We start from the raw sequence: 48,620 nt of genomic DNA, 5'->3' as shown, positions 1-48,620 counted from the left end.
CAATATTTCTCTGTCCTTGGCAGCGGGAACTCTGGGCTTAGGGCGGCAAGGTACCAGTCTGGTAGTTGATATCAACAAAGACGGGATAGCTAAGGCTGCGGATGACTTGGTGATTTTAGACTTTTTCGGTGCATCCCCAACCCTCGCGGGTGCGGGTTTGATCGAAACCATCAACAACCTCTCTGGTAGCGACATTCTGGCTGCTAATTTACCAGACTCACCCACAGCGCCAACACCCACAGCGCCAACACCCACGACGCCAACACCCACAGCACCAACACCCACGGCGCCCACACCCACGGCGCCCACACCCACGGCGCCGACACCCACAGCGCCCACACCGGTTGCACTCCCACCGCTGCCACCCACGGCGCCCACACCGGTTACAACGCCCACACCGGCTACAACACCTACACCCGTTTTCACTCCGGCACCGACTCAGACGATCGCACTTCCGATCGCACTCACACTCACAAACGCACCCGCACCGACAGGTTCAGCGTCAGGGAATATCGGCAGTAACAGCAATGACGTGATCGTTGCGATCGACGCTAACAGTCCCGTCTACGGCAACAAAGGCAACGACAGCTTAATCGGCAATAGCGAAAACAACACATTCTTCGGAGGCAAAGGTGACGATGCCTTATTTGGCGACGACGGCAACGATCTCCTCTTTGGCAACGACGGCAATGACACCGTGATTGGAGGCGAGGGTAACGATATCGAGTTAGGAGGAAAAGGTGAGGACGTTTTGTATGGCGGCGGCGGTAACGATGCCATCAGCGGCGATCTAGGCAACAATACTTTAGCCGGCGACGCTGGAAACGACTCCCTGTACGGCGGTAAAGATAATGATGCTTTGCTGGGCGGTACTGGCAACGATTTCCTCTACGGCAAAGAAGGCAACGACATTCTCAGCGGCGTTGACGGCACTGCTGCTAATCCAGGGCGCGGCGAAATCGATACCCTGATTGGCGCTGAAGGCAATGATACTTTCTTGCTGGGAGATGCCACCAAGTTCTATTACAACGATGGCAACGATACCGGCACTGGCGCAGGCGACTACGCTTTGATTGTCGGTTTCAACCCGACTGAAGATATCCTCCAACTTCAAGGTGCTCCTAGCACTTACCTGTTAGGTGCTTCACCCGAAGGATTGCCTGCTGGAACCGCTATCTTTAAGAAGACTTCGGGCTCGGATGAATTGATTGCGATCGTCCAATCAGTTTCTTTCCTGGCTATTGACAGCAACTCTTTGCGCTTCGTCTAACGGCAAAGTTCGATCGCCCTCGATCGATCGGCGGTTGAAACCGCTTCTTGTCAAACGAAGTCCCTCTCGCTTGAGACTAAGAAATTTAAGTTAGATTAAGTCCTGCCTTTGGTGCAGGACTTTTTTTGTGCGGTGGAGGGGCGAGGGGCGATCGCAAAATGGACACAGGACTTACGCATGGGGCTCAGAAACCGGGTTTTTTACGAAAATACTTTGTTGAAACCGCTAGATTCGGTAAAAAACCCGGTTTCTTTGGTCGGAGTGCCTAAGTCCTGTTACACTCAAAATCGCCTGATCCAAATCAGAAAATAGGTGTATAATGTTTTATAGTCGTTTTTGAGCGTAATTGCTACAAAGTGAAAACAGCTAAAAAACACTAAGCGCGGGCGTAATTCAGCGGTAGAATGTCAGCTTCCCATGCTGAACGTCGTGGGTTCGAGTCCCACCGTCCGCTTGCGCGAACAGTATTTAAAACCCTTGATAAATCAAGGGTTTTGGCGTTTCTAGGGCTTGTTTTCCGTGATTGCAAAGGATGTTTTGGAGATAAATACAGAGTTTTTGGAGACAAATACAGGGTTGTTGATGGCTGCTTGGAGACAATTTGGAGACAAAATTGGAGACAATCAAGTGCCTAGACTTGCCAATACGTCCAACACAGTTTCCATATCCGCCAAATCAGCCCTCGACTTTTTGGGTGGTACTTTTAACCCCCATTCCGCACCTCTACTAGACGTAGGGGTCATGGTAAAATTTCAAAATCGACAGGACAACGTTAGCCCTTTGGAGACAATTTGGAGACCACACGGGATACAAAAATCAGCTCGGAGGATGTAACCCTTTGCCAGTATCGGGTTCCATGAGTGATGCTTACCTCTTCCGCTGAACCTCGTGGGTTCGAGTCCCACCGCCCGCTTTGACTGAATTTTCATATAATTTAATTATGAAATTTAATTACTCTTATCCATTCGATATATGGCTTATTTCTTAACCGCTGCTTTATATAAGTTCGTTGAACTACCTGATTTTGCTGACCTGAAAGCACCGCTACTCGATTGTTGCAACAACAACAACGTCAAAGGCACTATCTTGCTGGCCCAAGAAGGCATTAATGGCACTATTGCCGGCTCGTCTGAGGGCGTACACGCAGTGCTGGCATTCTTGCGTAGTGACCCGCGTTTTGCGGATCTGGTACACAAGGAATCTTTCTCGGAAAAAGCACCTTTTTACCGTCTGAAAATACGCTTGAAGCGCGAAATAGTCACGATGGGAATACCGGACATTAATCCCCGCCTCATGGCTGGCAAATATGTTAAGCCTGATGAGTGGAATAAGCTGCTTGACGATCCCGATGTTGTCGTGGTTGATGTGCGTAACGACTTCGAGGTATCTATGGGTACTTTTGAAGGCGCTATTAATCCCAAAACAAAAAGCTTTTCTGAGTTACCTGAATGGGTGCGGCGGGAAACTGCTTTACGCAATAAACCCAAGGTGGCAATGTTTTGCACGGGTGGTATTCGCTGCGAGAAATCTACTGCTTTTTTGCGTAGTCAAGGTTTTGAGGAAGTCTATCATCTCGAAGGCGGAATTTTAAAATATTTGGAAACGGTGCCGGAAGCCGAAAGTCGTTGGGAAGGTGAATGTTTTGTGTTTGATGAACGGGTTTCTGTTGGTCAGGACTTAAAGCCGGGTAACTATGAACTTTGTCGCGGTTGTCGTCACCCGATTAGTCAGGAAGATAAGGCTTCTGAATTATTTGTGCTTGGTGTGAGTTGTCCTCATTGTCATGACTCCAAAACTGAAACCAAAAAACAAGCTTTATCTGAACGTCAACGTCAGATTGAGCTTGCTAAGCGTCGCAACCAAGTACATATAGGCGCGCGCTACGATGCGAAGGAAAAAGTAGATGGTGCGATCGACTAATAGTATTATTCACTAAGCTCAAAGAAACCCGGTTTCTCGGAAAAATCTTGTTTGACGACGAGAAATATCGAAAGAAACCGGGTTTTTGACCCGAAAAACCCGATCGCGCGATCGACTAATTATATTGTTTCCGGTTGCATCACAATAATAAAATCGAGTCAACAGTTAACACTCAACTATTCAGTTTTTCGACCCGCCCGTCAACAGTCAACAGTCAACAGTCAACAATAATTCCGGTGCAACCGGAATTGATATAATATGTCAGCAAAATACCCGATTTTGTATTCCTTCCGCCGCTGTCCCTATGCTATGCGCGCGCGCTTGGCCTTGATGGTTAGCAATCGGGTGTGTGAGTTACGGGAAGTTGTTTTGCGAGACAAACCACCAGAGATGTTGGAAGTATCTCCCAAAGGTACAGTACCAATATTAATTGATGTTGACGGGCGGGTACTCGATCAAAGTATCGATATCATGTTGTGGGCATTGAGACAACATGATCCTGAAAAATGGTTGATGCCACAGCAAGGTTCGGTTACAGAAATGCTGGAACTAATCGCTCTATTTGATGATAGATTTAAATATCATCTTGACCGTTATAAGTACCCCGATCGTTATCCCGGTGTTGATGCCCAAGTACATCGTTATGAAGGTTCTTTATTCCTGGAAAAACTTAACTTACAGTTAAGCGCGACTAAATATTTATTTGGTAACAATGTAGCATTGGCTGATATGGCGATCGCACCTTTTGTTCGTCAATTCGCTCATACAGATCAAACTTGGTTCAACGAACAGCCTTGGCCGCCGCTACAAGCTTGGTTAGCAGGGTTCACAGACTCGGAAATTTATAGCAGTGTGATGCAGAAATATCCGAAATGGGAATCTGGTAATCTAGGCGTTATTTTTCCTTCCTCGTAATTAGTTATTCAGGACTTACGCATTCAAGGGCGTTGAATCAAGGGTTTGAGATTGTTTCACTACGTTTTCTTGGGACAGAAAATGGTAGCCTTTTAGGAACAGGCTTTTCGGCCTGTTCCACAAGAAAATTTATCTTTTGTGGAACGGGCCGAAGAGCCCGTTCTTGAGAATGGTGCAAAATGTGAGTTTTAATTCATAGGTTGCACCATTCTCAAGTAGCCTTTTAGGAACAGGCATCTTGCCTGTTCCACAAGAAAATTTATCTTTTGTGGAACGGGCAAGATGCCCGTTCTTGAGAATGGTGCAAAATGTGAGTTACCATGCTAAACTTATTTTTCTCAGAATACAAGATTTGCTGTCATTTGACTAGAAAAGTGACGGCGGCAAAAATCGCATTTTGCTAAAATTTTTAACGTGAAAGGCGTTAGTGTATTCTAGTAAGTATTGTCAGGCTGAAACTATGATTGATGTTGGTTCGTTAGTGCGATCGCCCAGAAACGATTTGGGAGTCGGAAAAGTTGTCGAGGTATCGCGTACCGAGGCGGTAGTTGAATATTTTTGCTCAGTTAAAAACCGCATCCGCAAAACTGTGCCCTTAACTCTACTGCAAGAAGCCATACTTCAGCGCCAAACCCGCTGCTACCTCTGGAGTACCACTCAGGAAAGGTGGATTATCGGTCGAGTTTATGACTGGGATGAAGATAAATTAGAGTACGAAATTGACCTCCCCGACAGCCAAAGTTTGCAAGCTGTTGAAAGCGAACTTTACGTTCGCTGCAATATCCCGATCGCCGATCCGATCGACATTTTAGCAGTCAAAGGCCAAGAAACGCCGTATTTTCACGATCGCCGATTGGCATTCGTTCAATCTGCGATCGAACAGCGGGCCGTCAGCCGCGGCATGACGGGTTTAATTTCTGCTAACATAGACCTCTATCCGCACCAAGTTGAAGTCGTCCGGCGCGTCCTAGAAGACCCAATCGTGCGCTATTTATTAGCCGACGAACCAGGACTAGGAAAAACAGTAGAAGCCGGGACAATTCTCCGCCAATTTCTGCTAGATGAACCCAACGGACGCGCTGTGGTGCTGGTTCCGAAATACCTGCTCGAACAGTGGCGGCAGGAGTTAGAAAATAAATTCTATTTGTCTCATTTTGCTGACCGAGTGCAGCTTGCTGCTGTTAGCGACATCAATCAAATTAGTCGCAACGCTAACCTAGATTTTCTGATTGTGGATGAAGCGCATGATGTGGCGGCAATGGCACATTCGAGCGATCGTACTCAGCAGCAGTCGTTTGAACTTTGTGAGAAACTAGCTCAGAAAAGCAAAAATGTATTGTTATTATCTGCAACGCCAGTTCTCGGCCATGAGCAAGATTTTCTAACGATGCTGCACTTGTTAGATCCCACAACTTACCGTCTTGATGACCTGGAGAATTTCAAAGAACAGGTACAAAACCGTCAAGAAATCGGTCGCGCTTTGCTAGATTTTCGAGAAAATGCCAAGCCTGCTGTTTTGCAAACAAAACTCGCTCAACTCCGTACTATTTTTGCCAAAGATGATTATTTAATCGGATTAGCAACAGAGTTAGAAAGTTGTTTGAAAACGAAAGAAACCGCAGAACAGGCTCGGCTTGTCCGAACTATTCGCACTCATGTTAGCGATACCTACCGCCTCCATCGTCGCATCCTTCGCAACCGCCGGGATGCGGTTGAAGATGTGATTTTCGAGCGAGAGGCTGTCCCCAAAACCGAGTACGATCTGAATGATGAACAGTGGTCGGAAATTCAAACCGTACTCGATAAATGGCGGACAGTCGCTCCCAAGTCGAGCGAATATCAGAGAATTTTTCTGCTATTTTTCCGCGCTTCTGGTACTTGGCTGAATGTTTTAGAACGGGTTGTTAAAGCTCGCTTGCAGAAAAAATCGACTCCAGAACTCGATCGCGAATTTGGACAAAACGACACGGCAATTTTGACCAAAACGGAGCTGTTTCCCGAAGAAAGGGAAATGCTGGAAACCTTGCTCAACACCCTGGAAAAGCCCCAGGAAGGGCTCGATCGACTGAGTTTGTTACGAATCGCGGTTCTCCGATTTCTCGCAGTTGCTTTGAAGGTTCCGCGCGAGTATCACAGCAAGCCTCGCGATTTGCTGTCGAGAATTCAACAGCAAATTAAACGACCGATTCCGGGCGAGCGTTTCCCGAAAATTGTGATTTTTACCAGTTTTACTGCAACTTGTAAAGAGATTGCGGAAAATTTAGCTAAAATCTTTGGTAAAAATGCGATCGCCAGCCATGACATGACCAAATCGGCTGATGATGTTGAGGCTAGTCTCAAGCGGTTTAAGACTGAACCCCATTGTTTTATCTTAGTGTGCGATCGATCGGCAGAAGCAGGGGTAAATCTGCAATTGACAGATTGGTTAGTTCACTTCGATTTGCCGTGGTTTCCCCATCAGTTAGAACAAAGACTCGGCAGAGTCGATCGCATTGGCAGCAAAATGGGAGTGCAATTTTGTTTGTTTGCAGGCCCGGATTTGCCGGAGAGTCCCCACGAAGCTTGGTTTCAAGTTTTAAAAGATGGGTTTGATATCTTCAACAAATCTATTGCCAGCCTTCAGTTTTATGCTGAGAAAAAACTTCTCAAACTTGAAGAAAAGTTGTTTGCTGAGGGAGGCAAGGGCTTATCCAGCGAAATTGAAGCGATTAAAACTGAAATCGAACAAGAGAAAATCAAAATTGACGAACAGTACGTTCTCGATGAAATTGATACTCTTGATGACAGTGCATCTCAGTATTTTGAATCTCTCGATAACTGCGATGCTAAGCATAAAGAAATGCAGCGGGCTACTGAAGGTTGGTTGTGTCAAGCTCTTCACTTCAAACAAATCGAACATCCGAGTGTATCGGGGTTGATGCGCTATAAACCTACTCAAAAAACGTTAATTCCCTCGAAGGATTTGATGACCAGATTGGTTCCTTATTGCCAGCAATATGGTAGTTACAATCGCCGTATTGCTCATCAGAATGCGGATGTCGCTCTTTACCGCATTGGTGAGGGATTGATCGATGCAATTAGCTCTTATATTCGCTGGGACGATCGCGGTCAAGCTTTTGCCATGTGGCGGCATGATGAAAGTTGGGATGCGGAGCCTGGGAAGGAGTGGTTTGGCTTTCAGTTTAATTATTCAATCCAGACTGATGTGCAGCCTGCTCAGCAAATTTTGCAAGCACAAAACATCGAAAATTACAACTTGAAAGCTTTGCAGCGCCGCGCTGATGCTCTGTTTCTCCCAATTTTTGAAACTGTGTTTGTAGATGCTCGCAGCGAGCCAATGTCTCTGGTGGAAGATGCGGAACTTCTGGCGATTTTGCAGCGGGATTATAAGGGGAAAGGCGGGCCGAATCGGGATTATAATTTGTCGAAAAATCGCACGTCGCTGATTGACAGTTTTGTCGATCCGCTAGAATGGGATGATTTTTGTCAAAAGGGACGGGTGGTATCTGAGGAGTTGCTGCGCGGGCGATCGCCTTTTGTGGAAATGTGCAATAGTTTCGCTGTCACTGCTGCTATCCAACTCGAAAACCGGGTGAATCAATTGCAGTTGCGATTGAATCGACTGTCTAAATCCGAACAACTTTTAGAATCGGTTTTAGCTGATGAAATCAATACCGAAAGTTTGTTGAGTCAAGCGGTTTTAGCTGGGATTCGCCGCCCGCACATGACTCTTGAGTCTGTGGGATTCATTGTGATTTCTGGGCGTCCTCCTGCTGCTGTAAAGTCGGAGGATGAAGGATAATTTGTTTGGGAGGGCGATCGCTCTTTTTGGGGGTGATCGCTTTTTAGCAACCGCAGATGCAGGCGGATAAACGCGGATGGACGCAGATGAAGGAAAGGGCGATCGGTTTTATCTAATACCAATTTTGTATGAGGCTGCACATATCTCGATCCCCCCTTTGTAGGGGCGGTGCGACCCCTACTCCCCGTGTCCGCCCCTACAAAGGGGGAGTAGGGGGTGGACAAGATTCTTCTCAAAGTCAACCCCTACTCCCCAACAATCAGGGGGATTTAGGGGGATCGAGATATGTGCAACTTCACATTAAATTGGTATAAACTGCGGAAGTGACAGCAATTTTTAGGTGATGGGACTGCAAAAATGGTAAGATAAAAGGAGTAGTAATAAGTAGCAGTTATTTAGTGAAAAGCCACGCTTCGGCCTGACATTAAAGCGCGTCGATCACATGGAAATTGCACCGCACAGCCAAAATGAAGAAGTCTCCGATCAAAATTCTGCTAGTAGAGGACGATGGAGGGCTGAGTGCAACACTGGTAAAGGTGTTGGAAGCAAATCATTACGGGTTTGATCTGGCAAATGAGGGACAAGTGGGCCTAGACTTGGCAGCAGCAATTGAGTATGACCTGATTTTGTTAGACGTGCAGGTTCCCAAACTAGATGGAATTAGTCTATGTCGGCAATTGCGATCGCAAGGCTACTGCAAACCGATCCTGTTAATCACGGCTAAGGATTTAGATGCGGAGGTGGTGGCTCTTCTCGATGCGGGAGCCGATGATTACATCAGCAAGCCTTTTGCTACGGAAGTATTACTGGCCAGGATACGAACTTTATTGCGACGCAGTAAAGCACTTTCCCCAGGAGGTTCTACTCAGAATTCAGCGGCTAATACATTGACTTGGGGAGAGCTTTGTTTAGATTTAGAGTCTGGTAGAGTGACATTTTGCGAACAAATAATTTCACTGACACCGACCGAATATAATCTGCTGGAATTATTACTGCGAAATCCCGATCGCATTTTTAGCCGCAGTGCCATTTTGGATCGGCTGTGGGGATTTGATGACGCACCAACCGATCGCGCCATTATCACTCATATTAAGGATGTCAGAAAGAAATTGAAGGCCGGCGGCTTAACTGAAGAAATTATTGAAACAGTTTATGGCATGGGCTATCGACTTAAACCGTACCCCCAATCTGCGCCCTTTAACTTAAAAAAGTTAGCCACAAAGAGTATCCAAAAACATCAATCTCGCGGGGTAGATAAGTCTGAGAGCGACAAAGTGTTAGAGCGGTTTCGGGGAGGCTTTAACCAACAAATTGCTCTATTGGAACAGGCAAAAACTGCTCTATTAGCAGGAAATTTAGCAACAGAATTACAGCAAGCGGCAAAAGAAGAAGCTCATAAATTGGCTGGCTCTCTGGGATCTTTTGGTTATCCAGAAGGCTCTAAATTGGCACATTCGGCAGAGAATTTGCTAATAAAATATCGCTCTTTGACTGCTGAGGAAATTACCCGCTTCTCGGAATTGGTGACAGGATTACAGCAGGAATTAGCCAAAACACCTATTAGATCAACGGCTGCACCAGTTTCTACTATTTCAATTTTCAACTATCGGGTTTTGGTAGTTGATGATGATGCTGCATTAACGGAGCGATTGAAAGTAGAATCCGCAGCTTGGGGATTGCGGATGAAAATTGCGCCGAATATTACTGCTGCCCGATCGCATCTTGCCTTGTCAATGCCCGATGTGATGTTACTAGATTTAAGTTTTGCAGAGACAGAGGAAGATGGATTGACGCTACTGCGAGAACTGACCGAGCGATCACCTACTCTTCCTATAATTGTCTTTACCGGACGAGATAGTCTTGCCGATCGCTTGGCAGTATCGCGCTTAGGTGCTAAGCAATTTCTCCACAAACCTGCAACCACCGAGCAAATTTTTCGAGCCATCGCTCGTGTTCTACCGAGTCCCAAAACTTCAGAAGCCAAAGTCTTAATCGTAGATGATGACCCTGTGATGCTGGTTATATTATCAGCGTTACTGACTCCTTGGGGAATTGAGGTGACAACTCTCAAAGAACCACAGCAATTTTGGGAGGTGTTAATTAGCACTAAGCCCGATTTAGTAGTGCTGGATCTAGAAATGCCGATCGTCAGTGGCTTAGAATTGTGTCAGGTCGTCCGACAGGATATCCAATGGGAAAATTTACCGATTTTGGTGGTGACAGCCCATACCGATCCAGAATCTCTCCAACAAGCCTTTGCAGCGGGAGCCGATGATTTTATTACCAAGCCGGTACTAGGGCCTGAATTAGTCACGCGGGTACTCAGCCGAATCAAGCGCACTCGTCCTGTACTTCAGGGTGGGAATACTTAAATAAAACTTATACCAATTTTTTATGAGGCCCCGTAGAATCCGATCACCCTGGCGCCCCCCGCGGGAGGGGAGTAGGGGGTGGGACAAGATTCCGATCAAAGTCAACCCCTACTCCCCAACAATCAGGGGTATGCGAGGGGGATCGAGATATGTGCAACTTCACATTAAATTGGTATTACGCACAAGGGCTAAAAACCCGGTTTTTGCCTCAATGTAAAAAATGTAATTAATTAAGTAGATTCATGATAGAACATACTGATGAAGATTATGGGAAATGGCAACAACAGCCACAGCCAATCCTGGCTAAAACAGCACTTTCTCTCTCCGCATCCCTTAAACTAGAAGATATTCTCAACACTACGGTAACTGACCTCAGAAACATTCTGCAATGCGATCGGGTAATTATCTTCCAATTTGCTCCAGACTGGAGCGGAAAGGTGGTCGTAGAGTCAGTTGGTTCAGAATGGACAGCAATCTTATCCACTCAGATACACGATCCTTGCGTGGGTGAAAGCTATATCGAACCCTTCAAACAAGGCTTATTCACCTCTAAATCAGATATTTATACTGCCGGAATTGATACTTGTCACCGGGAATTCCTGGCAAATTTTCAAGTGAGAGCTAACCTGGTTATTCCTATCCTTGAGGGAGAAGAACTTTGGGGATTATTGATTGCCCATCAGTGTGCCAAACCTCGCGAATGGCAACCATCAGAAATTGAACTCATGCGACAGCTAGCAACTCAAGCGGGAATTGCTATTCAGCAAGCTGATTTATTTGAGCGAGTACAAACGGAACTGAGGGAGCGCCAACAAGCAGAAATTGCCCTACAACAACTCAATGCTGAACTCGAACAACGAGTCGTAGAACGGACAGCAGAACTCAGTGAAGTCAACCATAGCTTGCAAAAATATATCAATCAAGTTGAAGACCTCTATAATAATGCTCCCTGTGGCTATCATTCCCTAGATGCAGCAGGAACAATAATTATGATTAATGATACGGAACTGAAGTGGTTAGGCTATACCCGCGATGAAATTTTGCATAAGAAAAATTATAGGGATTTAATGACATTGGAAAGTAAAAAAAATTTTGATATAAACTTTCCCTTATTTAAGAAACAAGGATGGCTAGAAAATTTAGATTTTCAGATTTTGAATAAAAACGGCAAACTTATTTGGATCAACTTAAGTGCTACAGCAATTTATGATGAAGCAGGTAACTTCATGATGAGTCGTTCTAGCGTATTTGATATCACCGAGCGCAAACTTACTGAAGAAGCCTTTCGCCAATATGAACGAATCCTATTTCATACAACAGATATGATTGTACTGATGGATAGCAACTATATTTATCAAATAGTTAATCAAGCTTATTTGACTTGGTGCAACAAATCTGAAAGCGAAGTTATAGGAAATTCTGTTAGAAATATCCTGGATGCAGACGTATTCGATAACTTGATTAAACCTAGGTTAGACAGATGTTTGGCGGGCGAAACAATTCAGTCTGAAAACTGGTTTGACTCTCCCAATTTAGTCAGCCAATTTTTGAGCGTTACCTATACGCCTTTACGTGATATAGGCGAAAAGATTGTAGGGGTAATCGTCAGTCTGCGCGATCTGACTAAACTGAAACAAGCCGAACAAATGCTGGAGCTTCAGGCTGTCATTACCCGCAATATGGCGGAAGGCATTTGTTTAGTAAGAGCAGATAATGCAGCCATTGTCTATGCCAATCCTAAATTTGAGCGGATGTTTGGCTATGACTTTGGTGAACTTAACGGTCAACACGTTGCGATTCTCAACTATGGCAGCGAATCGGTAAGTCCTGAAGAGGTAAATCAAGCTATTCGGTCTGCCGTTTTCCAAAACAGTGAATTCAGCTATGAAGTTCAGAATGTCAAGAAAGATGGGACTCCATTTTGGTGTAGTGCCACTTGCTCTGTATTCAATCATTCCGAGTATGGCGACGTTCTGGTGGCCGTTCATCAAGATATCACAGTAGCGAAGCACCTCGAAGAACTTCGACAAGAGGCGGCAGTAGCCTTACTACAGAAATCCCGAAAGGAAAATTTGCTCTGGAGGATTACTCAAGGGATTCGCCAATCTTTGGATCTGAATGCCGTTCTAAATACTGCTGTTACTGAAATCAGGCAGACATTACAAGCCGATCGCACTGCCATTTACCGCTTTAATCCTGATTGGACTGGTGATTTTGTCGTGGAGTCAGTTGGTGAGGGTTGGAGAAAACTGATAGGAAGCGATCTTCAAAAAAATTGTGTAGATACCTATCTGCAAGAAACTCACGGCGGTCGATTCCGCAATCAGGAAATTCTTGTTATTAATAATATTTATAGCGCTGAAATTCAACCCTGTCATATCGAGCTACTGGAAAAATTGCAAGCAAAAAGTTATGCAGTTTTCCCGATATTTTTGAGGGAAAATCTCTGGGGTTTGTTAGCTATCTACCAAAATACTGCACCTCGTCAATGGAAATCCTGGGAAATAGAATTACTTGAACAGATTGCCAGCCAATTGTCGATCGCCATTCAGCAATCCAAACTCTACCGACAACTTCAGGTCGAACTGCAAGAACGTAAGCAAGCCGAAGCCACGATCCGAGAAGCCGAACGACGCTGGCGATCGCTCTTGGATAACGTGCAGTTGATTGTTGTCGGACTCGATCAATGGGGAAATGTTAATTATGTTAATCCTTTTTTCTTAAAACTCACAGGATATACTCACCCAGAAGTTATCGGGAAAAATTGGTTTGAAAACTTCTTACCCCGTTCTAATCAAGAATCGATTCAAGTTGTTTTTTCGGAAGTTTTAGCCCAGAAATATCATCCCTATTATCAAAATCCCATCTTGACCCAATCGGGTGAGGAACGATTTATTGCCTGGAACAATACCATGCTGCAAGATTCAGAGGGAAACATCATTGGAACTATCAGCATTGGGGAAGATATTACCGAACGACAAAAGCTCGAACACATTAAAAATGAGTTCATTGGCATTGTCAGCCATGAACTTCGCACTCCTTTGACAGGAATTCAAATGTCATTGGGACTAATAAAAAGCGGGGTTTATGATAAAAAGCCCGAAAAATCTAGACGTATGATTGAAATTGCCCTCCTGGATACCAATCGATTAGTGAACCTGGTTAATGATATTTTAGATTTGGAGCGCCTAGACTCCGGGCGGGCAATTGTCGAGAAAACCGTTTGCAAAGCTGCCGATTTGATGCAGCAAGCAGTAGATAGCATTCAGGCGATCGCAACTCAACAGCAGATCTCATTAATCGTTACCCCCACGGATGCAGAAGTCTGGGCAACAGGAGATGCGATCGTCCAAACTTTAACAAATTTGCTCAGTAATGCGATTAAATTCTCACCTGCCGATTCTACAATTCATCTGAGTGCCGAAAACCAGACAGACTTTGTGCTGTTCCAAGTTAGCGATCGCGGACGAGGCATTCCAGCAGATAAACTAGAACTGATTTTTGGGCGATTTCAGCAAGTTGATGCCTCCGACTCCCGCGAAAAAGGAGGCACCGGTTTAGGTTTAGCAATCTGTCGCAGTATAGTTGAGCGACATGGTGGCAAAATCTGGGCCGAAAGTATCTTAGGTGAAGGCAGCACATTTTGCTTCACCCTACCCTTACCCACCATTGAATAACCCTTAGATTCATCTGTAGCATCAATCCGAAATCCAAAATCTAAAATCCAAAATCCGATGACACACAGACACATTCTAGTTGTTGACGATGAAGAACACCTTCGGGAACTTGTGCAAGCCTGCTTAGAAGATTTAGGCGGATGGGAAACAGTGGGGGCAGCATCGGGAGAGGAATGTTTACAAATAGTGCAAATAGAACAACCCAACGCTATTTTGCTGGATATATCAATGCCAGGAATGGATGGGTTTGCTGTGTACGAGAGCCTCCAGTCCGATCCGATTACCCGATCGATTCCAGTGATTCTGCTGACAGCGAAAGTCTTGCCAAGCGATCGGGCTAAATTTGCCGAAATGGCGGTAGCTGGGGTAATTGCCAAACCGATCGAACCCATCACCCTGACGGAAGAAGTAGCAGAGATTTTGGGATGGGTTGAATAACTTTCACCCTTTTTGTGAATTTTTGTAACAATAACGGAATCTTTACCAATTCCTTACCGTTGCTATTTAGTCTTCTGTTATGCAGCTAACAGTTCTTTGCATTAGCAGGAGACTCAATGAATGCTTTTCAGGCTTTGAATGATATAAATCAGGATCTCGCAGGTTCATTTGGCTCTCCTGATGTTGAGGTGATAAGTCAGCATTATGAATCCTTAAACCATTGCCCGATAAGGCTTTCAAGTCAATGTTTTGACGAAGCTATCGCTCTGCCCCCACTTTTTCACCAAAAGTCCAGGAGAGCCGTTCATTTTCCGGTTTGCCCACTGGTTGTCAGCAATCCACACTTTGGATGGCTCATACAGAGGAAACACCGATCGCAGGTATTAAAATTCAAGAAAAGAAGCTGACACTGATCCTTAAAGTTCACATTCCTGACATTCATCTTGTCAAATTGAATCTCCAAATCACTCCAGAAACTGTTTTAATCCAAGGTCAACATACCGAAGCTGTGGGAGTAGAAGGTTATTTACTTCCTAGTAGATTTCAAAGTCTCCTCCCGTTGCCCCACCGCGTACATCCTGAAATCTATGGGACTGAAATACACTCTGATGGTTTAACCATTCAGCTTGCTAAAGAGTTGAGCATTCCGCCATCCAAAGTTCGGATTCAACTCTCAGATACACATCTTTGAGCGATTGCTTAAAGATCTGTATTTGAGACCCAATTGGCAACCGAAAAATTGATTTCTAATCAACAAAAAAATGAACACTTTGCAACTACCTAATTATGATCGCAGTCTCCTGCCCGAAAACAAGATGATAGGGAAGCAAATTCTCATCGTTGATGACCAAGAACACCTCCGCGAACTGGTACAGTTGTGCCTGGAAGACCTCGCGGGATGGAATACCCTGGTGGCGGCATCAGGACAAGAATGTTTACAAATCCTACAAACAGAACGACCTAATGCTATTTTGCTGGATGTATCAATGCCGGGAATGGATGGGTTTGCTGTGTACGATCGTCTCCAATCCGATCCCATAACTCGATCGATTCCAGTGATTCTGCTGACAGCAAGAGTTCTGCCGAGCGATCGGGCTAAATTTGCCGAAATGGGTATTGCTGGGCTAATCCCCAAACCATTTGAAGCCACTACCCTGCCGGGAAAAGTGGCAGAGATGTTGGGATGGGATGATTGACAATCAAGCATCCAGGATACCCGCCACGTGATTCATTCCAACGCGCAAACTCAGGACCGGTGAAATAAAAAACCTGTATCCGATGAAACTTGCCGAACGTATTTATCCCTAGGGTCAATGCTTCAATTCTTTAATCTAAAATCTAAAATCTAAAATCGATTGACACTCCCCGGTATGGCAGACCCAGGATTCTTAAGAATTTACAATCTTAATATTCCTCTTGGTAGGCTTCCCAAACTCACCCTGGGGGCGTGACAACCCCGCCAAACACCCAGACAGGGCTACTATTTTACAGGCTTTTGTTCAAAAAATAAATGAAGCGTTTGTAAGTTATTGGTATGACTACAAAAAGACTTTTATTAATTCACAAAAATCCGACTATAGGGGAGGTAATCCAGGCTTGCTTGACTGATTTGGTAGGTTGGAAAGTCGAAGTTGCTGGTTCGACTTTAGAAGGCTTGCGAGAAGCAAGTTCCTATCAGCCAGATGCGATTATTTTGGAGGTTTCTATCGGCGAAATAGATGGAGTGCGATTTCTCAAAGAACTAAAAACCCAACCAGAAACCCAAGGGATTCCGGTTCTGGTGCTAACTCTCAAAGCCAAATGGTCAGATTTACAACAGAGTTGGTTCCACAAATCTCAACTTGCAGCAATGATCGTCAATCCTCTCGAGCCAACTATGCTTGCCGTTGAGATTGCGAAGGTGTTAAGTTGGGATTTAGACTGACTATCCTCTCTGGGAACCTGGGAATTGTTGGATACAATTTCTCTCAGTTATTGCTATTTTTACGAAATATTTCGATTTGCATCAATTCCTTAACAACCTTGTATTCTTTACCAAATCTTTACTTCTTACCTCTAAATTCATAGAGTTGCTGCTTCAACCCAGCTTACAGCACTTGGCAACAAGAGACAAATACACTTTCGATAAAAAAGAGGTTTTTATGACAAGCTGTCCTTGCTGCACTAATCAAATGCTGCGTCACCTTCGCCACAGTCAAGTATACTGGTTTTGCCGTCAGTGTTGGCAAGAAATGCCTGTTTCCCCTCTTAACAGCTACGGTTCATCGCTCTCTATAAATGTAGTTAGAGAGTTAAGGATGAAGAAGCAAATTTTTTCATAGGCGATAGTTTAAAGGTGAAATTCCATCGCACAGGCGAGACGCCCGTGCCACGATGGATGCAGATGGAGGAAAGGGATTCCCACTTACCGACTAAACCTCTTCAAAAATCGCGCCCCGCTGCTGTAGATTCACCTGCATCTCCTCATCGATTCCTGAATTGTTCCCAAACCTTGCTGACTCGACATTCGCACCACTGAAATTAGTATTTGTTAAGTTCACTTCCAGCAGATTAGCACCGCTCAAATTGGCACCGCTGAGGTTAGCTAAAGCTAGACTTGCTTTGTGCAAATCTGCGCCGCTTAAATCAGCATTTCCTAAGAAAGCCCCACTCAAATCTGCACCGCCGAATTTGGCATTTTGCAGGTTGGCGTCGCTGAAATCGGCATCGTTTAAGGTTGCACCCCGGAAATTTGCCCGATCGAGAGTTGCGCTGCTAAAATCCACTGCACTTAAAGTCGTTCCGCGCAAGCTGCTACCCGCGAAATCTAGTGCGGGATTGAGATTGGCGATTTTTGCCAACTCTGCAAAGTTGTCGGTTTCAGCGGAAATAATGCGATCGACCATTTCCTGCAATTGGGATTCAGCTTCCGGGACAATTTCCTCTTCGCGCGGTTCAACCGGAGGCAAATTGTAGGATAATAGCGCCCAACTGAGAGCAGGTTTGAGTTTATTTGCTTGCAGGTATGCAGTCAGAATTCTTTCTAAAACCGAATGTTGATTGGGCGTGATTTCGTGCGGCCACAAACCCTCAGCATCTGTGAGATAAATATCTTCTTTAGCCACTTCAAAAGCCGCCGCCAGCCGAAATTCTTTGGCAGTAATTTCTCCCAGCTTAGCACTTTTTAGCAAACCTTTTAATACTGATTTGCCTTGTTCTACTGCAAAAATCCAAGCTGGCGTTGTATCATCGCTGATTGTGGAAACGTGACAAAATATGCTCTCTGTTTCCTGAGTTTTTTCCGCCGTCTCCCCGCCCTGAACTCCCCGCTGACTTTCGGTTACTAAATTTTCTGCACTGCTTTGAATGGGCAGGGTTTCTCCTATGGGCAAAAGCTTGAAAGAACCGACTAACTGACGTGATGCTACGGGTATTTCGCAGTTTTCTAGATATAGTTTGAGCGTCCCGCCTTGCAGACCAAATTTGACGCGACCACCTAGCAGGGGTTCCCAATGCTCGTTAAAATTCAGGCTCAAGTGAATGTCGAGCTGCTGGGTTTGGGGTGCAACCGATGGAACGGGAATTGCTTCTAATTGCATCCACAAGCAATCTGGGTATTTGTTGTGAGACTCTAGCGATCGCATATCGGGTAGAATTGCTGGCACTACCAGCCTGTAATTGATATTTAAATTAGTTTATCATCTCTATTTTATCACAACACAGCTTTTTATCGTGGGTATAATTGTAAATTTTGTTTAATTTGATCACAAATCATTGGTTTTGCTGAATTTGGCTTTTTACCCAATTCCGAAATGCTTTCACTAATTCCAAATAGTCCATTGTTTCTGCTTGTTCCAAAAATCTGACAATCTCTAATATGGGTAAGCAGGGAAATGCTAAACTGATCTCGCCCTCAAGGTATTCTCCATTTTCTAATCTGTTGATTCTGAGTCGCGATCCATTATAAATCCAAACTTCCGGCACTCCCAGATCCGCATAAACCTGCAAGGTATTTTCCGAACGGCTGGTAATATCAATTTCCACCACTAAATCCGGCGGCGGATCTTGAGTCAGGTCAATTCTTTTTTTGCCTTTAACTGCACTCAGATTCTGAATGTAAAAACATTTATCTGGTTCTTTACCGCTAAGTTCAGGACGTTTAAATGTGGTAGAACCAAGAGGTTCAATTTTCACATCTAATTCTTCAGCTAAGGTTTCCACAAATCGACCCAATACTTCTTTGAAGCGTTCGTGTTCTGGAGAAGGTACCATAATTTCAAGATTGCCGCGATTATATGTCAGTCGAATTTGCCGATCGCCGATTTCGGCAAGCAAAGTTTCGTAGGTTTGCCAACTGATACCCGATAGCTGGACGATTTGTTCCGGGGGGGCGAGAGTTTGAGCAGTCATCTGATTTTAGATTTTAGATTTTAGATTTTAGATTTTTCCCGCGAATAAATCCGGGGTCAGAAACCAAATTGTTTTGGATGATAGTGCTAGTTTTATGCTTCATCTCATGTCCGATCGAGCGATTAAAAGGGCGGGTTTTTGAGATTGTCAATTATTGGCAGATATTTTTCGTGAACCCGCCCCTACCGTATTAGGGGTAATCGACCGGACATAATATCATTTCTTTGGACTTTTACATTATATCATCGAAAAAAGCTCGATCGCTCTTTAATTATTGAGTTAAAATATGTGCTATCGAGCCAGAATGTTTAGTCACCCCTCTGCGCCGGAAATACCGAAGACAAATCCAGAGAAAAATCGGGAAAACCCGGAATTACCACCGTCTGATTTGGCAAAACCACTCGTTGAAATTGATAACTATAACTCCCGTTTTGTTTCTGATAAGGTTCGCTGTGCATTTCCAGTTGAATATCTACCAAATTAAATATCCAATAATTAGAAATCCCCGTCTCAGCATAAAGAGACAACTTGGTTGTGCGATCGTACTTCAACGTAGAATCCGAAACCTCAATTACCAACAAAATCTCAGCAGGCTGCGGGTGAGAAGAGAAATAACGATCAGCTCGATTGCGGGCAATCACAACATCAGGCTCTGGTTCGCTATCATCAGACAAAATAATTGGCTCTTGTGCGCGCACAAGAGCGCGTCTTGCCAGTAAAATGATTAACTCCTGAACTAAAAGACTGTTACAAAAAGAGTGCAGCCTACCTTTAGCAGCCATGATAATAATTTCTCCGCGAATCAATTCAACTCGGTCATCGGGGGCGAAAAATCCCAGTTCTCCCAAACGGTGATATTCGGCGATCGAGAATCGTTTTACAGTTACGGCAGTCATAGCTTTTCTTACCCTCTACAATTACCAACATTTCCCATTCTACTCAAAAATTCCGCCCCGTGCCCTCAATTCAACCTTCAGGGCTTCCGAAATTCCCACACAACCAAAAAACTTCGCATTTTCCACCACCGTATTTTTCAAATCAGCGCGGCTCAAATCAGCACCGTTTAAATTCGCACCACTCAAATTAACACCGCTTAAATCAGCATTCTTGAAATCAGTATTTGTCAAATTTGCATTTACTAAAATCGCATTCGGTAAATAAGCACTGCTCAAATTAGCGCCGGTTAAATTTGCACCGCTCAAATTCGCCCTGGGCAGCTTTGTCCGCAAATCAGCACCGCTCAAATTGGCGCTGCTGAGTTCAGCATCCCGCAAATTAGCATTGCACAAATTAGCATCAATTAAAATAGCAGCGCTCAGCAAAGCACCGCTGAGATCGGCCAAAGTCAAATCTGCTCCCCGGAGGTTGGTTTCGCGCAAATCTGCACCGTTAAAGTCAGCGTAGTGCAAGTCAAAACCGCTTAAATTAGCCCCAGCAAAATCCTCAATCGGATTCAAACCCACTGTTTCTGCAAGTTGTACAAAACTCTTATTTTTATCCATTAAAAACAGTTCGCGGACGATCGCCAATTGCTCCTGTCGGTACTCGTCGGCCTTCTCATAATCTGCTAAATACTTGTAACCGAGCTTCAAATTCTTGAGAGCATTGCGCTCAATGCGATCGTCCTTGCTGGCGCGCGCGATCGACAACTGCTGGTGATAACATTCGATCGCACCAGGCAAATCTCCATTAGCATCGTAAGCTAGCGCCAAATTGCCCAAAGTTTCCAACTCAGAGCGCCCGTCGCCAGTGTCCCGCGCGATCGCCAAACGCTGCTGCTGGTAATCAATAGCACCAGAAAAATCCTCAAGAGCACAGCAAGCATTGCCCAGATTTCCCAAAGCATTTGCCTCGCCCCGGCGATCCCCAATTTCCCGCGCTAACACCAAATGCTGCTGGTAGCACTCGATCGCCTGAGCATAATTTCCCAGCGCTTCGTAAGCTACGCCCATATTACCCAGCGCCGCACCCGATCGGCGCTGATCGTCCATTGAGCGATACAGCGCCAGCGCTTCCTGCCAAGAACCCAGCGCCGCCTCAAATTGGCGTGCCTGATATTGCGAAATCCCCTGCTTGATTAGCTCGCTAGCTTGTTCGCTCATAATGTCAAAATTAGTTAATAACTAAAGTTGATATTAATCGACTCAAAGCGGTAATTGCTAATCGGTAATCAGTAATCGGGAATCGGTATGGTCAACCCCCCTCTCCCCATCCGTATTTTCACGTCCGTGGAAAAAAAAAGACAAAAAAAGAGAGAGCTACCTAAGTAACTCTCTCTGCCATCAGGGTGCATCTACATAACACAATATAACACGGTCAGGATGAGGGGTGTCACCCCCAAACGTGAAGATGTTGTAAAGAAATGTATATTAATTATAAAGTTACCATCCAGGGATCGCGGCGAGATCGGGAAAAAACGATCGCCCGCCGCTGTATTCGCTACACGACCCCCTTAACGCAGGGCTGTTTCCTTCGACCTAGGGGCCGTGCCAAGAGTGCCGGCCCTCTTGGTCTGATCTGCCGATCGAATCCTCTAGGTCGGGGGTAGGCACTCTTGGCACTACAAGAGTCAAAATTCATGTTTTTGGTGAGAATTAAACAGCCCTGCCCCTTAAGGACTTGCTTAACCTGGGGCGTTAAGCTTCGCCACCAGCAGCTCATTGGTCAGTTTGGGATCGGCCCGGCCGCCGGTTTCCTTCATCACCTTGCCGACAAAAAAGCCCAGCAGCTTAGTTTTACCGGCTCGGTACTGTTCGAGCTCCTTGGGATTGGCGGCTAACACCGCATCGATCGCTCGATCGATCGCCCCAGTATCCGAAATTTGAATCAAACCCTTGCTCTCAACGAACTTCTGAGGCGAACCACCATTTGCCAGCAACTCCGGCAAAATATCCTTAGCGATTTTGCCACTGATCGTACCGGCCTCAATTAGCGCCAGCAGTTCGGCTAAATCCTGCGGTTGGAAAGGAATTTCTGCGATCGCCAGCTTTTCATTTTTCAGATAAGCAGTAATATCGCCCATCACCCAATTCGCCGCTTGTTTAGCCACAGCACCGGCGGCGATCGACTTTTCAAAATACTCCGCCACCGCTTTGTCGTCAGTCAGCACCCGCGCGTCGTAGGGAGAAAGACCGAGCTCAGTTTCGTAGCGATGGCGCTTCATTGCCGGCAATTCCGGCAGTTGAGCTTGCCAATCCTGCAATTGCTCAGTCGAAACTTTGATCGGAGGCAAATCCGGTTCCGGGAAATACCGATAATCGCTTGCACCTTCCTTAATCCGCATACTGAAAGTACACTGCTTGTTTTCATCCCAAAGCCGGGTTTCTTGGACGATGGTTTCGCCATTTTCCACAGCTTGAATTTGCCGCTCGATCTCATAATCGATCGCCCGTTCGATCGCATTAAAAGAGTTCATATTTTTAATTTCCACCTTCGTGCCGAACTCTTTTCTGCCCACGGGGCGCACCGAAATATTCACGTCGCACCGAAGCGAACCTTCCTGCATATTCCCGTCGCCAACACCGATGTAGCGCACGATCCGGCGCAATTCTTGACCGTATTCGGCAGCTTCCGCGCCCGATCGCAAATCCGGTTCAGAAACAATTTCGATTAGAGGCACACCGGCACGGTTGTAATCCACCATTGAATAAGTTGAACCGCTGAGCCGATCGCTGCCGCCGTGAACCAATTTTCCGGCATCTTCCTCCATGTGCAAGCGAGTGATACCGATTTTTTTTCGAGTAGAATTTCCCGTCTCATCCACGAGTTCAATTTCTAGCCAACCGTTAGTAGCGATCGGCAAATCGAACTGAGAAATTTGATAATTTTTCGGTAAATCGGGATAGAAATATTGCTTGCGATCAAACTTACTGTAAGGTGCGATTTCGCAGTTGAGAGCCAGCCCTGCTTTCACCGCATACTCCAGAACTTTTTGATTTAATACTGGCAATACTCCCGGCATTCCCATACAAATTGGGTCAATGTTAGTATTTGGAGCATTGCCAAATTCTGTAGAAGAACTGGAGAAAATTTTAGTATTCGTACTCAATTGACAATGAGTTTCGAGACCGATAATGGCTTCGTACTGAGTTTGGTTTTTTATCGAAGAGGGTGCAGCAGCAGTCATAAGCGATTTAAAAGACTGAATAACTTTAGATTTTATTTTAGCTTTTTATTGACCAAAGTGATTGGAGATTATTTGTAGGTAGCGGCGGTTTCATTGGTGTCAACAAGCCCCTCAAACCCGCATTCGGGCTGGTTTAAACCCCTGCCGGAATCGGGAAAAGCGCCTTTCGTTTAGTAGAGACAGCGTTCGGCACACACAATGCCCTGCTACAGAGTTGCGATGCGATCGACGCCCCGATCCACGCCGATCTCCTTTGGATCGCCCCCAAACAACAACCCTGTGCAAAAATATATTTAGCGCCTGCTCCTGCCCGCACCCTTCCCTTACCCAGGAGAGTTTTAGATCGATCCACCACAATTGCCGATCAATCTGCACCCCAAATCCTTTGACTGGCAGTATTTAATAACGCCCGCCGCCTCCAACGATCGGCTCCGCGCACCAACTAAAAATTAAAAATGTATAATTTAACAGGAAATTCTATATTTTTAATTTTTAAGCTTTTATTTTGAATTCTAAAAGTAACACTTGCCTAAGTGTCAAAACTATGCCTGAAATTCCAGTTGAAAGTGCCACACTGTTTCACAACAGCATCACTGAGCTAGAGCAGGCGGAATCAGCCCTCGAACTCGCTTGGAACGAACTCGAAAAACAAACAGCAGAAACCATTGCTCACATTGCCAAAGCCGGCTCAGCAAACACACAGGAACTCAGCGACCGCTTGGCCGAGGCGAAGCAACTCCGGCAGCAACTTCAAACTCAAATAAAAAAAGCCAACTCGCGGCGGGAATTTCATCTAGAAAACTCACCAATGGCAGTGGTAGAGTGGGACAGCGAATTTCGGGTAGTGCGGTGGTCGCCAATGGCAGAACAAATATTTGGCTGGAGTGCAGCAGAAGTAATGGGCAAATACTGGCACGAATGGTCAATAGTTTATCAAGAAGACTTCGAGCAAGTGTGCGCCGTCACAAATCAACTGTTACACAGCAGAGAACCCCGCAATGTTTGCCACAACCGCAACTATACCAAAGATGGCTCGGTAATTTACTGCGAATGGTACAATTCTGCACTAATCGATGAATCGGGAAGATTAGTTTCAATTCTATCTTTTGCCAGAGACATAACCAATTTCCACCGCACTCAAGAAGAACTGCATCGGCGCGAACAAGCTTTCAGCACCCTAGCGGAAAATGCGACCGATATTATCGCCCGGTTCGATCGCAAACTACGCATCCTTTACATCAACCCAGCAGTAGAATCAACAACTGGAAAACCCGCCGCAAAATTGATTGGCAAAAGCAACAGAGAATCAGGAATGCCACCACACTTGTGCGACCTGTGGGACGAGACTTTTTTGAAAGTTTTTGGCAACGGCAAACAAGAAACTATAGAATTTGAGTTTCCCACTCGCAAGGGTATAAAACATTACCACTGTCGAGTCATTCCCGAGTTTGCTGAAGACAATTCAGTAGAAACAGTTTTATCCATCGCCCGCGACATCACAGAACTAAAACAAGTCGAAGATCAGTTGCGACAAAGCGAATCCAAATTTAAAGCCATCGTTGATTCTAACATGATCGGTCTAATTTTTTGGGATCTTAACGGCAGCATTACAGATGCCAATGCCGCTTTTTTAAACACGGTAAATTATACGCGGGACGAGCTGCTTGCCGGAAGAGTTAACTGGCAAGAAATGACACCACCAGAATACGTGCGTTTAGATACAGAAAAAGTTGCCGAACTGAAAGCTAGAAATACGGTTGTTCCCTTTGAAAAAGAATTTATATGCTCCGATGGTAGCCGCGTTCCGGTGCTGGTGGGCAGCACTTTTTTAGAAGGAACGCAACAGTTAGGCGTTAGTTTTGTGCTGGACTTAAGCGAGTCCAAACAGGCAGAGTCGGAACTGCAAAAAAATCAGCAACTTTTAGAGAGTATTGTTACAACAATACCTAACTTTCTCTACATTTACGATGCAGTTGAAAACACAAATATTTATGCAAATAAATCGGTCACATCCATACTGGGATACACTCCCCAAGAATTGCAAGATTTGGGTAAAGACGCTTTAGCCAACTTAGTTCATCCCGATGATCTGTTAAAGCTAATTACAGGTATGGAGCGACTAAAACACAGCAGAAATCCCGATGAAACGCATGACAGAGACTACAGAATCAAACACAAAAATGGGGAATGGCGCTGGGTGCACGATCGCTCCAAACTTTTCAAAAGAACCGCTGACGGACAAATTTTACAATTTATCGGTTCCGTACTCGACATCAGCGATCGCAAACAAGCCGAAGAATCATTAAAACAGCAAAAAGAACTGCTGCAAACAATCTTCGACAACGTGCCGATTATGCTCGCCTTCTTAGACAAAAACGGTCAAATAAACTGGGTAAACCGTCACTGGGAAGAAGTGCTAGGCTGGAGTTTGGCAGAAATCAAAAACCGCGATATCTGGGCAGAATTTTATCCGCCGCCAGAATACCGTCAATATGTTTTGGATGAAATCCAAGCAGCAAATCAGAACTGGAGCGACTTCAAAACAAAAGTTAGAGACGGGCGAATTATCGACATTTCTTGGGCAAATGTTCGTCTTTCAGACGGCAGTTGTATCGGCATTGGTCAAGATATCACCGAACGCAAACGAGTAGAAGCTGAACTCAAAGAACTCAACGAAACTTTAGAAGCTCAAGTCGCGCAACGTACTGCAGAATTAGAGATTTTTTTTGATGCTTTGCCCGATCACATTTTTGTGGTAGATCGCGAGAATATGTGCCTGTCTTTTGTCAACCAATCTGTTACAAAAACTGCTGGATTAAATAGCAGAAAAGAGATGCAGGGCAAAACTATTTTTGAATGTTTCTCCCCAGAAATAGCCGCAAAATTCTCTAGGGAAAATTCGCAGGTATTTGAAACAGGGGAAACTCTGCACTTGCAGGATAAATTTGTGATATCTGGCGACACTACTTACTACGATACTTTTAAAATTCCCCTGAAAAATATCGAGGGCGAGGTTTATGCTTTAATTGGCACTTCTCGCGATATCACTGAGTTGGTAGAGACAAAACAAGCTTTGTCAGAACGCACAGAGCAATTAGAATCTGCCAATCTAGAATTAGAATCTTTTTCTTACTCAGTTTCCCACGACTTGCGCGCACCTTTGCGACACATTTCAGGTTTTGTAGAAGCGTTGAAACAGCGGCTAGAATTAACTGAGGCTTTGAGCGATTCCAAAATAGTTCACTATATGGAAGTAATTGAAGACAGCAGCCAAAAAATGAGCCTGTTGATTGACGGTTTGCTCGCCCTGTCGCGGGTGACTCGCACCGAGTTGAGGCAAATTCCGATCGATCTGAGCCGTTTGGTACAAAATGCGATTAAATTGACTAGACCACCAACTGTCGCAGATCCGGCCCAAACTCCCCACAGCGTTGAATTTGCCGTCGGAGATTTGCCGACAGTAATGGGAGATCCAACCTTGCTGCAACAGGTGTTCAGCAACTTGATTAGCAACGCCGTCAAGTTCAGCCGCGGACGCACTCCGGCTACAATAGTTATTGAGGGTTTACCTGATGGGACGATTTTTGTCAAGGATAACGGCGTGGGTTTTCCGATGGAATATGCCGATCGGCTGTTTGGAGCCTTTCAGAGGCTGCACTCCCAGAGAGAATTTGAAGGTACGGGGATCGGTTTGGCGATCGTCCAGCGGATTATTCACCGCCACGGCGGCACGGTTTGGGCCGAAAGCCTACCTAGTCAAGGAGCCACGTTTTACTTTAAACTAGGGCAAACAATCTCAAACGGTAATATAGATTCATAAGTTAAGTGTATAAGAGTTTTAAATTCAGAATTTAAAACTCTTATACACTTAAATAAGTCACAATCGGTGAGAGCATCATAATTTTGGTGTGACAGGAGTGTTCACTGTCAGGGATGGAAGCGAAAGATCTAGGCTTGGCTGTGCAAGATGCTCGTACTCCTAAAAAACGCTCTTTTAAAAATTGGGATGCTCCCCAATCGGTTCGGCCAGCCCTCGACGGCCGGTGCTAAATAAAGGTATTGCGAGTAGAGTATATAATTGATCTGGCTAAAAATCACTAAAAATATCGAGATAAAATTAACAACCAAACTTAGTCTAAAAAATTACTATCACAAACACGAATAACCAATTAAAAAGATCCCCAATACCTTATGTTAGATATAAATCAGACCAACTATCTACTAAAAATGGTAGCGGAATCAACATTAAAATTGTTGATTATCGAAGACATGGCAGAAGATATGGAATTAATAGTGCTCGCCTTAGAAGCGGGGGGGGTAAATTTTAAGTGCGACAAGGCCGAAACAGCAACAGAGTGCAGAAAACTGCTGGAAAATTGCCAGTACGATGCTGTACTTTCAGATTACCGCCTCCCCGGCTTCAACGGTTTAGAAGTGTTGAAATTAATGCAGGAATTAGGGCAAGACATACCCTTGATTTTAGTAACGGGAAGTTTGGGAGAAGAAGCTGCTGTTGAGTGCATCAAAGCCGGAATGACCGATTACGTATTAAAAGGGCGGCTGTTTAGGTTGCCAACAGTCTTAGAACGATCGCTCCAAGAATACAAAATGCGGCGCCAGCAACAAGAAGCGATCGCCCAAATTCAGCGACAAGCGACTCGTGAAGCGATCGTCAACCGCATCGTTCAAGCCATGCGCTTCACCCTTGTACTCGACGAAGTGCTGCAAACCACCGCAGATCAACTGCACGAAGCTCTAGAAATCAGCGGCTGCGCGATATTGCAGCCAGATGCTGAGGGCAGGATCGGGATTCGCTACATGAGCTTAAAGGCAGCCGACAGAGAACGGGCGATCGGTCTAAATTGCGACTTTGCCCAACACTATCGCTTCTCCCTCGCCCGCGGAGAAACGATCGCCCTCGCCGAGTTATCGACTCTGAGCCCGGAACTGCAAGCATCAGCGCAATTTTTAGGGTTTCACTCGATCGCGATCGCACCGCTGCTCTACCAGCAATCATTTTTGGGAGGAATTTGCCTCTACCAGTGCGATCGGGCCCGCTCTTGGACTACAGAAGAACTATCGCTAGTCAAAGCCATATCCGATCAGTGCGCGATCGCGATCCACCAAGCCGAACTCTACCAACAAGCCCAAACCGAACTTGCAGAACGCAAGCGCGCCGAAGCAGCAGTCTGCGGCATCCAGCAGCAGCTAGCCACAATGGCAGCCAACATTCCCGGATCAGTCTACCGCACTGTGCTGCATCCAGATGGCACAATCTCCCTGCCCTACATCAGTCCGGGCGTGCGCGAAGTTACTGGGTTCGGCGCCGAAGAAGTGATTTCGCACCCGGAACTCTTGACCGAAATCATCCATCCAGAGGACAAAAGCTCGTGTGACAGCCGCGTAGCAGCATCGAGAGCGACTCTTTTGCCGTGCGATCGCCAGTACCGCATCGTTCTGAGATCAGGGGAGGTCAAGTGGGTGCAAGACAGCGCGAAATTTTCCAAAAACGAACACGGCGACGTAATTATAGACGGAGTAGCCCTCGACATCAGCGATCGCAAACAAGCAGAATCAGCACTGCGCCAAAGCGAACAGCGATTTCGCTCGCTGATTGAAAACGCCACAGACATCACGATCATTCTCGACGCCGAAGGAATATTCCGCTACATCAGCCCTTCCGTCAAGCGAATTTTAGGATACGCGCCCCACCAGGCGATCGGCCGCAGCGCCTTAGAAATAGTTCACCCCGACGACAGCGCCACGATCACCGAAACCCTCCACAAAGCCATTAAAAACCCCAAAAGAAGCCAGTGCCCAGTTGAGTACCGAGTCCGCCACCGCAACGGTTCCTGGTGTTATGTAGAAGCTGTAGCCACCAACTTGCTGTACGATCCCGCAGTCAAGGGAATCGTGATTAACTGTCACGACATCACTCAGCGCAAACTCGCCGAAGAACAACTGCTGCACGATGCTTTTCACGACGCCCTCACCGGATTGCCCAACCGATCGCTATTTACCGATCGGCTCGAACACGCTCTGAGGATGGCAAAACGGCGCAAAGACTACTTGTTTGCGGTGCTGTTTCTCGATTTAGATAGATTTAAAGTAGTCAACGATTCCCTCGGCCACGCCATCGGCGATCAACTGCTAGTATCGATCGCGCGGCGTCTGGAAGCTTGTCTGAGGCCCGGAGATACAGTGGCCCGCCTTGGAGGAGACGAGTTTGTGCTGTTGTTAGAAGACATCGAGGGCATCAATGAAGCTACCACCATTGTCAACCGCCTGCACAAGAAAATCACCTCCCCTATCCTTCTAGACGGACACGAAGTATTTATCACCGCCAGCATCGGCATAGCTTTGAGTTCTGGCGAATACCTGGAACCGACAACCCTGCTGCGCGACGCCGACACAGCAATGTACCGCGCCAAAGAACTCGGCAGATCCCGACACGAAGTTTTCAACAGTTCCATGCACGCCCACGCTTTGCGGCTATTGCAGCTAGAAAACGACCTGCGGCGGGCGATCGAATCAATTAGAGAGCCGGCCAGAGAAGAAGACTTTCCCCCATTCCCCGAATCAGCCTTACCTCCCTTATCCGCAGCGCCCCAGTTTATTATTCACTACCAGCCGATCGTGTCGATCGCCACTAACACAATTACCAGTTTTGAGGCCCTAGTGCGCTGGCAGCATCCAGAACGCGGCTTAGTTTCCCCCGGCGAATTCATCACCATCGCCGAAGAAACCGGCTTGATCGTACCCTTGGGCCGCTGGGTACTCCGCACAGCTTGCCACCAAATCCGCCAGTGGCAGCAGCTATTTCCCAGCAACCCCCCCTTAAGCGTTAGCGTCAACATTTCTGTCAAACAGTTTTCTCAGCCAGATTTAATCGAATACATCGACCAAGTTCTCGCAGAAACTCACCTCGACGGCAGCAGTTTAAAACTAGAAATTACCGAAAGCGTACTCATAGAAAATTCCGAATCAGTAACAGCAATGCTGGTGCAGCTCAGAACCCGAAACATACACTTGTGCATTGACGACTTCGGCACCGGCTATTCATCGCTTTCCTACCTGCACCGCTTCCCCACCAATACCTTAAAAATAGACCGCTCTTTTGTTAGCAGGATGGGAGGTGAGTTCGATTTCAGTAAAGGAGGCATTGACCCGACAGAAATTGTGAGATCGATCGTTACTTTGTCCCACAATTTAGGCATGGATGTAGTAGCCGAAGGAGTCGAAGAATCCTCGCAACTATCTATACTAAAAGCGTTAAAATGTGAGTACGCCCAGGGATTCTTTTTCTCAAAGGCAGTAGACTCTCAAACTGCAGCAGCCCTAATCCGACAGCAAGCAGAAAATCAGAATTTGCTGACATTTAGTTTGTTAGAGAAAGGCCAGTGAACTACCCACACTAAATCGAAACGATTATAGTGTGGGCTTCTAACATCACAGAGGAATGCCTCAGAACAGACTTGCGTCCAATCTTTGGTCTTACTTCCCCTCCGTTAGCAAAAACGGCTGTTCCATCCGTCTGTAGTATCCTGATGCCTTCGGATCTAATGCTTGTTGCGGCGTTACCATCACGGTCATGACGAGTACCGCAATTAGGACAAGTCCACTCCCTAATATCAAGCGGTAACTTATCAATCTGGTAATAGCAATTAGAGCAGAGCTTGGAGCTGGGGAACCAGCGGTCAATTTCAACCAACTTGCCACCTTTTTTCTCTAGCTTGTAAGCTAGGAAATTGATAAAGGTTCCCCATCCCACATCAGATATGGCTTTAGCTAAATTGTGATTGCGTACCATGCCTTTGACATTAAGATTCTCTACTACGACAACTTGGTTTTCATTGACGAGCTTTCTCGAAAGCTTATGTAGAAAATCCTGACGGGATTTACTTACCCGTTCGTACACTTTAGCTACCGTCTTTTTAGCTTGGTTCCTTGAATTACTTCCTTTCTGTTTTTTAGCTAGCTTTTGTTGCTTGCGTTTGAGGTTTTTCTCGTGTTTGGCTAGATGCTTAGGGTTATCATACTTAGAGACGCAGCCATTGCTCGTAATAGCAAAATGAGTCAATCCCAAGTCAATTCCAATTACTTTGCCGACGGTTGAAACAGTCGGATTGTCGCCTTCACTCTCCGTCAATATTGAGGCAAAGTATTTCCCAGAAGGATTTAAACTAACCGTTACGGTTTTGATTGTTCCTTCTATGTTCCTGTGCAACTTGGCTTTAACTTTGCCGACCTTGCCCGGAAACTGAATAAACCCATCAAGTACCTTGACATTTTGAGGATACTGAATCGATTGCTTACCATGCTTTGACTTGTAGCGCGGGAACCTACCACGACCTGCAAAAAAGTTTTTATAGGCGGTTGTGAGGTTGAGCGTTGTTGCTTGCAAAACTTGGCTGTAACATTCAGACAACCAAAGTGTTTCTTCGGTTTTCTTGAGTTTTGGTAAAAAGGCATTGAGTGCTGACTGACCAAGGCTTTTACCCGTTTCTTTATAAGTCTCAATTGACTTATTTAGACCATAGTTCCACCACCATCTGGCACAGCCAAAGTGCCCAGACAGTAGGGCTTGTTGCTCTAATGTTGGATAAAGTCGAACCTTGATAGCAGTATGCAGCATCTCATTGCCTCCTTACTGTATTATAAACATTTCAGTAAAATATCTACAAAAATAAAGATTTGGAGATTTCCGTACCTACAATCTCCCTGCCTTTCATCCCACCGAAGACACTGGGTACAGTTATAGCGGGGGACAACAGGAGCGAGGAGTTAAAAAAACACGGCATTTTGTGAGTCCCGTTTCAGCATAAAATCTTAAAATATTTTAAAGCTGTCCCTAACAGGCGTCAGTTAATAACTACGGCATCCAAATCATTATGACTATTGGCTACCTCGCCCTCGTTCTCCACGCCCACTTGCCCTTTGTTCGCCACCCCGAAAGCGACTACGTTTTAGAAGAAGAATGGCTGTTTGAGGCGATCGCGGAAACCTATATTCCCCTGCTGCAAGTCTTTGAAGGGCTCAAGCGCGACGGCATCGACTTTAAAATTACCATGAGCATGACGCCGCCCTTGGTGGCAATGCTGCGCGACCCCTTGCTGCAAGACCGCTTCGACGACCACTTGGCTAAACTCGAAGAATTAGCGGATCTCGAAATCGAACACAATAGCGGCAACGGTCACCTCCGCTATTTAGCAGAACATTACGCCGCCCATTTCTCTCAAGTCCGCAACTTTTGGGAAAAGTACGATCGAGATTTAGTCAAAGCCTTCAAAGAACACCAAGACACCAACAACCTCGAAATCATCACCTGCGGTGCCACCCACGGCTACCTACCGTTGATGAAAATGTACCCCGAAGCCGTTTGGGCACAAATTCAAGTAGCTTGCGACAACTACGAAGCAAACTTCGGCCGCAGACCAAAAGGCATTTGGCTGCCCGAATGCGCCTACTATGAAGGCTTAGAGCGGATGTTGGCCGACGCAGGCCTCCGCTACTTTCTCACAGACGGTCACGGCATCCTCTACGCCCGCCCGCGTCCCCGCTACGGCAGCTACGCCCCAATTTTCACCGAATGCGGAGTCGCAGCCTTCGGCCGGGATCACGAATCCTCGCAGCAGGTTTGGTCTTCCGAAGTCGGCTATCCCGGCGCGGCCGAATACCGCGAATTCTACAAAGATTTGGGCTGGGAAGCTGACTACGATTACATTAAGCCCTACATCATGCCCAACGGCCAGCGGAAAAATACCGGGATTAAATATCACAAAATCACCGGTCGCGGATTGGGTTTAGGCGATAAACAGTTGTACGATCCTTACTGGGCAAGGGAAAAAGCAGCCGAACACGCCAGCAACTTTGCTTTTAACCGGGAACGCCAAGTCGAACACCTCAACGGCATTATGCAGCGTCCCCCGATTATTGTTTCGCCTTACGACGCCGAACTTTTCGGTCACTGGTGGTACGAAGGGCCTTGGTTCTTAGATTACCTGTTCCGCAAGAGTTGGTACGACCAAAATACCTACGAGATGACGCACTTAGCCGATTATTTGCGGGGAAATCGGACTCAGCAAGTGTGCCGCCCGTCTCAGTCTAGCTGGGGTTTCCGGGGTTTCCACGAGTATTGGCTCAACGATACCAATGCTTGGATTTACCCGCACTTGCACAAAGCTGCGGAACGGATGATTGAGTTGGGAAGCATGGAACCTGCGGATGAGTTGCAGTGGCGCGCTTTGAACCAGGCGGCGCGGGAAGTGCTGCTAGCTCAATCTTCTGACTGGGCATTTATCATGCGTACAGGGACGATGGTGCCCTATGCAGTGCGCCGGACTCGATCGCACTTAATGCGCTTTCACAAGCTTTACGATGAAGTGAAAGAAGGGAAAGTTGATTCGGGTTGGTTGGAGAAGGTTGAGGAGATTGATAATATTTTCCCTGAAATTAACTATCGCGTTTATCGATCGCTTTAAGTCTCGTTTCCCCTCCCATCCTGTCCCCCCAGCCCTGCTTAAGGGAGGGACAGGATGTTAATTAAAATTATAGGTGATGGGGCGATCGCCATGAGTGGAATGAGAGGGGCAATCTTTGGTTGAGAGTGTGAGTGCGATCGCATTTTTGGTCTGGAAAGGTCGATCGCACTTTATCTCTTTTTCTCCACGCGCAGGCGATCGCACAACACAATGTAGTCAAACAGCATTTTGAGCTGAGGAACGGTTGACAATAAAGAATTACTGGTGAATAATTTCAACTATCTTAGCGATCTCCTCGTTCAACTTCTCAGGTTTCAGCTTACCAGCTTTATAAAGTATAATTTATTGGTCAGCGGTAAACAAGCGATTAGGTCTAATGTTGCTCGTTTGGTTAAGTCCGCCCTCGCTAAAATCACTACTTTCAAGGGTAATAGCATAGCGATCGGCGAGCGTCTGGCTAGTAATCTGACAAAGAATTAGATCGTCTCCTGCCAAAGTTGCTATGACTAAAGCCGGTCGGCGCTTGGCTTGTGTTAAATCTGAAAATGGGAAAGGAACCACTATCACATCACCTTTTACAAATTCTGCCATGCTTCATCCTCCTCTAATCTTAACCAGTCTTTTTGCAAAGAAGATTCACTGAGCAGGCTTGCTTCTAACTTATCTTTATCATACTTGGCTTTGAGGAATTGCAGAAAATCCCAAACTTCTTCTAATATAAATTCTGGAATATTCTCCACTTCTTTAATGAGCAATTCTTTAGCGTTCATGTCATTTACCTATAAAGACATAGTAACTGTTAATCTATAATAGCATCCTTGAGATTAGCAGCGCTCAGTTGCGATCGCTCCCAATCTTCATGACCGACGGACTACCGCAAGCAGCCCGCCAAATTCCGACCGAGAGGTAGATCCATGCAAACTACTAATCTAGAGAAATTATCTGCTGCTGACGCTCAATCCATCCTCGCTTACCTACCCGATCGCATCCGCATCGCCCTCATTACCCGCGCGGCGGCTATTGAGTATTCCATCGAAGCTGTCGTTGGGCGATCGCACTTTATGTCTTTTTCTCAACGCGCAGGCTATCGCTCTTTTTGGCCTGAAAATGGCTATCGCCGATGCCAGCAAATAGCCACCGAATTAGAAAGAAAGCTGCCAGAATTCACTCAAATAGAAGCGGAACCAAATCGATAAATTTAACTCGCGAAGTTAAAGCAATTGTTAGTTGAAATCAGAACCCCAATATTTGATTGTGCTAAATAATTGCAGCATTTGCCAGGATACAGCAATATTGCTGATATTAATGCGAAAAATTATTATATCGAAAGTAATCCTAAAATCAAAAGTTTTTCCATTGAAGGCGACAACTGGTGTTTTTGCTGAAGTTCCTGAGTTTGTGATCGCGCAAATATAAAAGCCAAGTTTAAAAATTCTTAAACTACCTGATTGCTACTCAAGATTTGTTCCAGCAGACAACATCCACAATTTGCGGGATGTTGGAAATCGAACAGGTGGAATTGAACCGGAAGAAGAGAGGGAACGTCAGCGCGATCGCGAACAAATGAATTATACAAGCAAAAGGAACAAGATCAGGAAGAGCGCGATCGAGAACAAATGGAAATCGACAGCAATAACGAAGACAAATAAACAAAAAACCGGGTTTCTGATCAAACCCGGCTACTAGGAGTACAAGCGATATTAACACAGCTCAAACCTCAATTCTTTAATAACTTCATCCCCATTTTCACCTTGTCCAAAATCGTCTTTTGCGAGACACAAGTAATCAGACAAAGCTTGCCGCAATTCAAAGTATCGCGGCGGACTTCCTGAGCTTTTTCGCCGTACCAAATCTCGCTGGCGCTGGCGCTTTTCACATTGCCAATCACCGGAAACTCATCGCACAATTTCACATCGCCGCGCGTATCTATCCAGTAATTTCGCAGTCCAACGCGACAAGGACGAGTTGAATCAGGAGCTTTTTCTTCCGCAAAGTGAGGAATCATCAATCGCAACACTTCATCGCTGTTCATAATCGGAGCACCGTTCTTCTTCATTTCAATTAGGCGCTCGATTACCTGTGAAAATTCCTCCATGTCTTCTTTTTCAATCCACAATTCCTCGTATGTTTCTGGCGTCCAGCGGTTGACGGGTTGGAAGTTCACCGTCGTCGCCCCAATTCCCTGAGCCCAGGTGACTATTTCCGGGAGGTGGCGGAAATTGAGTCGGTTCATCGTCGGTTTGACGTTGATCGGAAACAGGACGTTCTGTTTTTCTTGTTCTTCGCGCAGATAACCGATTCCTTTAGAAAGCCGATCGAACAATCCCGGTTGACCTCGCAAATAATCGTGCAGTTCTGCATTCGGCCCGTCAACTGACATATTCACATTAAAAGGACGAGCAGCGACAGTTTTGGCTGCGTTTTCCCTGGTCATGCAATAGCCGTTGGTGGTGACGCCGGCGTGAATGCCATTTTTATTGGCAAAGGCCAGCAAGTCTAGAAAACCTTTTTTAATATAAGGTTCGCCGCCGCTAAAGTTGATTGAAAATTCGCCCACAAATTCTTTGACGCTCAAGAGGGCATTTTGCCATTCTTCGATCGTCATTTCGTCTTTATATTCTTTGAGTCGCCAATACTCGCACTGGCGGCATTTAACATTGCAGCGCTCGTTGACAATCCCGTAAAAAGTGACTGGGCTTGTCACGTCGTATCCTGTATTGATCCGCAGCGATTCGGCCACTGCACTCTTGGTGTGCTTGACGCCCAGTCTCGATAATGTTAAAGCATCCATGTCTTTTTTTCCTTACGTGTTGTTAGCTAGGTCAATTCCTCGATCCCTCTTTTGTGCGTATAATTACGTATTCCTGATTACGTATTCCTTTTGAGTAGGTATGCCCCATCCTAAGTGTTCGGTTTGGCTATGGCTAGATGTTTGTCAAATATTTATAATATTAAAACTTGTAACATATTAGTATTTATAATCAATCGAGCGATATTTTTTGTGAAAAAATGAAGTTGGCTTAAAAATTGCCAAAGTATATGAGCTTAAGATTGACTTTTATTAATAATTGTAATTTGTGTTTAAAATTGGTTAAATAACTTAATACGTGGTCTCAGTAAAACTACTTAAATAAGCGGTATCTATAATTTATTTTTATAGTGAAATGAGCAGCCAGTACAGCAGTTAACTTCACACAAGCTTTACAATATGGGAATTTAAGTATTTACACGGCAAAAAATGGCGACAAACATGGGACGATATTTGCACGTAGTGAAATTGTTCTGGGGTGCGGCGATCTCCGCGGAACTAGAATACCGAATCAACTTTATCCTCGCGGCCATCAGCAGCCTCGGAAATCTTGCGGGCAGCTTGTTTGGGCTGTTTTTGTTCTACCGTACCGGTTACACGTTTTCGGGCTATTCATGGGAAGAGGCTTTAGTTGTACTCGGTATTTTCACGATTTTGCAGGGGTTTTCGTCAACGTTTCTAGCACCTAACCTCAGCCGTATTGTCGATCGAGTGCAGCAAGGTACTCTCGATTTCGTACTCCTCAAACCCATCAGTTCCCAATTCTGGCTATCTGCAAACACAGTTTCGCCTTGGGGAATCCCAGATTTAATCTTGGGCACCGTGTTGCTGCTGTATGCTGCTAACAAATTGGGAGTAGCAATCGGCAACTATTTTTTAACAGCAATACCGCTGTTATTCGGAACTATTACTCTTTACAGTATATGGTTTATGTTAGGGGCAACCAGCATTTGGTTTGTCAAAATTTACAATGTTACCGAAGTTCTCGAAGGATTGTTAGAAGCGGGTAGATTTCCAATGGCAGCTTATCCCGCAGCTTATCGATTTTTCTTCACTTTCGTAGTTCCCGTTGCCTTCTTGACGACTGTGCCTGCAGAAGCCATGCTGGGGAGAGGTGAAATCGTTTGGATCGCAGGGGCGGGAATATTGGCGATCGGACTTTTGTTAGCTTCCCGCTACTTCTGGCAATTTGCACTCCGCTTTTACACCAGCGCTTCCAGCTAGTTAATTAGCTAGGTACACATAAATATCGCGTGGGGGGGCGTGTGCGTGAAACGGTTAACTCGCTTCTACAAAAGTTCCTTGCCTTACCCGCTATTACAAATCTCTACCAAATATTTTTTTCCTATCTACTTATATACTTTAAAAAAATGTAAAATTTAAACATATCCTTAGATAGTTGAAATCTCAACAGTAAATAAACCACGCAAACGAAGGCAAATCAATGAAAAGAAAAAAACTGGGTAACAGTAATTTTACTATCAGCGCGATCGGTCTTGGAGGTATGCCAATGTCCTTAAGCAGCCGGCCGCCCGAAGATCAATCAATTGCGGTAATTCACCGCGCCCTCGATTTGGGTGTCACCCTAATTGACACCGCAGATTCCTACTGCCAAGATGAATCCGACAAACACCACAATGAGCAACTGATTGCCAAAGCTTTGGAACAGTACACCGGAGATACTCGGGCCGTTACTGTCGCCACTAAAGGCGGCTTAATGCGGCCTCAAGGTGCATGGACGCGCAACGGCAATCCCCACCATTTGCGCCAGACAATTCGCGAAAGTTTTGAAGCGTTGGGCGGCCAGAAACCGATCGACCTTTGGCAATATCACTCGCCCGATCCCGCTTATACCATCGAAGCAGCCCTAGCACCCGCAAAAGAAGCAGTAGAAGCCGGAATGATTCGATTTATTGGAGTGTCCAACTTTTCTGTAGAGCAGATCAAACGTGCCCGCGATACAGTAGAAGTTGTCTCCGTGCAGAATCAATATAATCCGTGGCACAGACAGCCGGAATCAGACGGCGTTCTGGAATATTGCGAAACCGAAAAACTGACATTTTTTCCTTGGAGCCCTTTGGGAGGAAGCCGCCGCGTCACCAGCTTGCAAGATATGCCCGCGATCGCCAAATTAGCAGCAGAAAAAAACGTTTCAGTTTACTGTATAGTATTAGCTTGGTTGATGGCTCAATCGCCTTGCGTCGTTCCGATTCCCGGTGCGACCAAAGTATCGAGTATTGAGGACTCTGTGCAGGCGCTCGAAGTTAAATTGACTGACGAGGAATTGCAACAAATTGCCGTAAGTTAAGTATATCAGGGCAAAAAAACAATAGAACAGGCTTTCCGGCCTGTTCCACTAGAACTTTATTGTGGGGTGGGTTGGAAAACCCGCCCTTGAAAGTGAGATTTAATGAGTAAAGTTGACATTTTTTGAGGAATTGAGTTTAATGGAAGCTAATCAAGTGAATGCCGATCGAGACGTAGCAATTGAACATCAAAACGTACCTGTCGCCCATGAAGGACTGCACAACTTTTTATACAGTTCCGACTCAGAACACAACGCCGTTGCTGCAACTGCGGCATTAGAAAATGACGGCACGCAAGTAATGTCGATCGATACCTGGCGCGATTTGGCAACTAACGCGAAAGTCGCCGGCGTGTACGCTGTAATGGACACTTCCCGCAACACTCAGTTTATCGGTTATTCGCGAAATATCCTGCTTTCAATCAACGGTCACATCGCCCAAAACGGCGTCGAAAATTGCGCTTTCCTGCGGGTGCAAACTTTCAAATTCCCGAAGCGGGAAGAAATGGAAAGTTTGCGGGATGCTTGGATAGCAGAAATTGGCAGCATTCCGCCTGGGAACGTTGCTGACAGCGAAATGTGGGCGGCTACGGTAGGTCAAGCAGCGCGCGCTGCTATGTCTGCAGAAGAACAAAAAGCTTATGAGGAAAAGAAGCTGAAATTGCGTAAAGCAATGGCAGATTCTAGTCTTACCAAAGAGTTAGAAACAGCAGCCAAAAATGACGGCGAACGCGCTAAGGATTTGGAAGCGGCTGTTAACAATGATGATTGGAGTGCGGTGATTCAATCGCAAACCCAGGAAACAAAGTCCCGCAAATAAAATTAGCTGCTACATAAACTTTCCTCCGCCGTAAAGTGGACTGGAAGAGCATCAAATCCAAAGGGCGGGTTTATCTATTTCCTGATTTACCTATAAATATTTAGGGTAAAACCCGCCCCTACTAACTAATGACTAATGACTAATGACTAAATTACTAATGACTAATTTTTCGTTCTTTAACTAAAGTCAAACTTACCCATTCACCCCGATCGTTGTAACTGCGAATCATCCGAAACCGCAAGTCAGGTTCTACCAACCAACCTGCCTCGAAAAATATAGGTTTTCTGGGTTCAATCTTGACAGGTAAAGTGCAAGAACCACCGTCAGGAAGCAGCACAACTTGCACGGGCAAAGCACCTTCGTTAAAGTGCAGAACTGAACCGTCAATGCGGGCGCTAGAAGTGATAACACTAGCATTACTGCCAAAAGTGATTTTGTGCACTAGGCGATCGCTACTTTCCAAATGCAATTGTAAATTGGTAGAATAGGAATCAGGAGAACGCCAATCTGGATACATTGTCACCGCCTCGCCCTGCCACTCTCCCAGCAAAGCCTCAACAGTTAAAGGCGGACGTTCAGGGACATTTTTATCCGGCTGTTTTTCCCGAATTAAGGTAAGGTTTGATAAATTGCCGTCGGTATTGTATGTCACAGGGAAGCGCAACCGACGATAATTGTAGATAAAACCAAACTCAGCACCGCACTCAGAAAAAGGCGCTAGTTGAATAGTACCCTGAGAAAAAGCTCCATTCTCAAAAAATAGGATATCTCGTCCCAAAGCTTGATACTCTCGAATAAGTTCGCTCACTTCCGGTTCGCCGACACCGCTAGGATTTGGGGAAAAGCGACGGAGTTTCAATCGCACAGTTTTGTTGTCATTGAAACCTTCAAGAGAAATAATACTAGGAGTATCTTGAAGTACCTCTCCTCGCGGGGATAACTGGGTAAAGGAACCGTGCCATTCTCCCAAGTTTTGCAGAAAGTTTTCCCATTGTGATACCATATTCTTACCTTTGGATATATGTCTAAAAATAGAATTATAACTCTGCTGACGGATTTTGGATTAAGCGATGTTTATGTGGGAGTGATGAAAGGTGCGATCGCCCAAATTAACCCGCAGTTAAAAGTCATTGACATTACGCACCAAATACCATCTCAAAATATTGCGGCTGCGAGGTTTTGTTTGATGACTGCTTTTGCTTATTTTCCGTCGGAAACCGTACACGTTGCTGTCGTCGATCCGGGGGTGGGAAGCAAGAGACGCCCGGTTGCGATTAAATGTGCTAATTGCTTTCTTGTCGGGCCGGATAACGGGTTGTTTAGCGGGGTGTTGAGTCGGGAAAGTGCGATCGCCTCTGTCGAACTCACGAATTCTCAATACTGGCGCACGCCTCAACCCAGCAGCACTTTTCACGGTCGCGATATTTTTGCTGCAGCGGGTGCTCACTTGGCGAACGGGGTGGCGTTGGAAGAGTTGGGAGGGGCGATCGACCCTGCAAGTTTAGTAGAGTTAGAGATACCAAATTGTGCCGTTACAGCCACAGGTATAGAAGGCTGTGTTCAATATGTCGATCGCTTTGGCAACCTAATTACTAATATCCCCAATAATTGCATTATAGGTAACAATTGGTCATTGACAATTAGCAATAGTTCTGATGCAATTCGCATCCCCAGCGGTAAAACCTACAGCGACACCGAACCGGGCGATTTAATTGCCATAACTGGTTCTGACGGTTGGGTAGAAATTGCCGTTAATGGCGGCAGCGCTCAATCTGTATTAAAATTGGAATGCGGAGCGATCGTGCAATTGCTTTTTGAAACTAACAATTAAAATTATCTCTTTCAGTCCCTCTCTGCTGGAGAATTGTTCGTGTAGAAGCGATTTCAATAGACTGTTTCATATCTGAAATAAAAGTTTGACTGTTTAGCGCAATTAAAAACAATAATTATTAACTTCAAAAAGTAGCCTATTTTGAGGTAAAATCAATCCTGATGCTTCCTCAGTTAACAATTGGTTGTATATTGTATCCGCTTGCCAAAAAGATTCTTGAGGCAAAAATCTAAATATTGATGCAGCAACATATTGTTTTTCTTTTTCAAAGCTTATCCAGTTTCTTGACAATTGTTCTGCTGCATAACCCGTAGTATTAGAACCCGAAAAAATATCTACTACCAAGTCTCGCGGTTCAGTAAGAAAATTGATAAAAAATGTCGGTAATTTTTGGGGGAAACGTGCCGGATGCGCCTTAACATTAAACTCTTTGCACCAACGCAAGTATTGAGAATTACTTTCCGAATTAGAAATTTCTAGCAAATTAGATGGAATAGCACCTCCATTATCTTTGGCAAATCGATCGCTAATATTGTGACCGGAAGGACGTTCTTTGGGCGTGTAAAATTCATCAGCATTTTTCAAAAGTTTTTTCATTCTCTCAGAATACTCTACTTTGACTTTAGTAATATTCGCTTGAGGGTGATTTGTTTTGGAAAGCCACCAAACAGTATTCACAGAATCTTTTGCCCGGATTTTCTTTTTATTCACCCACTCTATAGGAGATGGAAGTTTTGAAGGATTAAACCAGAAAAACTCTTGAGCAAGTTTAAATTCATATTCGTCACATAACCTAATAAGTACGCGGTAATTATACAGCGAGCGTACAGGTATCCCTTTTTGATAAGCACCTCCAAGGTCTATAACAAAACTTCCAGTATCCTTAAGAACTCTTTTAATTTCTGGAGCAAAACCCAGCAGCCAATCAACATATAAATCTTGATCTTGATTTCCATAACTCTTTTGGCGTTGCAATGCAAAAGGAGGGGATGTAATCACCAAATCTACAGAATTGCTAGCAAGACTATTCAGGAGATGAAGAGAATCTCCCAAATAAGATTGACCGTATTGGGTGGTGTAAATTGGGGCGGGCAAAATGTTACTCATGCTTAATTTAGATTAGCTTAAGGTACAACAGACACAGCCTACTGTCATTCTATCAAAATCCGTACTTTCAGTCCTAGTAAATCCGTACTTTCAGTACGTTGTGTTGTGTATAACTTCTTCGTACCATGCAAAAAGCGAACTGAAAGTTCGTTTTTATCAATTGTGAGGGGTATGAATTACAAAGAAGCCAGACAACAATTTGCGGCCAAGGTAAGTCAGTTACGCAGAGAAAAAAGGATGACACAGGACGAGTTAGCAGAACTCATAGACAAGACTACTGACTATATCAGCTTATTGGAACGCGGTGAAAGATCGCCATCCTTTGAAGTTATTTTCGCTCTAGCTGAAGCGCTCGATGTACCCGCTACTTATTTAATCAGTTTTAGCCAAAGCGGCGAGAGTACAGCTCTCATTAACACCCTAATAGCTGAACCAGTTTCTCCGTCAGTTGTAGAACCTGTTGAAGAGGCTGTTACCACGGAAGCAGAACGCATTTCAGATGCTAAACGGCTAGAAAATGCTATGAAAAGCATCCAAGAATTGCAAAATCTGGCTAGTGAATATGGTATTGCGGATATTTTTCAAGATAACGGGGGAAAGACTTTACAGTTATTAATCCTTTTAGGGCTGCGGATATCGCCTGGAGGTGAAGGAAACGATGCTATTGATGCTGAAGGAAAAGAATACGAACTTAAAACAATAAATGTTGCTCTCAATAGAAGCGGTGGGGTCACTACTCACCATCATTTGAATGAAATTATACTTGACAAATATCGCAGAGTAGAAGCTTGGTATATTGGACTGTATGAAGGCATAACTCTCAAAGAGATTTATAAACTTACACCGGAAATGCTGGAACCTAAATTTAAAGAATGGGAAGAAAAGGTCAGGCTAAAAAACGAGCCGCTAAACAATCCTAAAATTCCCTTAAAGCTAGTAAAAAAAGGGCAACTTGTCTACTCTTACAGTAAATAATAGTTGCCCGATAGTGTTTAAAGGGGATTAGGTTGTGTTTGTGTAGAAACGATACGTTGCCTACAGGTAGCGACTTTTACACTCAAGCTACCACGAAATTAACCAACTTTCCTGGCACCACAATTACCTTTTTAATCTCCTTACCTTCCAGGTGACGCTTGGCTAATTCCGACTCGCGAGCAAACTTTTCCAAAGCAGCTTTATCAGCGCCAGAAGGCACTTGAATTGTGCCGCGAGTCTTGCCCATAACTTGAATTACCAGCGTAATTTCATCGGTAATTAAGGCAGAAGCATCCACACTCGGCCACGTTTGCGTATGTACCGATTCACTGTTACCAGTATTGTGCCACAATTCATCAGCAATATGCGGCGCAAAAGGCGCTAACAAGCGAATCAAAGTGTTAATTCCTTCTGCATAAATTGGCGAATCTTTACATTTAGCATCATTCAAAGCATTGCTGAGTTTCATCATTTCAGAAACTGCAGTATTGAACTGATAATCACCCTCCAAATCGTCGCTCACTTCCTTAATTGCAGTGTGAATTGCCCGCCGCAAATCCTTCTCAGGTTTACTTAAAACCTCTTTCTCCCCCCCTTCGCAAGGGGGGGCTGGGGGGGGTGAGCCAAACTCTGTAACCACGCGCCAAACGCGATTTAAAAAGCGAAATTGCCCTTCCACATCAGCGTCGTCCCACTCCAAATCTTTCTCTGGCGGCGCTTTGAATAAAATAAACATCCGCGCCGTATCTACCCCATATTTGCCCATAACTTGCAAGGGGTCAACACCATTGTATTTTGATTTGGACATCTTCTCGTAGAAGACTTCCAAAGCTTCGCCAGTTTGAGGATCTTTGGGATTGGCGGGGTCTATATCTGCTGGGGGAACGTATTTGCCAGTAACAGGATTTTTATAGGCCATTGCTTGCACCATGCCTTGAGTTAACAGGCGTTTAAATGGTTCGTCACAATTGATCAAACCCCGATCGCGCAAAACCTTGGTAAAGAACCGCGAATACAGCAAGTGCAAGATTGCGTGTTCGATGCCGCCCACATATTGATCTACTGGCATCCAATCATTTGTCTTCGCCGTATCGAAGACTTGCTCTTGATTTTGAGCATCGGGATAGCGCAAGAAATACCACGAAGAATCGATAAAAGTATCCATCGTGTCTGTTTCCCGCTTCGCCGCAGTGCCGCAACTCGGACAAGGAACGTTTACCCATTCTTCCATCTTTGCCAAGGGCGAACCTTTGCCCGTAAATTCTACATTTTCCGGCAACAATACGGGCAAATCCGATGCGGGGACGGGGACTGTTCCGCAGGTGGGACAGTGAATTACGGGAATCGGAGCGCCCCAATAACGCTGTCTGGAAATTAACCAATCTCTCAAGCGGTATTGCACTCGCGCTTTGCCGCAACCTGCATCTTCGGCATATTTAATTATGGCTGCTTTGCCTTTAATTGAATCCATGCCGTTGAAGCTTTCGGAATTAATCATAATTCCTGGTTCGGTGTAAGCTTCCGTCAGCGGAACTTCATCATCATCCACAATTACTACTTTAATTGGCAGTTGATATTGAGTGGCAAATTTGAAATCTCGTGTGTCGTGGGCTGGTACTCCCATGACTGCGCCGGTGCCGTATTCGTACAGCACATAATCGGCAATCCAAATGGGGATTTCTTCGCCGTTGAAAGGATTGATTGCTTTGCCGCCAGTGGGGATGCCCCGCTTTGGTTTGTCTTCGGCTGTGCGATCGATCTCGCTTTGGGCGGCAACTTCTTTGATGAAGGTTTCTACGGCGGCTTTTCTGTCTGCGGTTGTCACGCGCTGAGTTAGTGGATGTTCCGGCGCTAAAACAAGGTAACTGACGCCGTAAACTGTATCGGGACGTGTGGTGAAAACGGCGATTTTTTCATCCATTCCGACAATCGGAAATTCTAAGTAAGCGCCGACTGATTTGCCGATCCAGTTGGCTTGCATTAATTTGACTCTTTCTGGCCAATCTGGCAATTTGTCTAAGTCGTTTAATAACTGTTCGGCGTAATCGGTAATTTTGAGGAACCACTGCCGCAATAATTTGCGCTCGACTTTGGCACCGGAACGCCAGGAACGACCTTCGTTATCTACTTGTTCGTTTGCTAAGACTGTTTGATCTATGGGGTCCCAATTAACTGCGGCTTCTTTTTGATATGCTAATCCTGCTTCTAAAAATTGTAAGAAAATCCATTGAGTCCACCGATAATAATCGGGAGAACAAGTTGTAACTTCTTTTGTCCAATCAAAGGAAATGCCGAGACGGCGAAATAAGCCTTTCATTTGGGCAATATTTTCATACGTCCATTTTGCCGGGGGAATTCCGCGCTCGATGGCGGCATTTTCTGCGGGTAAACCAAAAGCGTCCCACCCCATCGGATTCAATACCCGATAACCTTGCATTCGCTTGAGTCTGGCAATTACATCGATGATTGTGTAGTTGCGGACGTGGCCCATGTGCAGGTTTCCCGACGGGTAGGGAAACATGGATAAGGCATAAAATTTAGGCTTTTGGGTATCTTCTGGCATCTGGTCTAAGTTTTGCTCAGCCCATGTCTGCTGCCATTTTTCTTCTATGGATTGGGGGTTATATCTGGAATCCACAATAATTGCTCCGTGCAGGGTTTAGTAATGTTTGCTTCAGTATTTTTACACATTCAAGGGGCTTCGATTCTGCTTTTTCTGAGCTCCAAGGATTTTGGCTCAAATCTCTGTATTATATATTGTAGTATATAGGGTTTGAGTGCAGGGCGATCGGCCAAATATCCCCGTTCGCCCTGAAAAAAGTAAATAACTGCCATCCCCAGAAACCCGATTTCTTTGACAAACCGGGTTTATTCTCCTAGTTCGAGCTTAGATGCTATCAGGATCGATGTTCAATTCGCGCAGTTTGGCGGCTAAACGTTCCGCTTTTTGAGCTTCTTGTTCGGCCCGCTGCGAGGCTTCTTCTGCGCGCTGAAATTCTTGTTCGGCGCGCCGTCGCTCTACTTCTCGCTGTTCATCTAATTCGGAATAGGAAAGAAACTTTTGTCCATCAGGTCGATAAATTTCTAACCCTTCCGAACCCAACTCAAACCGCACTCCCAATCTTGGACTTATCCATCCCTCCATCGGTTCAATTACTTCTAAGATTCCCTCAATTCTTTGCCAGCCTTCTAATTCATTTCTTTCGGGATCGTAAAGGTAATACTCCTCAACTCCATGACGCTGGTAAAATGAAAGTTTCTTATTCATTTTGGTTTGGCGGTCGTTATGGGAGCGAATCTCAAAGACGACTTGAGGAGCAATATTGTCCTCTCGATATTGTATGTAAGAAGGCCGATCGCCCTTTGGTCTGCCAAACACCACCATCGTATCAGGTGCTTGAGAAATATCGGGTCTGCCCTCAACCGGATACCAGAGTAAATCGGCTGCTGCAAAAACGTTTGGGTCATTCTTAAACAGCGATTCGCAACCTTCTTTAATTTTGACAATTAATTGGTATTGAATGGTGCTTTCTGCCATTGGTTGACCGTCGCTGGATGGATAAATAATTTCTTCGGTTGTGACTTGCATTGTGGTTGTCTCCGAGAAGTATCTGAGCTTAATTATACTATTGTTTGAAGCAGCTACTGGGGTCGGAAACGGCACTGCCTTTTCCAGAATGACCTAATATTCAAAATAGCGTGCAGCGGCGCTTCAAAGCTGCTTGCAAAAGAGTGTTGTACAGTTTTTCCTTAACAGTATAAGCGCCGAATCTTTCCAAGTGCGGATTGTTCATTTGAGCGTCGAACATCAGATAAGATCGATCGCGCAATCTCTCCACCAACTTCACCATCGCCACCTTAGAACCCTCGGGAATTCGGTAAAACATCGACTCCCCAATAAACGCACCGCCGATCGACAATCCGAGAATACCGCCCGCCAACTCGTCCCCGCACCAAGTCTCGAAGCTGTAAGCCCAACCGGCCTCATACAAACCCCAGTAAATCTTCTTGAGTTCCTTAGAAATCCAAGTCGTTTCGCGATCGGCACAACCCTCAACCACCGCCCCAAAATCGCGGTTCACAGCCACCGAAAATCGATTTTGATTGATTTGGCGACGCAGGGATTTCGGATAGGTAAATCTTTCATCCAGGGGAATCAGCGCCCGCTGACGGCTCGAATACCACCCCAAACTTTCCTCGCCGTCATTTGCCATCAAGAAATAGCCTTGCGCGTATCCTTGTATAATTGTCGGTATATCATATTGCATATATTTATCAGTTGTCATTTCTCAGTTAACTTTTCAAAGTCAACATTAGCAATTAGGAATAATCATGTCTGAAACCATCGAACCTATTACCTTACCGCCCGCCAAAAACCCCGAACAAGAAGGCCAATGGCTCCAACAAACGCTGCTGGCATGGCTAGACTCCGAGTTTATCCCAGAAGCAGCCAACCAGCAAATAGCTAAAAGAGCTGCCCAAATCTATGTCCGCCAGCGCATGGAAGGCGAAAATGACGTGGGCAGCCTCGTAATTGCGATCGTCACCGAAATGCAGGCCTATGATTTTTCTAAAAGCTTCTACGGCGAATTTGCGATCGCCAACGCCGTCAGCGACTTGTTACTCGATAGTCTCGGCATCGATAAATGCTGTGGCCAGTGAAGCAAGAAGGAGGAAAATTTAACTCATAAGTCTGAAACAAGAATCAACCCCAAACATAATCTTGCCGATTATTTATAAGTTTTTTTTCCTTCTTCCTTCTTCCTTTTTCTTTAGAATAAATCTCCAGAAACACGACAATTTCAGAAAAACATCATCCGTGTATCCGTGTCATCATCCGTGTCGTGCCTTCTTTCTCGTGCTACCAGCTAGACTTCACAACACCCGGCAAAAGACCTTCGTGAGCCATTTCTCGCATCATGTTGCGAGACAGTCCGAAGTCACGATAGTAACCTCTGGGCCGTCCAGTTGCCCAGCAGCGGTTCCGCAAGCGAGTCCGCGAACTGCTGCGGGGTAGCTGTTGTAGTTGGCGGTGAATCGCCATTTTGTCCATCTGATTGTTAGCTTGGTCAAACTGGTCTTTCAGGTCTTCCCGCTTGTCGGCGTACTTGTCTACGAGTCTTTGGCGCTTTTTCTCGCGCTCGACCATGCTCTTCTTAGCCATAATCTGTTGATATCCTTAGATTAATCACAATCTACTATTTTACTATATTTTGGTGATTTTGGATCGCTTTTATTGGAATTATTTCTTTTGTCAACAAGATTTTTAGCAACAGGCAAGATGCCTGTTCCACAATCACTCAATTTTTTTAGCAACAGGCAAGATGCCTGTTCCACAATCACTCAATTTTTTTAGCAACAGGCAAGATGCCTGTTCCACAAT

At 45.3% G+C, this 48,620-nt stretch carries 36 protein-coding genes and 1 tRNA gene; 21 read left to right on the top strand and 16 right to left on the bottom strand.

All coding sequences use genetic code 11. The annotated features are described in order from the left end of the window. The 11 genes from QUB11_RS10860 to QUB11_RS10810 form a co-directional block, all read left to right on the top strand. Positions 1-1,270, top strand: a 1,270-nt coding sequence (locus QUB11_RS10860; RefSeq protein WP_333390519.1) for a calcium-binding protein, incomplete at its 5' end; no start/stop codon positions are given. A 382-nt stretch (positions 1,271-1,652) separates the two neighbouring features. After that, a tRNA-Gly gene (locus QUB11_RS10855) sits at positions 1,653-1,724 on the top strand. Between the two features lie 518 nt (positions 1,725-2,242). Next, positions 2,243-3,190, top strand: coding sequence for an oxygen-dependent tRNA uridine(34) hydroxylase TrhO (trhO, locus tag QUB11_RS10850; protein ID WP_333390517.1), 948 nt, complete (start codon positions 2,243-2,245; stop codon positions 3,188-3,190). A 258-nt stretch (positions 3,191-3,448) separates the two neighbouring features. Continuing rightward, on the top strand, positions 3,449-4,105 hold the full coding sequence (locus QUB11_RS10845) for a glutathione S-transferase (protein ID WP_333390514.1): 657 nt from the start codon (positions 3,449-3,451) through the stop codon (positions 4,103-4,105). Positions 4,106-4,532: 427 nt separating this feature from the next. Then, on the top strand, positions 4,533-7,907 hold the full coding sequence (dpdE, locus tag QUB11_RS10840) for a protein DpdE (protein WP_333390511.1): 3,375 nt from the start codon (positions 4,533-4,535) through the stop codon (positions 7,905-7,907). Between the two features lie 467 nt (positions 7,908-8,374). Further along, positions 8,375-10,279 carry a response regulator gene (locus QUB11_RS10835; RefSeq protein WP_333390509.1) on the top strand — a complete coding sequence of 635 codons (1,905 nt, stop codon included), beginning with the start codon at positions 8,375-8,377 and terminating at the stop codon, positions 10,277-10,279. A gap of 242 nt (positions 10,280-10,521) precedes the next feature. Next, positions 10,522-13,956: a PAS domain S-box protein gene (locus QUB11_RS10830; protein WP_333390506.1), complete on the top strand. Its 3,435-nt coding sequence runs from the start codon at positions 10,522-10,524 to the stop codon at positions 13,954-13,956. 57 nt (positions 13,957-14,013) lie between these two features. After that, positions 14,014-14,394: a response regulator gene (locus tag QUB11_RS10825; RefSeq protein WP_333206726.1), complete on the top strand. Its 381-nt coding sequence runs from the start codon at positions 14,014-14,016 to the stop codon at positions 14,392-14,394. Positions 14,395-14,743: 349 nt separating this feature from the next. Next, a complete protein-coding gene (locus tag QUB11_RS10820) occupies positions 14,744-15,085 on the top strand; it encodes a hypothetical protein (RefSeq protein ID WP_333390503.1) in 342 nt (113 codons plus the stop codon). 124 nt (positions 15,086-15,209) lie between these two features. Next, complete coding sequence (locus QUB11_RS10815) at positions 15,210-15,590, top strand: response regulator (RefSeq protein ID WP_333206736.1); 381 nt, start codon at positions 15,210-15,212, stop codon at positions 15,588-15,590. A gap of 338 nt (positions 15,591-15,928) precedes the next feature. Further along, positions 15,929-16,318: a response regulator gene (locus tag QUB11_RS10810; protein WP_333390500.1), complete on the top strand. Its 390-nt coding sequence runs from the start codon at positions 15,929-15,931 to the stop codon at positions 16,316-16,318. Positions 16,319-16,805: 487 nt separating this feature from the next. On the opposite strand, the gene QUB11_RS10805 is transcribed toward QUB11_RS10810, so the two are convergent. The 5 genes from QUB11_RS10805 to gatB all read right to left on the bottom strand — a co-directional run bounded on the left by QUB11_RS10805 (position 16,806) and on the right by gatB (position 22,909). Then, the gene (locus QUB11_RS10805; protein ID WP_333390497.1) at positions 16,806-18,038 is read right to left on the bottom strand and encodes a pentapeptide repeat-containing protein; all 1,233 of its coding nucleotides are present in this window, start codon (positions 18,036-18,038) and stop codon (positions 16,806-16,808) included. Between the two features lie 106 nt (positions 18,039-18,144). Beyond that, positions 18,145-18,783, bottom strand: a complete 639-nt coding sequence (locus QUB11_RS10800) for a Uma2 family endonuclease (protein WP_333390495.1) — start codon at positions 18,781-18,783, stop codon at positions 18,145-18,147. A 308-nt stretch (positions 18,784-19,091) separates the two neighbouring features. Beyond that, entirely contained in the window at positions 19,092-19,679 is a 588-nt protein-coding gene (locus QUB11_RS10795; protein ID WP_333390493.1) for a Uma2 family endonuclease, read from the bottom strand. Positions 19,680-19,718: 39 nt separating this feature from the next. Then, entirely contained in the window at positions 19,719-20,885 is a 1,167-nt protein-coding gene (locus QUB11_RS10790; protein WP_333390490.1) for a pentapeptide repeat-containing protein, read from the bottom strand. A 521-nt stretch (positions 20,886-21,406) separates the two neighbouring features. Continuing rightward, the gene (gatB, locus tag QUB11_RS10785; protein WP_333390487.1) at positions 21,407-22,909 is read right to left on the bottom strand and encodes an Asp-tRNA(Asn)/Glu-tRNA(Gln) amidotransferase subunit GatB; all 1,503 of its coding nucleotides are present in this window, start codon (positions 22,907-22,909) and stop codon (positions 21,407-21,409) included. A 544-nt stretch (positions 22,910-23,453) separates the two neighbouring features. On the opposite strand from gatB, the gene QUB11_RS10780 reads away from it, so the two are divergent. Together QUB11_RS10780 and QUB11_RS10775 are read left to right on the top strand one after the other, a co-directional pair. Further along, positions 23,454-26,729: a PAS domain S-box protein gene (locus tag QUB11_RS10780; RefSeq protein ID WP_333390484.1), complete on the top strand. Its 3,276-nt coding sequence runs from the start codon at positions 23,454-23,456 to the stop codon at positions 26,727-26,729. Positions 26,730-27,100: 371 nt separating this feature from the next. Continuing rightward, on the top strand, positions 27,101-30,313 hold the full coding sequence (locus QUB11_RS10775) for an EAL domain-containing protein (protein ID WP_333390482.1): 3,213 nt from the start codon (positions 27,101-27,103) through the stop codon (positions 30,311-30,313). A 10-nt stretch (positions 30,314-30,323) separates the two neighbouring features. On the opposite strand, the gene QUB11_RS10770 is transcribed toward QUB11_RS10775, so the two are convergent. Then, positions 30,324-31,544 (bottom strand): RNA-guided endonuclease TnpB family protein, encoded by a 1,221-nt coding sequence (locus QUB11_RS10770; protein WP_333390479.1) that lies wholly within the window; start codon positions 31,542-31,544, stop codon positions 30,324-30,326. Positions 31,545-31,800: 256 nt separating this feature from the next. On the opposite strand from QUB11_RS10770, the gene QUB11_RS10765 reads away from it, so the two are divergent. After that, a complete protein-coding gene (locus tag QUB11_RS10765; RefSeq protein ID WP_333150938.1) occupies positions 31,801-33,390 on the top strand; it encodes a glycoside hydrolase family 57 protein in 1,590 nt (529 codons plus the stop codon). 67 nt (positions 33,391-33,457) lie between these two features. Here QUB11_RS10765 and QUB11_RS10760 read toward each other — a convergent pair whose 3' ends face one another. From QUB11_RS10760 to QUB11_RS10750, 3 genes are all read right to left on the bottom strand, one after another. Then, on the bottom strand, positions 33,458-33,610 hold the full coding sequence (locus tag QUB11_RS10760; protein WP_333390477.1) for a hypothetical protein: 153 nt from the start codon (positions 33,608-33,610) through the stop codon (positions 33,458-33,460). Positions 33,611-33,732: 122 nt separating this feature from the next. Then, positions 33,733-33,981, bottom strand: coding sequence for a type II toxin-antitoxin system PemK/MazF family toxin (locus QUB11_RS10755; protein WP_333200293.1), 249 nt, complete (start codon positions 33,979-33,981; stop codon positions 33,733-33,735). Beyond that, positions 33,966-34,160 (bottom strand): hypothetical protein, encoded by a 195-nt coding sequence (locus tag QUB11_RS10750; RefSeq protein WP_333200295.1) that lies wholly within the window; start codon positions 34,158-34,160, stop codon positions 33,966-33,968. Before QUB11_RS10750 ends, QUB11_RS10755 begins: the two co-directional genes overlap by 16 nt. A gap of 144 nt (positions 34,161-34,304) precedes the next feature. On the opposite strand from QUB11_RS10750, the gene QUB11_RS10745 reads away from it, so the two are divergent. After that, complete coding sequence (locus QUB11_RS10745; protein ID WP_333390474.1) at positions 34,305-34,586, top strand: hypothetical protein; 282 nt, start codon at positions 34,305-34,307, stop codon at positions 34,584-34,586. A gap of 521 nt (positions 34,587-35,107) precedes the next feature. Here QUB11_RS10745 and QUB11_RS10740 read toward each other — a convergent pair. Further along, entirely contained in the window at positions 35,108-36,181 is a 1,074-nt protein-coding gene (locus QUB11_RS10740; RefSeq protein WP_333390472.1) for a radical SAM protein, read from the bottom strand. A 447-nt stretch (positions 36,182-36,628) separates the two neighbouring features. Here QUB11_RS10740 and QUB11_RS10735 point away from each other — a divergent pair, with 447 nt between their 5' ends. The 3 genes from QUB11_RS10735 (at position 36,629) to QUB11_RS10725 (ending at position 39,324) form a co-directional block, all read left to right on the top strand. Next, positions 36,629-37,423, top strand: a complete 795-nt coding sequence (locus QUB11_RS10735; RefSeq protein WP_333200301.1) for an ABC transporter permease — start codon at positions 36,629-36,631, stop codon at positions 37,421-37,423. Between the two features lie 220 nt (positions 37,424-37,643). Then, positions 37,644-38,507 (top strand): aldo/keto reductase, encoded by an 864-nt coding sequence (locus QUB11_RS10730; protein WP_333200303.1) that lies wholly within the window; start codon positions 37,644-37,646, stop codon positions 38,505-38,507. Positions 38,508-38,646: 139 nt separating this feature from the next. After that, on the top strand, positions 38,647-39,324 hold the full coding sequence (locus QUB11_RS10725) for a GIY-YIG nuclease family protein (protein ID WP_333200305.1): 678 nt from the start codon (positions 38,647-38,649) through the stop codon (positions 39,322-39,324). Positions 39,325-39,478: 154 nt separating this feature from the next. Here the strand turns inward: QUB11_RS10725 and QUB11_RS10720 are convergent, their stop codons facing one another. Beyond that, complete coding sequence (locus QUB11_RS10720) at positions 39,479-40,327, bottom strand: DUF3598 family protein (RefSeq protein WP_333200308.1); 849 nt, start codon at positions 40,325-40,327, stop codon at positions 39,479-39,481. An 18-nt stretch (positions 40,328-40,345) separates the two neighbouring features. Between QUB11_RS10720 and QUB11_RS10715 the strand changes: the two genes are divergently transcribed. Then, the gene (locus QUB11_RS10715) at positions 40,346-41,155 is read left to right on the top strand and encodes an SAM-dependent chlorinase/fluorinase (protein ID WP_333200309.1); all 810 of its coding nucleotides are present in this window, start codon (positions 40,346-40,348) and stop codon (positions 41,153-41,155) included. A 102-nt stretch (positions 41,156-41,257) separates the two neighbouring features. Here the strand turns inward: QUB11_RS10715 and QUB11_RS10710 are convergent, their stop codons facing one another. After that, positions 41,258-42,262, bottom strand: a complete 1,005-nt coding sequence (locus QUB11_RS10710) for a site-specific DNA-methyltransferase (RefSeq protein WP_333200311.1) — start codon at positions 42,260-42,262, stop codon at positions 41,258-41,260. Between the two features lie 171 nt (positions 42,263-42,433). Between QUB11_RS10710 and QUB11_RS10705 the strand changes: the two genes are divergently transcribed. After that, entirely contained in the window at positions 42,434-43,237 is an 804-nt protein-coding gene (locus QUB11_RS10705; RefSeq protein ID WP_333200313.1) for a helix-turn-helix domain-containing protein, read from the top strand. A gap of 82 nt (positions 43,238-43,319) precedes the next feature. Here the strand turns inward: QUB11_RS10705 and leuS are convergent, their stop codons facing one another. The 3 genes from leuS to aat all read right to left on the bottom strand — a co-directional run bounded on the left by leuS (position 43,320) and on the right by aat (position 47,523). Further along, positions 43,320-45,875 (bottom strand): leucine--tRNA ligase, encoded by a 2,556-nt coding sequence (gene leuS / locus QUB11_RS10700; RefSeq protein ID WP_333200315.1) that lies wholly within the window; start codon positions 45,873-45,875, stop codon positions 43,320-43,322. Between the two features lie 249 nt (positions 45,876-46,124). After that, on the bottom strand, positions 46,125-46,826 hold the full coding sequence (locus tag QUB11_RS10695; RefSeq protein ID WP_333200317.1) for a Uma2 family endonuclease: 702 nt from the start codon (positions 46,824-46,826) through the stop codon (positions 46,125-46,127). A gap of 100 nt (positions 46,827-46,926) precedes the next feature. Continuing rightward, a complete protein-coding gene (gene aat / locus QUB11_RS10690; protein WP_445300766.1) occupies positions 46,927-47,523 on the bottom strand; it encodes a leucyl/phenylalanyl-tRNA--protein transferase in 597 nt (198 codons plus the stop codon). Positions 47,524-47,569: 46 nt separating this feature from the next. On the opposite strand from aat, the gene QUB11_RS10685 reads away from it, so the two are divergent. Next, positions 47,570-47,899 (top strand): hypothetical protein, encoded by a 330-nt coding sequence (locus QUB11_RS10685; RefSeq protein WP_332953433.1) that lies wholly within the window; start codon positions 47,570-47,572, stop codon positions 47,897-47,899. 199 nt (positions 47,900-48,098) lie between these two features. On the opposite strand, the gene rpsN is transcribed toward QUB11_RS10685, so the two are convergent. Further along, positions 48,099-48,401 carry a 30S ribosomal protein S14 gene (rpsN, locus tag QUB11_RS10680; protein ID WP_006633844.1) on the bottom strand — a complete coding sequence of 101 codons (303 nt, stop codon included), beginning with the start codon at positions 48,399-48,401 and terminating at the stop codon, positions 48,099-48,101. Positions 48,402-48,620 lie beyond the last annotated feature (219 nt).

Source organism: Microcoleus sp. B6-A1 (assembly GCF_036705085.1).
In the GTDB taxonomy this organism is placed as follows: Bacteria; Cyanobacteriota; Cyanobacteriia; order Cyanobacteriales; family Microcoleaceae; genus Microcoleus.
The sequence above is the reverse complement of the archived record's forward strand: the minus strand, read 5'-3'. Positions and strand labels throughout refer to the sequence as shown.

Bases quoted from the DNA above. Each gene is read 5' to 3' on its own strand.
- trhO (WP_333390517.1), top strand. From the start codon at position 2,243: ATGGCTTATTTCTTAACCGCTGCTTTATATAAGTTCGTTGAACTACCT.
- QUB11_RS10845 (WP_333390514.1), top strand. From the start codon at position 3,449: ATGTCAGCAAAATACCCGATTTTGTATTCCTTCCGCCGCTGTCCCTAT.
- QUB11_RS10835 (WP_333390509.1), top strand. From the start codon at position 8,375: ATGAAGAAGTCTCCGATCAAAATTCTGCTAGTAGAGGACGATGGAGGG.
- QUB11_RS10830 (WP_333390506.1), top strand. From the start codon at position 10,522: ATGATAGAACATACTGATGAAGATTATGGGAAATGGCAACAACAGCCA.
- QUB11_RS10825 (WP_333206726.1), top strand. From the start codon at position 14,014: ATGACACACAGACACATTCTAGTTGTTGACGATGAAGAACACCTTCGG.
- QUB11_RS10820 (WP_333390503.1), top strand. From the start codon at position 14,744: ATGGCTCATACAGAGGAAACACCGATCGCAGGTATTAAAATTCAAGAA.
- QUB11_RS10815 (WP_333206736.1), top strand. From the start codon at position 15,210: ATGATAGGGAAGCAAATTCTCATCGTTGATGACCAAGAACACCTCCGC.
- QUB11_RS10810 (WP_333390500.1), top strand. From the start codon at position 15,929: ATGACTACAAAAAGACTTTTATTAATTCACAAAAATCCGACTATAGGG.
- QUB11_RS10800 (WP_333390495.1), bottom strand. From the start codon at position 18,783: ATGACTGCTCAAACTCTCGCCCCCCCGGAACAAATCGTCCAGCTATCG.
- QUB11_RS10795 (WP_333390493.1), bottom strand. From the start codon at position 19,679: ATGACTGCCGTAACTGTAAAACGATTCTCGATCGCCGAATATCACCGT.
- QUB11_RS10790 (WP_333390490.1), bottom strand. From the start codon at position 20,885: ATGAGCGAACAAGCTAGCGAGCTAATCAAGCAGGGGATTTCGCAATAT.
- gatB (WP_333390487.1), bottom strand. From the start codon at position 22,909: ATGACTGCTGCTGCACCCTCTTCGATAAAAAACCAAACTCAGTACGAA.
- QUB11_RS10780 (WP_333390484.1), top strand. From the start codon at position 23,454: ATGCCTGAAATTCCAGTTGAAAGTGCCACACTGTTTCACAACAGCATC.
- QUB11_RS10775 (WP_333390482.1), top strand. From the start codon at position 27,101: ATGTTAGATATAAATCAGACCAACTATCTACTAAAAATGGTAGCGGAA.
- QUB11_RS10770 (WP_333390479.1), bottom strand. From the start codon at position 31,544: ATGCTGCATACTGCTATCAAGGTTCGACTTTATCCAACATTAGAGCAA.
- QUB11_RS10765 (WP_333150938.1), top strand. From the start codon at position 31,801: ATGACTATTGGCTACCTCGCCCTCGTTCTCCACGCCCACTTGCCCTTT.
- QUB11_RS10755 (WP_333200293.1), bottom strand. From the start codon at position 33,981: ATGGCAGAATTTGTAAAAGGTGATGTGATAGTGGTTCCTTTCCCATTT.
- QUB11_RS10750 (WP_333200295.1), bottom strand. From the start codon at position 34,160: ATGAACGCTAAAGAATTGCTCATTAAAGAAGTGGAGAATATTCCAGAA.
- QUB11_RS10745 (WP_333390474.1), top strand. From the start codon at position 34,305: ATGCAAACTACTAATCTAGAGAAATTATCTGCTGCTGACGCTCAATCC.
- QUB11_RS10740 (WP_333390472.1), bottom strand. From the start codon at position 36,181: ATGGATGCTTTAACATTATCGAGACTGGGCGTCAAGCACACCAAGAGT.
- QUB11_RS10735 (WP_333200301.1), top strand. From the start codon at position 36,629: ATGGCGACAAACATGGGACGATATTTGCACGTAGTGAAATTGTTCTGG.
- QUB11_RS10730 (WP_333200303.1), top strand. From the start codon at position 37,644: ATGAAAAGAAAAAAACTGGGTAACAGTAATTTTACTATCAGCGCGATC.
- QUB11_RS10725 (WP_333200305.1), top strand. From the start codon at position 38,647: ATGGAAGCTAATCAAGTGAATGCCGATCGAGACGTAGCAATTGAACAT.
- QUB11_RS10720 (WP_333200308.1), bottom strand. From the start codon at position 40,327: ATGGTATCACAATGGGAAAACTTTCTGCAAAACTTGGGAGAATGGCAC.
- QUB11_RS10715 (WP_333200309.1), top strand. From the start codon at position 40,346: ATGTCTAAAAATAGAATTATAACTCTGCTGACGGATTTTGGATTAAGC.
- QUB11_RS10710 (WP_333200311.1), bottom strand. From the start codon at position 42,262: ATGAGTAACATTTTGCCCGCCCCAATTTACACCACCCAATACGGTCAA.
- QUB11_RS10705 (WP_333200313.1), top strand. From the start codon at position 42,434: ATGAATTACAAAGAAGCCAGACAACAATTTGCGGCCAAGGTAAGTCAG.
- QUB11_RS10695 (WP_333200317.1), bottom strand. From the start codon at position 46,826: ATGCAAGTCACAACCGAAGAAATTATTTATCCATCCAGCGACGGTCAA.
- aat (WP_445300766.1), bottom strand. From the start codon at position 47,523: ATGACAACTGATAAATATATGCAATATGATATACCGACAATTATACAA.
- QUB11_RS10685 (WP_332953433.1), top strand. From the start codon at position 47,570: ATGTCTGAAACCATCGAACCTATTACCTTACCGCCCGCCAAAAACCCC.
- rpsN (WP_006633844.1), bottom strand. From the start codon at position 48,401: ATGGCTAAGAAGAGCATGGTCGAGCGCGAGAAAAAGCGCCAAAGACTC.